42 protein-coding genes (2 of these 42 cut by a window edge) are annotated in these 57671 nt (G+C 63.9%); 16 read left to right on the forward strand and 26 right to left on the reverse strand.

Features of this window, described 5'->3' with window-relative positions:
* The 4 genes in view from G9Q80_RS23080 to G9Q80_RS23095 are tightly spaced (at most 4 nt apart) and all read right to left on the reverse strand, a layout consistent with a single transcriptional unit that may run on beyond the window.
* Window positions 1-264: the start of an alpha/beta hydrolase family protein gene (locus G9Q80_RS23080; protein ID WP_088715614.1), read on the reverse strand. It extends 648 nt beyond the left edge of the window; the window shows 264 of its 912 coding nt (coding positions 1-264); the start codon lies at window positions 262-264; its stop codon lies off the left edge, out of view.
* Between the two features lies 1 nt (window position 265).
* Complete coding sequence (locus tag G9Q80_RS23085; RefSeq protein ID WP_088715613.1) at window positions 266-1444, reverse strand: mandelate racemase/muconate lactonizing enzyme family protein; 1179 nt, start codon at window positions 1442-1444, stop codon at window positions 266-268.
* A gap of 4 nt (window positions 1445-1448) precedes the next feature.
* A complete protein-coding gene (locus G9Q80_RS23090; protein WP_088715612.1) occupies window positions 1449-2330 on the reverse strand; it encodes an SMP-30/gluconolactonase/LRE family protein in 882 nt (293 codons plus the stop codon).
* Window positions 2331-3044, reverse strand: a complete 714-nt coding sequence (locus tag G9Q80_RS23095) for a FadR/GntR family transcriptional regulator (RefSeq protein ID WP_088715611.1) — start codon at window positions 3042-3044, stop codon at window positions 2331-2333. It lies immediately after the preceding gene.
* A 126-nt stretch (window positions 3045-3170) separates the two neighbouring features.
* On the opposite strand from G9Q80_RS23095, the gene G9Q80_RS23100 reads away from it, so the two are divergent.
* The 12 genes from G9Q80_RS23100 (at window position 3171) to G9Q80_RS23155 (ending at window position 21041) form a co-directional block, all read left to right on the forward strand.
* Entirely contained in the window at window positions 3171-5093 is a 1923-nt protein-coding gene (locus tag G9Q80_RS23100; RefSeq protein ID WP_088715610.1) for an ABC transporter substrate-binding protein, read from the forward strand.
* Window positions 5094-5181: 88 nt separating this feature from the next.
* Window positions 5182-6168, forward strand: coding sequence for an ABC transporter permease (locus G9Q80_RS23105; RefSeq protein WP_043141498.1), 987 nt, complete (start codon window positions 5182-5184; stop codon window positions 6166-6168).
* Window positions 6161-7360: an ABC transporter permease gene (locus G9Q80_RS23110; protein WP_088715609.1), complete on the forward strand. Its 1200-nt coding sequence runs from the start codon at window positions 6161-6163 to the stop codon at window positions 7358-7360. The genes G9Q80_RS23105 and G9Q80_RS23110 overlap by 8 nt, the downstream gene beginning before the upstream one ends.
* Before the next feature lies 1 nt (window position 7361).
* Window positions 7362-9038 (forward strand): ABC transporter ATP-binding protein, encoded by a 1677-nt coding sequence (locus tag G9Q80_RS23115; protein WP_246870572.1) that lies wholly within the window; start codon window positions 7362-7364, stop codon window positions 9036-9038.
* Complete coding sequence (locus tag G9Q80_RS23120; protein ID WP_088715607.1) at window positions 9035-9904, forward strand: alpha/beta hydrolase; 870 nt, start codon at window positions 9035-9037, stop codon at window positions 9902-9904. Before G9Q80_RS23115 ends, G9Q80_RS23120 begins: the two co-directional genes overlap by 4 nt.
* Window positions 9901-11055 (forward strand): enolase C-terminal domain-like protein, encoded by a 1155-nt coding sequence (locus tag G9Q80_RS23125; protein ID WP_088715606.1) that lies wholly within the window; start codon window positions 9901-9903, stop codon window positions 11053-11055. Before G9Q80_RS23120 ends, G9Q80_RS23125 begins: the two co-directional genes overlap by 4 nt.
* Window positions 11048-12292, forward strand: coding sequence for an enolase C-terminal domain-like protein (locus tag G9Q80_RS23130; RefSeq protein ID WP_088715605.1), 1245 nt, complete (start codon window positions 11048-11050; stop codon window positions 12290-12292). Before G9Q80_RS23125 ends, G9Q80_RS23130 begins: the two co-directional genes overlap by 8 nt.
* 105 nt (window positions 12293-12397) lie before the next feature.
* Window positions 12398-15442 carry a hypothetical protein gene (locus tag G9Q80_RS23135; protein WP_133066423.1) on the forward strand — a complete coding sequence of 1015 codons (3045 nt, stop codon included), beginning with the start codon at window positions 12398-12400 and terminating at the stop codon, window positions 15440-15442.
* Between the two features lie 92 nt (window positions 15443-15534).
* The gene (locus G9Q80_RS23140) at window positions 15535-16077 is read left to right on the forward strand and encodes a rhomboid family intramembrane serine protease (RefSeq protein WP_088715603.1); all 543 of its coding nucleotides are present in this window, start codon (window positions 15535-15537) and stop codon (window positions 16075-16077) included.
* A 427-nt stretch (window positions 16078-16504) separates the two neighbouring features.
* Window positions 16505-18052, forward strand: coding sequence for a hypothetical protein (locus tag G9Q80_RS23145; RefSeq protein WP_133066422.1), 1548 nt, complete (start codon window positions 16505-16507; stop codon window positions 18050-18052).
* Window positions 18053-18109: 57 nt separating this feature from the next.
* Window positions 18110-20296: an AAA family ATPase gene (locus tag G9Q80_RS23150; RefSeq protein WP_088715601.1), complete on the forward strand. Its 2187-nt coding sequence runs from the start codon at window positions 18110-18112 to the stop codon at window positions 20294-20296.
* Window positions 20289-21041 (forward strand): hypothetical protein, encoded by a 753-nt coding sequence (locus G9Q80_RS23155; RefSeq protein ID WP_088715600.1) that lies wholly within the window; start codon window positions 20289-20291, stop codon window positions 21039-21041. Before G9Q80_RS23150 ends, G9Q80_RS23155 begins: the two co-directional genes overlap by 8 nt.
* A 118-nt stretch (window positions 21042-21159) precedes the next feature.
* Here G9Q80_RS23155 and G9Q80_RS23160 read toward each other — a convergent pair whose 3' ends face one another.
* The 8 genes from G9Q80_RS23160 to G9Q80_RS23195 all read right to left on the reverse strand — a co-directional run bounded on the left by G9Q80_RS23160 (window position 21160) and on the right by G9Q80_RS23195 (window position 41414).
* Window positions 21160-34500, reverse strand: a complete 13341-nt coding sequence (locus G9Q80_RS23160) for a hypothetical protein (protein WP_133066421.1) — start codon at window positions 34498-34500, stop codon at window positions 21160-21162.
* Window positions 34501-34654: 154 nt separating this feature from the next.
* Window positions 34655-35311, reverse strand: coding sequence for a hypothetical protein (locus tag G9Q80_RS23165; RefSeq protein WP_133066420.1), 657 nt, complete (start codon window positions 35309-35311; stop codon window positions 34655-34657).
* Between the two features lie 37 nt (window positions 35312-35348).
* On the reverse strand, window positions 35349-35960 hold the full coding sequence (locus G9Q80_RS23170; protein ID WP_133066174.1) for a hypothetical protein: 612 nt from the start codon (window positions 35958-35960) through the stop codon (window positions 35349-35351).
* A gap of 14 nt (window positions 35961-35974) precedes the next feature.
* Window positions 35975-37333 (reverse strand): MotA/TolQ/ExbB proton channel family protein, encoded by a 1359-nt coding sequence (locus G9Q80_RS23175; protein ID WP_168246586.1) that lies wholly within the window; start codon window positions 37331-37333, stop codon window positions 35975-35977.
* 218 nt (window positions 37334-37551) lie between these two features.
* On the reverse strand, window positions 37552-38283 hold the full coding sequence (locus tag G9Q80_RS28510) for a L,D-transpeptidase family protein (RefSeq protein ID WP_157903845.1): 732 nt from the start codon (window positions 38281-38283) through the stop codon (window positions 37552-37554).
* Window positions 38284-38809: 526 nt separating this feature from the next.
* Window positions 38810-39862, reverse strand: a complete 1053-nt coding sequence (locus G9Q80_RS23185) for a TRAP transporter substrate-binding protein (RefSeq protein ID WP_043141460.1) — start codon at window positions 39860-39862, stop codon at window positions 38810-38812.
* 39 nt (window positions 39863-39901) lie between these two features.
* Window positions 39902-40225, reverse strand: coding sequence for a 2Fe-2S iron-sulfur cluster-binding protein (locus G9Q80_RS23190; RefSeq protein WP_088715596.1), 324 nt, complete (start codon window positions 40223-40225; stop codon window positions 39902-39904).
* 13 nt (window positions 40226-40238) lie between these two features.
* Entirely contained in the window at window positions 40239-41414 is a 1176-nt protein-coding gene (locus tag G9Q80_RS23195) for a cytochrome P450 (protein ID WP_043141454.1), read from the reverse strand.
* 27 nt (window positions 41415-41441) lie between these two features.
* On the opposite strand from G9Q80_RS23195, the gene G9Q80_RS23200 reads away from it, so the two are divergent.
* Window positions 41442-42431 (forward strand): LysR family transcriptional regulator, encoded by a 990-nt coding sequence (locus G9Q80_RS23200; protein ID WP_232786292.1) that lies wholly within the window; start codon window positions 41442-41444, stop codon window positions 42429-42431.
* A 79-nt stretch (window positions 42432-42510) separates the two neighbouring features.
* On the opposite strand, the gene G9Q80_RS23205 is transcribed toward G9Q80_RS23200, so the two are convergent.
* Window positions 42511-43299 (reverse strand): IclR family transcriptional regulator, encoded by a 789-nt coding sequence (locus tag G9Q80_RS23205; protein WP_088715715.1) that lies wholly within the window; start codon window positions 43297-43299, stop codon window positions 42511-42513.
* A gap of 155 nt (window positions 43300-43454) precedes the next feature.
* Between G9Q80_RS23205 and G9Q80_RS23210 the strand changes: the two genes are divergently transcribed.
* Both G9Q80_RS23210 and G9Q80_RS23215 read left to right on the forward strand, forming a co-directional pair.
* On the forward strand, window positions 43455-44594 hold the full coding sequence (locus G9Q80_RS23210; RefSeq protein WP_088715595.1) for an extracellular solute-binding protein: 1140 nt from the start codon (window positions 43455-43457) through the stop codon (window positions 44592-44594).
* Complete coding sequence (locus tag G9Q80_RS23215) at window positions 44591-45727, forward strand: CaiB/BaiF CoA transferase family protein (protein WP_088715594.1); 1137 nt, start codon at window positions 44591-44593, stop codon at window positions 45725-45727. The genes G9Q80_RS23210 and G9Q80_RS23215 overlap by 4 nt, the downstream gene beginning before the upstream one ends.
* 63 nt (window positions 45728-45790) lie before the next feature.
* Here the strand turns inward: G9Q80_RS23215 and G9Q80_RS23220 are convergent, their stop codons facing one another.
* The 13 genes from G9Q80_RS23220 to G9Q80_RS23280 all read right to left on the reverse strand — a co-directional run bounded on the left by G9Q80_RS23220 (window position 45791) and on the right by G9Q80_RS23280 (window position 56850).
* On the reverse strand, window positions 45791-46339 hold the full coding sequence (locus tag G9Q80_RS23220) for a peroxiredoxin (protein ID WP_043141444.1): 549 nt from the start codon (window positions 46337-46339) through the stop codon (window positions 45791-45793).
* A 225-nt stretch (window positions 46340-46564) separates the two neighbouring features.
* Window positions 46565-47404, reverse strand: coding sequence for a fumarylacetoacetate hydrolase family protein (locus tag G9Q80_RS23225; RefSeq protein ID WP_088715593.1), 840 nt, complete (start codon window positions 47402-47404; stop codon window positions 46565-46567).
* 23 nt (window positions 47405-47427) lie between these two features.
* Window positions 47428-48165: an SDR family oxidoreductase gene (locus G9Q80_RS23230; RefSeq protein ID WP_088715592.1), complete on the reverse strand. Its 738-nt coding sequence runs from the start codon at window positions 48163-48165 to the stop codon at window positions 47428-47430.
* Between the two features lie 13 nt (window positions 48166-48178).
* Entirely contained in the window at window positions 48179-49378 is a 1200-nt protein-coding gene (locus G9Q80_RS23235) for a UxaA family hydrolase (protein WP_088715591.1), read from the reverse strand.
* Entirely contained in the window at window positions 49375-49689 is a 315-nt protein-coding gene (locus G9Q80_RS23240) for a UxaA family hydrolase (RefSeq protein ID WP_198549992.1), read from the reverse strand. The genes G9Q80_RS23235 and G9Q80_RS23240 overlap by 4 nt, the downstream gene beginning before the upstream one ends.
* Window positions 49686-50132 (reverse strand): MaoC family dehydratase, encoded by a 447-nt coding sequence (locus G9Q80_RS23245; RefSeq protein ID WP_043141428.1) that lies wholly within the window; start codon window positions 50130-50132, stop codon window positions 49686-49688. Before G9Q80_RS23245 ends, G9Q80_RS23240 begins: the two co-directional genes overlap by 4 nt.
* Window positions 50125-51189, reverse strand: coding sequence for a Gfo/Idh/MocA family protein (locus G9Q80_RS23250; protein WP_088715589.1), 1065 nt, complete (start codon window positions 51187-51189; stop codon window positions 50125-50127). The genes G9Q80_RS23245 and G9Q80_RS23250 overlap by 8 nt, the downstream gene beginning before the upstream one ends.
* Window positions 51182-51511 (reverse strand): L-rhamnose mutarotase, encoded by a 330-nt coding sequence (locus tag G9Q80_RS23255; RefSeq protein ID WP_088715588.1) that lies wholly within the window; start codon window positions 51509-51511, stop codon window positions 51182-51184. Before G9Q80_RS23255 ends, G9Q80_RS23250 begins: the two co-directional genes overlap by 8 nt.
* Before the next feature lies 1 nt (window position 51512).
* The gene (locus G9Q80_RS23260; protein WP_088715587.1) at window positions 51513-52625 is read right to left on the reverse strand and encodes a mandelate racemase/muconate lactonizing enzyme family protein; all 1113 of its coding nucleotides are present in this window, start codon (window positions 52623-52625) and stop codon (window positions 51513-51515) included.
* A 3-nt stretch (window positions 52626-52628) separates the two neighbouring features.
* On the reverse strand, window positions 52629-53714 hold the full coding sequence (locus G9Q80_RS23265; RefSeq protein ID WP_088715586.1) for an ABC transporter ATP-binding protein: 1086 nt from the start codon (window positions 53712-53714) through the stop codon (window positions 52629-52631).
* A gap of 3 nt (window positions 53715-53717) precedes the next feature.
* Window positions 53718-54584 (reverse strand): carbohydrate ABC transporter permease, encoded by an 867-nt coding sequence (locus G9Q80_RS23270; RefSeq protein WP_043141416.1) that lies wholly within the window; start codon window positions 54582-54584, stop codon window positions 53718-53720.
* Between the two features lie 3 nt (window positions 54585-54587).
* Window positions 54588-55484 carry a carbohydrate ABC transporter permease gene (locus G9Q80_RS23275; protein WP_043141412.1) on the reverse strand — a complete coding sequence of 299 codons (897 nt, stop codon included), beginning with the start codon at window positions 55482-55484 and terminating at the stop codon, window positions 54588-54590.
* A gap of 61 nt (window positions 55485-55545) precedes the next feature.
* Complete coding sequence (locus tag G9Q80_RS23280; protein ID WP_088715585.1) at window positions 55546-56850, reverse strand: ABC transporter substrate-binding protein; 1305 nt, start codon at window positions 56848-56850, stop codon at window positions 55546-55548.
* Between the two features lie 221 nt (window positions 56851-57071).
* Here G9Q80_RS23280 and G9Q80_RS23285 point away from each other — a divergent pair, with 221 nt between their 5' ends.
* Window positions 57072-57671, forward strand: the 5' portion of a protein-coding gene (locus G9Q80_RS23285; protein WP_198549991.1) for an amidohydrolase family protein. 237 nt of this gene lie beyond the right edge of the window; the window shows 600 of its 837 coding nt (coding positions 1-600); the start codon lies at window positions 57072-57074; its stop codon lies beyond the right edge, outside the window.

Here is a 57671-nt window from a genome sequence, read left to right on the forward strand (position 1 = left end):
CAACCAACGTGCGCCCTCTGCCACTTCACGACGCCCCAGATCGAATTGCCCGCCGTGGGCGTGGCAATAAAGAACGGCGGGAACGGGCCCCTCTCCCTCCGGCAGCCAGAGCGTCGCGGGCTTTCCGTCCAGCCGCAGCTCGATCCGCGACCCGGTATCGGCCACCTCTGCCTCTTGTACCTCGGCCACGGGTTCGGGCCGAACCTCGGGCAGCGCCAGCAAGTCGCGCAGCGTGGCGCGCAGGGTTTCGGGGTCGCAGCTCATCCTAGGTATAGGCCGTCGATCCGTCCGGGCGGATGGGCAGCTTGCGCTCCCAATGAATGTAGCGATCCGTCTTCAGGAAATCCTCGTCAATCTCGACACCCCAGCCGGGGCGGTCCGGGCGCAATTCCAGGTAGCCGTCCACCGGCATGTAGGGATCCCGGACATAGCCTGCCGCCTCATCGACCGGGGCAAGGTCGCGGCCGAGGAAGGCCGAAGTGCCGGGCAGCCGGTATTCGAGGATCTTGAAGTTCGGACAGGCGGTGGCGAAATGCAGGTTCACCGCCGTCGCAAGCGGCCCCATCGGGTTGTGCGGCGCGACGGGGACGTAAAAGGCCTCGGCGATGGCGGCGATCTTGCGCATCTCCAAAAGGCCACCGACTGCGCAGATGTCTGGCTGGATGATGTCTGCCCCGCCCGCCTGCAAAAGGCGCAGGAACTCGAACCGGGAATAAAGGCTTTCGCCCGTGGCCAGCGGCACCCGCAGCTGCGATTTCAATGCGCCCCAGGCCTCGATATTCTCGGGCCGCATGGGTTCCTCGAAGAACAGCGGGTGGAAGGGCGCCAGCGCGTTGCCCAGTTCCGCCGCCTGCCAGGGCTCGAAGATGCGCGCATGGGCGTCAAAGGCGAACTCGTAATCGGGGCAAAGCGCGGTCAGCTCTGCCACCCAGTCCGTGGTCGCCCGGATCACCTTGCCCCAGGGCTCGGCATGGATGTCATTGCGATAGGGTGACAGCTTGAAGGCGGTGAAGCCGTGCGCCTCTTGCATGGCGGCGCAATGGTCGTGGATCTCACCCGCGTCCGGCGCGGAATAGACACCGAGATAGACCCGCACCCGATCACGCACATGCCCCCCCAGCATCATGTAGACCGGCAGGCCCACGGCCTTGGCCGAGATGTCCCAGAGCGCGTGGTCGATGGCCGAGATCGCCGCCAGCCCCAGTGCGCCCGGGGGAAACCGGCTGTGCTGGTAGAGCTTGAGGATCAGACGTTCGATCCGGCGCGGGTCCTCGCCCTCGATCTGGGTGTAGAGATAGTCCAGCAGCGGCGGCAGGGCCCGGTCGGGGCCGTGGTTGTAACACTCGCCCCAGCCGGTGATCCCCTCGTCTGTGTCGATGGCCACGATGACGCGCGGACGGTTGCCGTCGCGGGACATGAAACTGCGCAGGCCGGTGATCTTCATCGGGTCATCCCTGGAAACGAGGTTGCGGCAGGCCGGTGACGCCAAGGCCGGTGATCGCGAAAAGGCCACCGGCGTCTGGCTGGGCGGGATCGTCCGACAGCCCGGCACCGATGGAGGTGACGTAAAGCGTGGCCAGATCCGGGCCGCCAAACATCGGCTTGGTGGGCTTTTCCACCGGCATCTCGATGGTCATCAACACCTCGCCCTGAGGGGAAAGGCGATAGAGCTGCCAGCCGGAAACGCCCGCCTGCCAGTAACACCCCTCGGCGTCCACGGTGCCGCCGTCGGGGCGCCCCGGCACCGAACGCGTATCGAAAAATACCTCTGGTTCACCCGGTGTTCCGGTCGTCGTGTCATAATCGCAGGCCCAGATGGTGCGCACGCCCGGATTGCTGTCAGAGAAATAGATCCGGCGCCCATCGGGCGAAAAGGCCAGCCCGTTGGTCGTAAAGATCCCATCGCGCCAGGCCGTCACCGCCCCGTCCGGGTCCAGCCGATAGAAGGCGCCCAGCGCCTCGGGCTCTCCGCCGTCCTTCATGGTTCCTGCCCAGAACCGGCCCTGCGCATCGGTCGCACCGTCGTTGAAACGGTTGTCCGCCAGATGTGCTTCCGGGTCGTGGATCGCCTCGCGTGCCCCCGTCTCCGGATCGAAGAGCCAGAAGCCGGATTTCGCCGCCAGCACCAGCCCGCCCTGCTCCCGCACCGCAAGGCACCCGACAGGTTCGCCGTATTCGATGGTTCGGTTCTCGCCCGTGACCGGGTCATAGCGATAGATGACGCCCGCCGGGATATCGACCCACCAGAGACATTGCGCCCGGTCGTCCCAGACCGCGCCCTCGCCAACCCCGGCGCCCACCGGCGCAACGCATGTGATCTCGATCCCCATCTACTCCCCCTTGAAGACCCGGTTTTCCGAGCCGTCGATATGCGCGCTCATGGCGGCGCGGGCGGCCGCCGCGTCACCAGCCTCCAGCGCATCCACGATGGCCTGATGTTCGCTGCTCATGTCGCGCTTGCCCTTTGCATAGCCTGTCCGCCCCAGCGAGCGGACGAACTTGCCGATGAACAGCATGTGCGGGCGTAGCATCTTCATGGTCTCAAGCAGGAATCGGTTGTCAGACAACTTGGCAATCTTGAAGTGAAACGCAAGGTCAGGCTCGACCGTTGCCGTGCCCGCCTCGGCCAAGTCCTGCATGTCGGCGATATAACCACGCAACTCGGCGATGTCTGCCGCCGTGGCCCGCGCCGCCGCCAGCGCCGCCGTCTCGGCCTCGACAAAGCGCCGAAACCGGAAATAGGCGGCAATGTCGTCGATACTGCCCAGCGGCTCATACCCCGCGCCCTCCTTGGGCGGACCGACACTGACGAAAGATCCGGCCCCCTGTTTCGACACGATCAACCCATCCTCGCGCAAGCGGGCAAGGGCTGTGCGCACCACCGGGCGCGATACGCCATAGTCACTCGCCAGATCGTTTTCGCTGGGCAGACGCTGCCCCAGCGAAAAGGTCCCATTCCGGATCGCGTCAAGCAATTCGGAATAAACGCTTTCCTCAAGCCGCGTCCCGCCGCGTGTCGGTCTTGCCCCCTGCGCCTCAGCCATCTTCTTCTCCAGTAGCAGCGCCCCTCGGCACCTTACAACATTTAAAAATTAGTTTGACAAGTTGTCAACGTGATGCAGAGTCGGGCCACTGAAAAAGCGCGATTCACGCGTTCAGGGAGGAGAGACATGACCCAACACTGGCGAATTGCTTCGCTGGCCTCTGCGGCTATCGGCGCCTTGCTGATGCCGCTGGCCGCCGCCGCATATACCGACGCGCCGATGCTGGCCGACAAGGTCGCCGCCGGCGACCTGCCCGAGGTGGACGCCCGCCTGCCCGACCAGCCCGAGGTGATCGAGCCACTGAACGAGATCGGCACATATGGCGGCACCATCCGCCGTTTCCTGTCCGGCTCGAACGACCACAACTCGATCCTGCGGTTCGTCATGCCCCAGGGCCTGACCCGGTGGAAGCCGGACTTCTCAGGCGTGGTGCCCAACATCGCCGAAAGCTGGGAGGTCAACGAGGACAGTTCCGAATTCACCTTTCACCTCCGCGAGGGTCTGAAATGGTCGGACGGCGAACCCTTTACCGCCGATGACATCATGTTCTTCGTCGAGGATCTGCTGCAGAACAAGGAGTTCTATCCCAACGCCCCGGCCCGTTTCGTCGTCGGCGGCGAGGTGATGACGGCAGAAAAGATCGACGATTACACCGTCACCCTGAAATTCGCCGCCCCCTACGGCACCTTCCTGACCGAGCTGGCCACGCCGCTGGCGCAGGAACCGGTGCTCTGGGCCAAGCATTACTGCCAGCAGTTCCACCCGAAATACAACGCCGACGTCCAGCAGATGGTCGACGCGACAGAGGCGGTCGAGGACTGGCCCAGCCTCTACCGCCTGAAATGCGGCGAGGTCGAGGCGCCGAACCGCTGGGCCAATGCCGAACGCCCGACGCTGGACCCCTGGATCGTCACCGGCGACGGCTATACCGCCGGGTCCACCCAGGTCATCATGGAGCGCAACCCCTACTTCTGGCAGGTCGACACCGAGGGCAACCAACTGCCCTACGTCGACCGGCTGCAATGGGGCGTGTCGCAGGACGCGCAGGCGATCCTGTTGGAAGCGATTGCCGGCAACGTCGACATGCAGGCCCGCCGGATCGCGACGCTGGCGAACCAGCCGGTGCTGTACCAGAACCAGGACAAGGGCGGGTACAAGCTGTACCAGCGCACCGCGGCGGATTCCAACGACATGGCGATCCATTTCAACCACACGCACAAGGACCCCGAGATGCGGGCCTTCCTGACCAACAAGGACGTGCGGATCGCGCTGTCGCTGGGCATCGACCGCGAAGAGATCATCGACATCGTCTACCAGGGCGTCGGTGAACCCTGGCAGATCGGCCCCCTGCCCCAGCACATCCTCTACAACGAGAAACTGGGCCGACAGCACACCGACTTTGACCCGGACCGGGCCAATGAACTGCTGGACGCCGCAGGCTATACCGAGCGCAACGACGACGGCATCCGCCTGTTCCCGTCCGGAGAGCCGATCATCTTCAACGTCAACTATCCGGGCGTCGAGGTGCCGCACTGGGGCGACAGCCTTGAGATCATCAAGGATCAGTGGTCGCAGATCGGCATCGGCCTGAACTCCAGCAGCGTGGAACGGTCGATCTACTACAACCGGGGCGAGGCCAACGAGCATGACTTCATGGTCTGGGGCGCGCCCGGTGGCCTGGACCCGACGCTGAGCCCGCGCGACGTGCTGGCGATCCACCCGCAGGCCTCTTGGTTTGCCATCCCATGGGCGCGCTGGCACCTGTCGGGCGGCGCGGACGGACAGGAACCCAGCGAGTCCATGAAAAAGCGCTTCCAGCTTTACGATGACTTCAAGGCCGAGGCCGACCAGGACAAGGCGCTGGACATCTTCCGCGAGATCCACCGCATCGCGGCGGATGAGTTCGAGATCATCGGCATCACCACCCGGCCCAGCGTCTACGGCGTCGTGAACGCCAAGCTGCGCAACGTGCCGGAGGCCCTGCCGGGGTCGTGGATGTACCCCGATCCAGGTCCGACCCTGCCGCAGACGTACTTTTACGCGGAGTGATCCGCCGCCGGGGTGCGCAGCATCTGCGCACCCCGCCCACCCGACGCAGGCCGCGCGACCGTCACGGGCCTGACGCAAGAGGTTCCCCATGATCTGGCGCTATATTCTCAAACGGATCATCTGGATGATCCCGTTCATGTTCGCTGTCTCCGTCGTGGCCTTCCTGCTGATCCAGGCGCCACCGGGCGACTACCTGACCACCTATATCGCCAAGCTGGGCGAATCGAACGAACTGCTGGACCAGGCCTCCATCGACAACCTGCGCGCGCGCTTCGGGCTCGATCAGCCGCTCTATGTCCAGTATTTCAAATGGGTTGCGAACCTGCTGCAGGGCGATTTCGGCATGTCCTTCGAATGGCGCCAGCCGGTGTCCGACCTGGTGTGGGAGCGGATGGGCCTGACGCTCTGCCTCAGCTTCGCGACGCTGCTTTTCACCTGGGCCGTGGCCTTTCCCATCGGCGTCTATTCCGCCGTGCACAAGTATTCCATCGGTGACTACATCGCCACGACCATCGGCTTCATCGGCCTGGCAACCCCCAACTTCCTGCTGGCGCTGATCCTGATGTATATCGGCGTGGTCCACTTCGGCACCGATGTCGGCGGGCTGTTCAGCCCCGAGTACCAGAATGCCCCGTGGTCGGCCGCCAAGGTCTGGAACCTGGTCGAACATCTCTGGCTGCCGGTCATCGTTCTGGGCACCTCGGCCACCGCCAGCCTGATCCGCATCATGCGCGCCAACTTGCTGGACGAGTTGAACAAACCCTATGTCGACACCGCCCGCGCCAAGGGCCTGTCGGAATTTGCCCTCATCATGAAATACCCGGTCCGCGTGGCGCTGAACCCCTTCATCTCGACCATCGGCTGGGTGCTGCCCAACCTGGTGTCCGGCGCCGTGGTAACGGCCATCGTCCTGTCGCTGCCCACTGCGGGGCCGCTGATGCTGCAGGCGCTTCTGTCCCAGGACATGTACCTGGCCGGCGCCTTTGTCCTGCTGCTGTCTTCGTTGACCGTGATCGGCATGCTGATCTCGGACATCCTTCTTGTCCTTCTCGACCCGCGGGTGCGCTATGAGTGACACGACCACGAACACCACCCCCGAGGACGACCCGCACAGCGCGGCGCTGCCGGCGGAAAGCCATGTGCACGACGCCCCGGCCATCGACCCGGACAAGGCGCCCGACAAGGTCGCCATCGCCTCGCAGTGGCAACTGACCTGGTGGGCGTTCAAGCGGCACCGGCTGGCGGTTTTCGCGCTCTGGATCATCGGGCTCCTGTACCTGGTCTCAATCTTTGCCGAGTTCGTGGCCCCCGACGACCCGACGAAACAGAACCGGCGCGCGGTCTATCACCCGCCACAGATGATCCACCTGATCGATCGCACGGACGAGGGCATCCGCATCCGTCCCTACGTCTGGAAGATGGACCGCCAGCGCGATCCCGCCTCGCTGGCCGTCAGCTACGTCAAATCAGAAGAGAAGATCTACCTGACGCTGTTCGGACGTGGTGCCGACTACAAGTTCTGGGGCCTGTGGGAGACCGATCGCCACCTCTTTGCCACGCAGGACCCGCGCGAAAAATTCTTCATCTTCGGCGCAGACAGGCTGGGCCGCGACATGTTCAGCCGCATCCTCTATGGCACCCGGATTTCCATGTCGATCGGCCTGGTGGGTGTGGCAATCAGCCTGGTGCTGGGGATCACGCTGGGGGGCCTCTCGGGCTATTATGGCGGCCGCGTCGACGCAGTTATCCAGCGCATGATCGAGTTCGTGCTCAGCCTGCCGACGATCCCGATCTGGCTGGCGCTGGCCGCCTCCCTGCCGCCTGACTGGCCGATCTACCAGCAGTATTTCGTCATCACCCTCATCGTCAGTCTCGTCGGCTGGACAGAACTGGGCCGCGTGGTGCGGGGGCGCTTCCTGGCGATGAAGAACGACGATTTCGTCATCGCGGCCCGGCTGGATGGCGCGTCAGAGGGGCGGATCATCTTCCGCCACATGCTGCCGTCGCTGTCGTCGCACATCATCGCCTCTCTGACGCTGGCCATCCCGCTCATGATCCTTGCGGAAACCGGGCTGTCCTTTCTCGGCCTCGGCCTGCAACCCCCGGCGATTTCCTGGGGTGTGCTGCTGAAAGAGGCGCAGAACATCATCTCGATCAGCCAGGCGCCCTGGCTCTTCATTCCGGGCGGCTTTGTCGTCGTCGCGGTCCTTGCCTTCAACTTTCTCGGGGACGGCATGCGCGATGCCGCGGATCCTTATGGCCACTGACATGCAACCCATCCTGCAGATCCAGGACCTGAACCTGGGGTTTTCCATGCGGCAGGGCGTCTTTGACGTTCTGCACGGGATCAGCTTTGACCTGCACCGGGGCAAGACAACCTGCGTCGTGGGCGAGTCCGGATCGGGCAAATCCGTGACCGCGCGGACGATCCTGAACATGGTCCCGCCGCCGGGCAAGATCAACGGCGGGCGCATCCTGTTCAACCCCGACGGGACAGAGATCGACCTGACCGCGCTGGACCCGCGCGGCCCCGCGATCCGCCAAATCCGCGGCGGAAGGATCGCGATGATCTTTCAGGAGCCGATGTCGTCGCTCAGCCCGGTCCACACCATCGGCAGCCAGATCATCGAGGCCATCCGCCTGCACCGCGAAGTGTCGAAAAAAGAGGCCCGCGACCAGGCCATCGAGGTCCTGAAACAGGTTGAGATCCCCAACCCGGACAAGGCGGTGGACCGTTACGCCTTTGAATTCTCCGGCGGGATGCGGCAACGGGCGATGATCGCGATGGCGCTGTCCTGCCGCCCCGACGTGCTGATCGCGGATGAGCCGACCACCGCGCTGGACGTCACCACCCAGGCCGAGATCCTGGACCTGATGAAAAACCTCCAGACCGAACTTGGCATGGCGATCATGTTCATCACCCACGACATGGGCGTGGTGGCCGAGATCGCCGACGAGGTCGTGGTGATGGAAAAGGGCCACGTCGTCGAACAGGGCGACATCCACCAGATCTTCGAAGCGCCGCAACATCCCTACACGCAGAAACTTCTCAACGCCGTGCGGCGACTGGAGGAACCGGCGGCGGCCAAGGTCCGCCCGGCGGGCGACAGCGGCAACATCCTGCGGGTCGAGAACCTGCAACTGCGTTTCGAGAAGAAAGAGGGCTTTTTCCAGCGCGTGACGGATGTGACCAAGGCCGTCGATGGCGTCAGTTTCGACCTCAAGCAGGGCGAGGCGCTTGGGATCGTAGGTGAAAGCGGATCGGGCAAGACCACCGTGGGCCGCTGCATCGCGCGTGTCTACGATCCGAACGCCGGTGTGATCGACTATGCCGGGCGCGACCTCATCGCCGCGAACAAGAACCAGCTGCGCGACACGCGCAAGCAGATCCGCATGATCTTCCAGGACCCTTTCGCCTCGCTGAACCCGCGCATGACGGTCAAGCAGATCATCGCCGAACCGCTGATCGTGAACGGCATCGCCAGGGGGCAGGAGCTTGAGGATCGCGTGGCAAAACTGCTGACCGAAGTCGGGCTGGACCCAGGCATGATGGAGCGCTACCCGCATGCTTTTTCGGGCGGGCAGCGGCAGAGGATCGTCGTCGCCCGGGCCATCGCGCTGGAACCCCGGCTGGTGATCGCGGACGAACCGACCTCGGCACTGGACGTGTCGATCCGTACGCAGGTGCTGGACCTTCTGCTGAAACTCCAGGCCGAGATGGGGCTGTCCTTCATCTTCATCAGCCATGACATGGCGGTGATCCGCTATTTCTGCGACCGGGTGGCGGTGATGTACCGTGGCAAGATCGTCGAGATCGGCGAGACCGAGGAGATCATCACCAACCCGCAGCACCCCTATACCAAGGCTCTGCTGTCCTCGGTCCCGATCCCCGATCCGAAACTGCGCGGCACCCGCCAGCGCCACCGCTACGTGGCCGAAGCATGACCGAAGAGGACCAGCTTGCCCCCGGCATGGCCGAGGCGATCCGGACGCATGAAAACTTGTCCGACTCCGAGGCCGCGACCTTTTGGGCCGAGGGCGCCGACTGGGCGCCAACCGAGGACACCGACTATACCGGAGCAGCGGGCCAGTCGCAGGCGGCGCGCGTCTACAACGGCGCGGCCTCCGGCCCGGTGATGCTGTATATCCACGGCGGCGGCTGGACCGGCGGCTCCATCGCGCTGAATGAACGCGCGTGCCAGATCATGGCGCGCAACAGCGGCTGCACGGTGATCTCGATCTCTTACCGGCTGGCACCCGAACACCCCTTTCCCGCCGGGCTGGAGGATTGCCGCGCGGCGCTGGACCAGTTTCGCGACCGCTATCCCGACCGCCCCTTCGTGCTGGCCGGGGCCTCTGCCGGGGGCAACCTGGCGCTGGCCCTGGCCTTCGACGCCCCCGTTCAGGGCCTTGTCCTGTTCTATGGCGTCTTCGGCGACGATTTCGAAACGCCCAGCTATCGCCGCTATGCCGAGGGGTTCGGCCTGACCCGCGCCCGGATGCAGGAGCTGTTCTCGCTCTACGACCCGCAGGGCGCCCATGCCACCGACCCGCGCCTGTGCCCGCTCAAGGCGAGCGACGGCCAGTTGCGCCTGCTGCCGCCCAGCTGCCTGATCGCCGCCGGGATCGACGTGCTGCGCGATGACACGACCACGCTGGCCGAACGGCTGACCCTGCTTTCCATCCCCCATAGCCTGCACGTCGAACCCGGCGTGACACATGGTTTCATCAACCGCGGGCGCCTTGTGCCCGCCGCCGACGCCTGCCTGACGCGGGCGGCGCGCTTTCTTGCCGATCCGGAGCAGCCATGAAAATCGAGACGATCACCGCCAGGACCTTCCGCCACAAGACCAGCATGGTCCGCGACAGTGACGGCCACGGCCACCCCGGACCCGAAAGCGACACCACCTCGGGCCTGCTGACCATCACCACCGATGACGGCCATCAGGGCCATGTCGTCACCAGGCCGCAGGACATGGCAGAACCGCTGCTTGACCGTTTCGTGCGGCCCAACCTGATCGGGCAGGACCCGCTGTGCACCGAACAGCTCTGGTACAAGGTCTACAAGTGGCAGCGGCTGGGGGGTGGGTTGTTGACCGACCGCGTGCTGGCAGCGGTCGACCTCGCGCTTTGGGATCTCAAGGGCAAGGTGTCGGGCCAGCCGGTCTGGAAACTGCTGGGCGGCGCGCGGCCCAGGATCCTCGCCTATGGCTCGACCATGTGCGGCGACGACCTGGAAAACGGGCTGGCAACGCCCGAGGATTACGCCCGCTTTGCCGACTGGATGGTGAATACCCGCGGCTACAAGGCGGTCAAGCTGCATGGCTGGATGCCCCCAATGCCCGGCGCGCCCGATCCGAAAAAGGACTACCAGGCCTGCGCCGCCGTGCGCGAGGCGGTGGGACCGGACGTGCCCCTGATGCTGGACCCGCATCACTTCTATTCGCGAACAGAGGTCCTCTGGCTGGCCAACAAGCTGGCAGAGCTCGACTTTCGCTGGATGGAGGAGCCGATGGAAGAGGCATCCATGTCCTCTTACAAGTGGTTGACGCAGAACACGCCCCTGAACATTCTCGGCCCCGAGACCATGACCGGTAAGCACTGGACCCGCGCCGAATGGGTCAAGCACGATGCCTGCGACATCGTCCGCGCCGGCGTCTGGGACGTGGGCGGGATCAGCCCGGCGATGAAGATCGCCAACATGGCAGAGTGTTTCCACATGTCGACCGAGATGCACGGCACCGGCGCCGGCAACCTGTCGGTCGCGCTGGCGATCCACAATACCAGCTTCTATGAACGCGGGCTGCTGCATCCGTTCATCGACTACGACGAGCCCAAGGAATACCAGAACCGCATCGACGACGAGATGGACGCCGAGGGCTATGTCCACGGGCGCGAGGATCCGGGCCTGGGTCAGGATCTGAACATGGATTACATCGAGGGGAACCTCGTGAATGCCTGACACCCGCATCGCCGAGCTGCGCGTCACCCCGATCGCATTCTACGACCCGCCGCTCCTGAACAACGCGGGCTGTCACCAGCCCTTTGCCCTGCGCTCGATCATCGAGGTCGAGACCGAAGGCGGCGTGATCGGCCTTGGCGAAAGCTATGGCACCCGTGCCGTGCTGGACGGGCTGGCGGCATTGGCCCCCTTGCTGCCTGGGCTGGAGGTGACCGACCTGAACGGCCTCTGGGCGCACGCCCGGCAGGCCGTGAGAGGCGGCCAGGAGGGCTATTCCGGCGATGAACGGCTTTTGCCGCGCGTCGTCGGCGCGGTCGAGGTCGCCCTGTGGGACGCGCTGGGGAAATCCACCGGGCGCCGAGTCTGCGACCTGCTGGGCGGGCAGGTGCGGGACGAAGTACCCTTTTCGGCCTACCTCTTTTACAAGTTCGCCGGCCATTCCGGCGCCGATCCCGACGATTGGGGAGAGGTGCTGTCACCGGAACAGCTTGTCGATGAGGCGCACCGTTTCAAGGAGTTACATGGTTTCGACGCCATCAAGCTCAAGGCCGGCATCCTGCCGCCCGAGGAGGAAATCGAAGGCTTGCGCGCCCTGCGCGCCGCCTTCCCCGAGGCGCCATTGCGGATCGACCCCAACGGCGGCTGGACGGTCGAGACCACCCTGCGCCTCTTGCCGCAACTCGAGGGGCTGATCGAGTACCTGGAGGATCCGACCGTCGGGATCGAGGGCAACGCGCGCGTGCAGGCCGCCACGGATATTCCGCTGGCGACCAACATGTATGTCGTCCATCCCAGCCACCTGCCCGCCAACATGGCGCAGGACGCCTTTCGCGTGATCCTCAGCGATCACCATTACTGGGGCGGGCTGCAGGCCAGCCGCGAGCTGGCGAAGATCTGCGAAATCTGGGGGCTGGGCCTGTCGATGCATTCGAACTCTCACCTGGGCATCAGCCTGGCGGCGATGACCCACCTCGCCGCCGCCACGCCGAACCTGACCTATGATTGCGACACGCATTCGCCCTGGCAGACGGACGAGGTGATCGAGGGCGGCAAGCTGGCCTTTCGCAACCGGCGGCTGCGCGTCCCCGATGGCCCCGGCCTTGGCGTCACGCTGGACCGGGCCGCTTTGGCCCGCCTGCACCAGAATTACCTGGACGCCGGGATCACCGAACGCGACGATGCCACCGAGATGCGCAAGCACTGGCCGGACTGGCAATTCGGTCGGCCAAAGTTCTGAAGCCGGGCCGGCCGAAACACGCCACTCACATTTTTTTCATTCTGCAGGTTTCGCCGAATCGCCTTTTAGGCGACTCTAGTGGTTGATTTTCAATCGGAGTTGATCATGCGGCGTCCTGGAATTTTCGCTTTGGTTCTGTGCCTGTGCCAGGTTCTGGCCCCCCTGACCGCCGCCCAACAGGCGGTCGATCCCGTATTTGACCCGGGCGGGACCGCCAAACCCGCGGACCTGCCCCTGCCCGGCAGCCTGCCGCTGATCGACTACGAAAAGGTCCTCTTTCCCTGGATCGCCCGTCGCGAATACGTCGGGCTGAACTGGAAGCGAGACAAGCGGTGGCGCGACACCGGGCCCTTTGTTTTCAATATGAGCTTTGGCATCCACCCGGCGGTGCGCATGTACTACTCGCCCGAGCTCATCACCTGGCTGGAAGGCGGGCGGACAGGGGCTATTCCCGACGGCGCCATCGTCATCAAGGAGATGGTGACCCCACCCGCCGCCCGCTACAACGAGTACCGCGCCGCGCTGGTGGCGCAGTACCCGGACGATCCCGCCAAGGTCGACGCGGAACTGACCGATTACGCCTATGACACCGGCGGCCTGAACTGGACCGTCATGGTCAAGGACAGCTCCCTGTCGCACGGCGGCTGGTTCTTTGCCTCGGTCTATTTCGCAGACAAGGACGACATGGCCGCGCGCAAGCCTGTGATCGACAGTTTTGAACCGCCCTACAGCCCGCCCCTCGGCGCAGGGGGCGACGGGATGTGCATGCGCTGCCATGCCTCCGCCGCCGAAGAGTTGATCTTTTCCGCGCTGGAAAACGTCGAGGGCTATCCCGACGATCCGCTGATCTTTCGTGTCGATGAAAGCTGGCGCGACCTGCCTAAGCCGCAGAAACCGGCCTTTGGGGCCGACTTGTCGGCAATGATCACGTCCTACCTGAGTGACGCCCATGATCCGGGCGCGATGCGCGCCGCGCATGTGGCGGCGGCCAAGGCCTCGCCGGTCGAGGTCAACAAAGAGTTCACCGCCATGTTCCCGCCCTCGGACGGGATCGACATCGCGCGGGCGCAGTTGCAGACCCTGCCCAGCGAATGGCTGGACCACGTCCCCGCCCGCCCGAACGACACCCAGCATTTCCTGACCTCGGACAATTGCGTCGGTTGCCACGGCGGTCTCGGCGGGGCGCCCTCGGGCGTGACCATGTTCATCAAGACCGGCTCGGACTACGGCAAGGGCTACAACATCTCGGAATACGGCGAATGGCGCTGGTCGCCGATGGGCCTCGCCGGGCGTGACCCGATCTTCTACGCCCAGCTGGAATCCGAATTCGCCCTGTTGAAACAGGCCGGCGCGGGCGAGCTGTCGGACAACCTTGGCACCACCTGCCTGTCCTGCCACGGCGCGATGGGCCAGCGACAGCTGGAAATCGACGCGCATGACAACCCCGACCTGGGGCTGGACGGCAATGTCTTCAAACCCGACTACGCGCTGCTGCACACACCCCTGACGACCGAGCAAAAGGACAAGCAGGTCGCCGACGGGACCTATGAGTACCACGTCTATGGCAACCTGGCGCGCGAGGGTATTTCCTGTTCGGTCTGCCACCACATCGCGCCCCCGGAACGGGCCGAGGGACAGCCGGACTACAACCCGCTGGACACCTACCTGATGAACGGCACAACCGGCGTTTTCCGCATGACCCCGGCGGACAAGCTGATCGGCCCCTTTGCCGATGTCCGCCAGAAGCCGATGGAAAACGCGATGGGCATCACCCCGGTGCATGACGACTATATCAAGGACAGCGAGATGTGCGGCGCCTGCCACACCATCAACCTGCCCAACGTGGACGCCCCCACCGATGCCCCCTTGCCCGGCTTTACCGCTGCCGAACAGGCGGTTCTGAACAAGGCCGCGCAGAACGCCGTCAGCTTTCTGTCCGATCAATACGGCGCCACCTACCGCGAACCGCTGGTCAAGTTCCAGCACTCGGTCGAACAGGCCACCTTCCTCGAATGGAAGAACAGCCAATACGCAGACGCGGGCACCGCCCGATCCTGCCAAGATTGCCACATGAAGGGCAATTTCGAAACGCTGGACGGCAAGATCAAGATCGACGGCCTCACCACGCAGATCGCCTCGATCCAGGACACGAACCTGCCCGACGTGCCGCATGCCCTGCCGCAGGACGAGATCGAGGTGCCCTTCCGCGACAATTACAAGCGCCACAGTTTCGTGGGACTCAACGCCTTCATGGTCGCCATGCTGTCGCAGTTCGACGAGGAAATGGGGCTGGGGCCGAAAGACCCCATGACCTACGCCACGAACGGCGCCCAGCTGTCGATGGACACGATGGCCCTGCAGGCGCGGGACGAGACGGCGGATGTGAAGATCCAGAGCCTGACCGGCAACGACAGCACCCTGACGGCACTTGTCACCGTCGACAACAAGACCGGGCACCGCCTGCCCTCGGGCGTCGGTTTCCGCCGCGCCTTCCTCGAGGTCCGCGTGACCGATGCCACGGGCAAACAGGTCTGGTGTTCGGGGTGCACAAATGGCGCCGGAGTCATCATCGGGCCGGACGGCGATCCGCTGAAGACAGAGTTCCTGGATTTTGTCCCGGAGGGCGCGACAGAGGCTTTGTATCAACCGCATCACGACCTGATCGACGACCAGACACAGGTGCAGATCTACGAAGAGTTGACCCAGAACGCGAACAAGCAGTTCACCACCAGCTTTGTCCACCGGGTCTATCACCCCAAGGACAACCGCCTGCTGCCCTGGGGCGCCGCGAAACCGGGGACAGAGGCCTTTGAGAAACGGTTCGGAACCTCGGACGTGACTGCCGCCTTCATGAAGGCCACGATGCCCGAAGGCCGCGCAGCAGAGGACGCGGGCGTGATGGCGGGCAAGGACGAGCTGACCTACAAGATCGCCCTACCCGATGGCGTCGACCCCAAGGGTGTGACCGTGCATGCCACGCTCTATTCGCAGGCGATCCCGCCCTACTACCTCAAGCAGCGCTTCGAGACCGCCCCAGACGGGCCGGCGACGCAGCGACTGTATTACCTTGCCAGCCGACTCAAGACCGAGGGCACGCTGATCGAGAACTGGAAACTGAAGATCCAGGGCGACACGGCGCAACTGCCCTGACGCCCGGTTCCGCCGGGCGGATCTTTGGGCCATGATGAAAGAACCCCGGCCGGGATGCTGGCCGGGGCCATGGTCATGGATGGATTGGCACATTGGATTTCAAGAACTTCGGGGGGCTGGCCGCCCTTCTGGCCGTGATCTGGGGCGTGGAGGCAGTCAACCTGCTGACCGGCTACGCTCTTAATGGCTGGCTGGGCCTCAAACCAAGGTCGCTGGGCGGGCTGGACGGCATCGTCTTCATGCCGCTGCTGCACGGCTCCCTCACCCATGCAGCGGCCAATACCGCGCCGCTGGCGGTGCTGGGCGCGCTTCTGATCTTGACGGCCCGTTCGGTGGCGCTCATGGCTTCGCTGCTCATCGTCCTCCTTGGCGGCCTGGGCGTCTGGGTATTCGGCACCGCGGCGATCCATGTCGGCGCCTCGGGGCTGATATTCGGCTGGTTCGGCTTTCTCGTGGCGCGTGGACTTGTCGAAAGACGCCTTGTGCCGTTGCTGGTGGCGGTCGGCGTTGCCGTGATCTATGGCACGATGGCCTGGGGCGTTCTGCCGGGACAGCCCGGAGTCAGCTGGGAATCCCATTTCTTCGGCGCGCTGGCCGGGATCGTCGCAGCAAGGGCCTTGCGCGGGACGGGCTGAACGGGCGGCGGGCACGGCAAGACGGAATTTGGCCGACCCGCATGTTTTGAAACTGCAATCTGTCCGGCGATGGACGGACCCCAAAAGTCTCGCCAGTCAAATAGTGTATTCCGGGCACCACATTTAGCGTCTATACGCAGCCCTCTGGAATCGAAGACCTGCCATGTCTATATCAGAATTGCCTGAGACATCGTGAACATGTTTCACAAATTTATAACAGGAACCAGTTGACCCTGGGTATTGTAGAAGTGGCGAGGGGCCTATGTCAGACGCATCCACACCAAAGGCAAAAAAGATTACGACTGCCCAGGAATTTGTCTCGCAAAATGCGCAGACCAGGCAGACAGAGGTCGCGAAGGCCAAGGATGAGCCTTCTGGTGCGGAGCGCTCCTTTGCAGCCATCCAGGACAACACTTTCTACAAGATCATGCTTGACGAAGGCCTGGCGCCACAAGACAAGCTGGCGCGGGTAACACAGGCACTGACCTTCACCGACGATCGGTCCGAAGCGCTCGAAAACTTGAATGAATTCAATGCCTTCAAAGAATATCTCCAGTTCGAACGCAAGCGCATGGCGCAGGAAATCATCGCGCTCACCGACACCGAGGCTTTCGGCGAACTGAAGGACGTCTTCGAACAGATCAATACCGCCCTTTTGACATTCGAAGACCAGATCGCGCCGCTGACGGATATCGTCGATGCGGTTTACACGTTGCGCATGAACGGAGTGACTTACGACATCTTCGAGGAATTGTTGCGCGAACGCGAACTGGAAAAGGAGCGCACAACCAAAAAGGCAGACCTCAAGCAAACGCTGAGCCAGTTGGAGTCCAAAGTCCGTGGATTGAAGACTGACAATGGCATGCTGCGCGAGGACAAGGGTTTTTTCGGACTTGGCGGCACCAAGAAAAGCGCGCTGGAAAAGATTGCAGCCAACGACGCGCTGATCGACGAACATACCGACGCGATGCAAAGCCTGCTCGACAAGATCAAGATACTGGAGACGCAGGGCCCGGCCAATTCGGAATTCGCGGAATTCGCCGCGGAAAAGGAGAAACTGCGCGAACTTCTGGACATCACTTCGGATGAACACAAGGCCCGGCAAGAGGCGCTGGTCGGCTCGGCCCAGGATTTCATCGACACCACCGAAAACAGGGTGTCCTCGGTTCTGGGGCATTTCACCAAGATGAACGGCCAGATCGACAACCTCGACGAGGCCAATTTCACCATGCGCTCGATGTACGCGATCCTGTCCGACGCGACCAAGCAGGTCGATGGCGCCAACGAGACCCGCCGGCAGCAAATCCGCTCTGCCATCGACGCCGCGGAAAGCGATCTGGAACGTCTGGGACAGGAACGGCTGGAACGCGACATCAACGACTACATCTCGAACCTCGGTCGCTCGAACGTGGACACCACTTCGGTCCTGGCTGAACTGACCGCGTCGGGACACCGGATACACTCGATGAAGGATGCGAACGCGCAGCAGGTGGCCAAGACCCGGCAACTCCACACCTCTGGTGTTGCGGGCGTCGCCGACCAGCTTTCGACGGTTCTGCAGGCGGTTTCGGCTGCGGCGCTTGGTGAAAGCTCGGAGGCTGCCAAAATGTCGCTCGAACGGATGAACCGAACGACGTCCGAGCTTGGCCAGCGTGAGGTGATCCGCGTCGCCCTGGGGACGAAAGAGATCAATCAGGACCTGACGAATGCCCTGTCCGAACTCTCGGAATACGGCGAGACGATCAAGGCCGCGACCCATATCACCCGTGAAGGGTTGACCGAGACCAAGGACCTCCTGGCCCAGATCGAACGGCAGACCGCCGAGACGCAGGCCGCGGTCAAGGAATCCCTGTCGGTGGCGGCAGACGTGGCCGGCGGCAAGGGCGGCACGCGCAGCCCTTCGCCGGCAGACGTCGCGCAAGAAGCCGAAGAGCGGAACGCACCGCCCAACCCCTTTGGACTGGGCAAGTCCTGACCTGTTCCGCATCCCGCCCTGGTCTGCCCCTCGTCATCTGTCCTGCCGGAGCCGAGCATGCCTGACACCGTCAAAGATTTCCTGATCCGCGGCGCCGATCTGCTTGGCCGCCGCAGGAATTTCCGCCTGGTCGGGCGCGGTTCCGAACTGCGCCAGATCTGCGGGATGCTCATGCGAAAACATGCATCCAACGTGCTTATGGTCGGGCCTGGCGGCGTGGGCGCCTCGTCGATCTGCCTGGGGCTCGAGGCCGCCAAGGCCGATGCCTCCTTGCCGTTCGACATCCTGTCCAAGCGGTTTTTCTGGCTCGATACGGACGGCCTGTTTTCCTCGGGGTCGCACGCACGCATCACTGAAGGCTTCGACAAGCTGCGGCGCACCCTGCTGCGTACGGCGCAATCGGTCCTGGTCATCGACGATTTCCGCGATTTCATCGACGCCGCCCGCAACAACGGCTGCACCCATCTGATCAACGCCATCATGCGCGATGTGATGCAGGGACGCTATCAGAGCATTCTTGAGGCGCGGGACGAAGACCTTGAAATCGTCCTCAAGTGCCATTCGAACATGCGCGAAGTCTTTACCCTGATGGAGGTACGGGAACCCGCCGGCGACGCACTGCGCGAGATCATTTGCGTCGGATCCGAACGGTTGACCGCACACCACCGCGTGCCGGTGTCCGAAGATGCCATAACGGCCGCGCTTGACCTGACGGCCAAGTACCACGTTTCCGACCTGTCTCTGTCGCGCGCCCAACCCGAACGGACACTCAACCTGATCGACCGCGCCCTGACCGCTTATCGCCAGTCGGCCCATGACACGCCGCCGCATCTGGCCAGGCTGCAGGCCACTCTCTCGGAGCTTGACACCGCGCTGGCCAAGGGGGCAACGCCCCAACTCCAGGCGCAGCGCGCCACTCTTGTCGCCACGCAGGCAGAGGCCAGGGCCGACTGGACCGCCAAGATCGACAAGCTGTCTGCGCTGCGGCGTTCCCAGAAGTCCGGCGAGGAATTCTTGCTGGCTCTCGAGGAACATCTTTCGGAGGAACGCGCACGAGCCGAAAAATCTCCTGAACCCGTTGCTGCAGAGCCGCCCGCCTTTTCCGCCCGGCTGACCGGAGCAGGCTTCGGGTCACGCGAAGAGGCACGCATTCAAGGAGAAATCCGCGAAGCCTCCCAGGCGATCGAAGGCAATAAATCCGCCTTCGAGGCGCTGGAAGCCGAGATGAACGCCGGCCTCGAGCTATCGGCACAGGCCGTGACGCTGGAGTTTTCAGCGATTTCGGGCATCCCCGCGGACAAGCTCAATCAGGACGAACGTGAAAAACTGCTGACCCTCGACGCCACCCTGAAAGCCCGGGTCTTTGGCCAGGATCACGCGGTCGACACGCTTGTCGGTGCCGTTCTGATGGCCAATGCCGGGCTCAAGGAGCCGGACAAGCCACAAGGCTCGTTCATGTTCTGCGGCCCCTCGGGCGTCGGCAAGACCGAAATCGCCAAGGCGATGGCGATGGCTCTGAAGGACAGCGAAAAGGCCATGCTGCGCTTCGACATGTCCGAATACATGGAAAAGCACGCCCTCGCCAAGCTGATCGGGGCCCCTCCGGGCTACGAGGGATACGAGGCCGGGGGCATCCTGACCAACTCGGTGCGCCGGAATCCGCATGCGATCATCCTCTTCGACGAGATCGAGAAGGCGCATCCCGACGTCTTCAATGTCTTCCTGCAGGTGTTGGACGATGGCCGCCTGACGGACAACCGCGGGTTGACCGTCAGCTTTGCGAACACGCTGATCCTGATGACGACAAACATCGGCCAACCGTACTTCCTGGATCAGACCCTGACCTACGAAAGCGCCATGTCCGAAACCATGCTGGAGCTGGAAAAGACCTTTCGCCCGGAATTCCTCAACCGTTTCAACGGGCGCCAGAACATCATCGGATTCAAGGCCTTGCCGTTGGCATTGATCGAAAAGATCGCCGCGCGCGAGATCTCCAAGGTCAATACGCGCATCCAGTCCTCTGGCCATGCAGTCTCGATCAAGATGGCGCCCGAGCAGGTCTCGGCCCTGTGCGCCGATCAGTACAACCCTGTCCACGGCGCGCGTGGCATCCCCGGTTTTTTTGCGTCCCAGGTTTATCCGCAAGTGGCCCGCAAGATCCTGTCGAGTCCCGACACCGAAGGCACGCTCGTCATCGGTTATTCTGCGGAAGACGGCGGCCGCGTGGAGCTGACATATGGCTGACGACGATCCGGTAACCCGTGCAGAGCAACTGATCCGCGAACGCAAAGCGGAAAAAGCCGCGCAGCAAGACCGTGGGACGCGGGGTCTTGGCCCCATCGGCTTATTCCTGGATCGTTTCATCGGCACGGCACGGATCGTCTGGCAACGCTACATTCGACCGACCTGGCACGTCTTCAACCGTCCGTTCCGCTGGTATTGGCGCCTGTGCCGCTGGATGTTCCGAAAGTTCGCATTCCGAGGCGAGCAATACAGCAAGCCGCGCGGCGCCGCGGCCTTTGTCGCCTTGTCGCTGTTCACGATCTTCCTGGGGTTTCACCTGGTCGTGCATGCTATTCCCATAGGCGCGCGCTTGGCCTATGACGCGGCCGCAATCACGCTGTTTTCGCGCGAAGAGGTGCTGATCTTCAGCCAGCCTGACCCTGTCGAGGGCCGCCCGGGTGAATTGACCGTCTATGCCTGCCGCAAGTACCCCTGCGAGGCGCAATTCGACTCGGTCGAGTTTCGGATGCGAGACAGCCTCTTTCTGGATGTCCGGTCGTACCTCAAGTACTTCCAGCCACATGACCCCGGCGAACTGGCCGGAGCCTTCGTATCCGAGGAAAACGGCTGCAAGGTCAGGTACTACGGGCGGCGCGTCAAATCGCTCGATATCTACCCGATGATTTTTCGGGCCGTCTGCCAGCCCATCAACGGGTCAAACGCTACGGACGTCCTGGACGGGCTGGCCTCTGCGCGCCTGCGCTGAACCACGCGGCGGAATTGTCCTGGATTGGCCGTGTTTCGCCCCCCTTGCCGATCCAGCGGGCGCAACAGGTTTCAATCGGATACCTGGCAAGCGACTGCGCTTAGCCCGGACGCCGTGATCACCCCTGCAGTGGGCACCCAGGGGCCGCCTCGCGGACCAACAGCCCCCTGGGATCGGCGGCAAGCGGCTCGTACCAGCGTTCGTTCGGCGTCCCGCCTTCGAGAGTGTTCAACGCCTTGATCAGCTCTTCAGGACCATAGCCTTGTGACGTCAATTGGCGGACCGCCTTTTCGAACCCGGCGCGCGTAATCGCGGCGCCTTCGTCCTGACTGTGCAGCAAGGCAAAGCACAGCACTTTGTCGCTATCCCAGGTCAAGACGTATCGGACCTTGTCCTGAGCCGGGTCAGACGCGGGACTGAACCATAATGCGCGGCGCCCGATCCCCGGACGCAGTTGATGGCCGACATATTCCGCCACTTTGGTGTTCGTGGCCATGCCGGCGATGACTTGCCGGGGTGTCTCCGTCAGGTCAAGCGGGTACCATGCATGGTCAACATGCGGGCGGTTGCCGCGAAACGTCCACGGCGGCGACTTGTCGCTGTAGATCACCAAACCCGGCGGGGTCATGTCCACACGCCCGGACCTGGCACAGGCCGTATCCGGGCGTTGAGCTACCAGGGTCACCGCGCCCCAGGGACCAAGAAGAGACTGCGTTTGCACCTGGATATGTCGGGGCGTGCTTCCCGGCAATCCGGGCTCCAGCAATCTGGCCAGCTCATCCACCCCTGTTGTCCCGGCCAAGGTCACCCAGGCACAGCCCCGCGACCCAAGCAAGAGAACCTCCGAGGCTTTGGGATCGTCGAAAATGGCGACCACGGTCCGACGCGTCTGGTAAGGAAAGTCCAGCCAAAACGGTGCCGCTTCGCCGGGTTCTGCCGAAGTGGCCAGGACGGTGGCGAGGCGCTCAAGCAAAGCGGCATTAAGCGGGTCTACGCCGGGCCGTGCCCGCGTCACCAAGGGCCGAAAGCTCGGGTCCGCTGTCGTGGCAATCGCCAGTGAACCGCAGGGATCGTCGATGATGCGCGCCCCCGTCGCCAGCGGGCCTGACAGGGAAAGCTTCGCAGCGCAAGCTCTTAGCCCGGCCTCGCTGAACCATGTCAGGGTGGAAAGCCGATGTTCATCTGCCAGCGCAGTCGCCTCGACAGACCGGGAACGATTGCCGGCGATCACCGCCAGCTCTCCCTGACCTGACACAAGAGCGGTCTTACCCGCCGCATCGTGAATCGCCCAGTCACAGGGCGCCTTGCCCGACAACAACCAGTCAGCCAAGCCGCCGATGACCTCGGCCTCCGGGTCAAGCCTGGCACGACAGAGGAACTCCTGATCGGTGACGCCCCCCCAGAGTTCCTGCACCGGATCCGACTTTGCCTTTTGGGCAATAACAAGGTTTGGCACTGTCGGGCTTCGCCCGGGGCGCAGGTGCAGCGCATGGTAGTCCGGTTTCGCGCGCACGGTGCGCACTACATACCCCAGGTGGCGCCTTGCGGTGTCACAGCTGCGACCGGCCAGGCTGACCAAGACCTGCTCTCCTTGGCGGGTCACGTCCAAAGGCCCGGGTTGCCCCAAATCCAGGCTCAGACTGGTCGGTGACGCACGACTACAGGCGGCAAAGACCCCAGCTTCGGGACCGATAAAGGCCCGCAGGTCTTTGCCACGTTCCAGCACGCCCAACAGAAACCCGGCAACCCAGTCGACCTCACCCGCAGGGACTTGCTCCGGCCAAGCCTCCGGCGTCACCAGCAATCGTGAGTCTCCTTGCGCGGGCTGAACCCACCCCCGCACCAGCAGGTCCGCCGCCTGGTCAAGAATGACAAGCGGCCCCGACGAACGGGCAATATGGCTTTGGTCGGGAACAAACTCGTCGGCGGTGTACTCAAGGTATTTCGCGATCCGGTGCAGATCATCTTCCGGACTCACGGGATCTGTTCCGAGATAGGCAAACCGGCGAATGACCTCCTGTTGCCCCGGCACGTTCAGATGCCTGCCGTCAAAGAAAACGCCCTGTCGTGCCCCAACCGTCAGAAACGCGCCACGCGGCTTGAAATCTGCCACCCCGGGAAGGTCGACCAGCAGAAGCTGGTGGTCGGCGTCTTCAAGGTCGGCCCCGACAAAGCCGCCAAGACGCTCGACCGTCAGATCCGGCGCTTGCCGCCAGATCAGCCGCTCGGCCCCGACCGGCGGGCGGCTGGCGGCTATCAGTGTGCCATCCCCTGTCGCCACGACCTCGAAGGTCCCGATCCCGGCGTCAAGCGCCGGGCCCGACATCTGCGCCAGTCGTGCGGCACGGACGGCGGCACCCGCGGCAATGTCTTCGGCCGGGCCCGACATGGCCACATGCACCGCCCCCCGGAATGACACGACGACGGCCTCTGGCATGTCGTTGGCCAAAAATACCAGCGCCGGGCTGACCGGATGACAGGATACGGCAGACACCGGCGGCCCGAAACGATCCAACCCCGTCAGGGTCATCGCCCCCAGCTCCACAGGGATGTGACAGGGCGTTTCGAATGTCATTGCGGGGGCGAGATCGGCATCAAGACGGTTCAGCACCGACAAAACATCGCGTTCAGGCTCCCCTTCCAGCGAAAAGAGAACGGGCGCCCCAGAGGGCGCCCCGATCATCCAGAACTGGTGATCCGATGCCCCCCAATCGACGCCATCGGCCATGAGGATCTGCCGTGCGGTTCGAATGAAAGGAGACGGCAACGATGTCTCGGACACGTGAAAGGCAGGACCGTTTTCGCCATTGGCAAAGACCGCCTGATGACGGGTCAGGGACGCGCCACCGACAGGGAAGGCCAGCAGCACCGGCGCGACCGGCTCTGCCCATTCGCCCCCCACCAGCGGCGTCACGGAAAACGCCGCCCCGCGGGCCGCGATCCGCCCCAGAAGCACCGAGCGCATCGCCCCTTCGACCTCGGAAAGGTGACCGGTGGCCTGCGTCAACGGCAGGACACCGAGAGAGCGCAGGTCCGTACCGCTGGCAGACCGCGCATAGACCTTGCCTTGGGGCAACTCTCCCGCCGCGATGGCACCGCCCGCAACCCCAAGGCTGAACCGGGCAAGACACAGGGCGTCTGCGCAATCCGCGAAATGGACCCTTGCAAGCCCTGCCGACAAGCCATCTACATGGTCGGGATACTGGCGTGGCGCGTCCTCCAGCACCACGATCCGCACTCCTTGCCCGTCCTGCGGCGCCAAGACCGCCATGCCGTCACCGTGCGACGTCACACCGACAAGCTGGCGGCAATCGGGCCGGCAATAAAGCGTCGCGTCCGGAACGCGATTGTCGCCCGCCGCCTTGCCCAACTCCAGCAAGGCACGTTGTACCCCGTCCCTCACCGCACGCGCGCTCAGGTCTTCCAGCTGTTCGAACAGGCGCGTGTCCAGTTGCAGGGTCGCATTTCGCGGGTTTGCATTGCCTCCGAACAGGTCGAACTGCCGGTAGGAAATGCGGACCGGCGGCGGCGATACCGGAGAGGCCACCTGCGCGTGGCGGCTGCGTTGCAACATGCTCTTGATCTCGGGGCCGGGCGATTTTCGATCCGGGTACTCGATCCAGATCTGCGGTGCCCCAGACCCGTCGACAAGGTTGATGCTGCGCCGTTCCACCGTCGGGCAGGCGGTCTGATCCGGTTGATCGATGACACCGACCACCAGGTCGACCATCATCCGTTTTTCCTCCTCGGTCAGGGGGCGACTGACCTCGGCGGAAACCTCACCCAGCACGCAGTTCAGCGGCTCTGGCACCGTCGGATCGGGGTTTGGCAGGTGAAAGCCCGCCACCCAGGCCAGTTTTCCGCCCGGCCGTGTCACCTGAAGGACGACAAGCCCAACCGGATCGATATATGTCGGAGCCGTGCCGGGGGTGACGACAGACAGGTCGTCCCGCTGTCCGATCCGGTCGCGCAAGGCCTCGACCAGCGCGCCTTTCATCGCATCGCGAACCGGGGCGGGCGTTGTTACGCGCGGGGCCGTCTCGCTCAGTGCCAGAAGATCCAGCGGCTGATCGGCACCCAGGCGATAGAGCAGCCCCACCCCGGACGCCTTGCGGGCGGCGGCGATGCGCCAGGTCACCGCCTGCGGATCATCGCAGGGCGCGGCCGTCTGCGCCGGCAAAAGCTGGGCCGACGGCCAGTTGGCAAGCGCGCCGCGCACCTGCGGCGCGGTCGCAAGCGCCCCGTCGAGATCGAGGCAGGCCCAGCGTCCATCGTCGGCGATGACATGCGCTGGCCCGTCCCGGGTCAGGCGCAGAACGCGGGCGCCGGGCTGCGCCCAAGGGTCGCCGGTTGGCAACCTATCGTTCAGCCTGTCCGGGCTTTCCTCTGCCAACCGGGCAAAGATCGAAACCACACTCTCCATACCCGCCCCGCGCGGCTCTTGCAGGACCAGGGGCAAGGTGACGGCGGTTTGCCCGCCCACAGCAAGCCGCACCAGTTCGGCGGCACAGGCCCCGCCGGGGCCGCACAGCTGCTGGCGCACTTCGGCAACCGGCGGCTCGTTGCGTAGCAGCGTCAGGCGACGTGCCCCGGTTTCCAAAAGGTAGCGCACGGCCGCCGCGATGTTCCGATCATTGGCGAATGCGCCGTCAAGCTCGACCGAACGGCTCTTGTCGTCGCTCAGGAAATACACGATGCGCCCGTTGCCCTCATGACGCGGCAGCGGCGTTTGCCAGGCCTCGTCGACCTCGACTCCGGGGATCGTGACCGCGCTGCCGGTGATCGTCGGCGCGGGGGCGTCGGACGTATCCAGCTCTTTCGCAAGCGCCGGCCAGGCATGGCGCGGCGGCGGTGTCGCTGCAAACCGCGCGATGGCGCCGATCTCATCGACCCCATCCTTGCCAGGCATGAACCTGTGAAACAGCAGTGCGTCACCGGTCGTTTCCGCAAGAAACAGGCTGCGGGCAACAGCTGTGCCGCCGCGATCGACAGTGACCCGTTCGAACAGCTCAAGCCCGCTCTTGTCCGGGTTTTCGAGCATATCCCCGGCCAGCGCCAGCAAGGCCCCCTCCCGTTGCAGCGCCAATGCAAGACCCGTGATTTCCGTCACCTGCGGGTCAGGGCCGAAGTATTCGGGAACCGACAATAGTTCCGGCGTCTGGCATTTCCGGAACGCGGACGTCCTGACGCCGACAGCCTGATCTGTCACGAAACGCACCCGTACGCCGGGCGCAGCACCGCCCCGGAAGTTCCTGACCTCTAGTACGTAACTGGGGTCTCGTCCGGAAGTTTCCCAGACAACACGTGAATAGCGGCCGTCGGCGTCATCGTTACTGGCAATCAGATTTCCATCGGGCGTGTAGACACATATGTAGGGATCGGCTCTCTCTGCGAATTCGGACAAAGAAACCTGGACACGATGACTTCCGCGGGGAACATCAAGGTCAACCCAAAGCGACTCTTCACCTGTTTCCTGGACGGCAGCTTCGGGGGCATCAGCGGTCAAGCCAGCATGCCGCTTCTCTCCGATCACCATTTCTTTTCCGACCGCTCTCCGAATGACCATTCGCCCGGGCACACCATTGGCATCACCGATGGCATAGGCCCAGGCACTGATGGCCGGGTCGTAGTCGACGATCCGCACCTTGTGATAGGTCTCGGGCGCCTGCGGGATCCGGTCATAGAGTTCCAGCGCCACGTCCCGTTCCAGCATCGCGGTGCCCGGTCGACGCAATACCTCTGCAAGCGCTTCCCAACGCTCGCCCGTCCAGCGGTACGGCCACAAGCCCGTAGGCCGTTCCACGAGCATCCGGGCGTCATCCAGCACCTCGACCGCCCGCACGTCCTTCGTCAGAACGCCGACCGCCGCCGTCGCCCGGGCGTCGTCCATCCGGTTCCCCGCCTGGCGGATCGTCCAGGCAGCGTGTTCGGACCGCAGGGACCAAAGCCGCCCGCCCGAGGGGTGCGGCCCCTCCAGCGCCTCGATCTGCGCGGAAATCGACAACAGCCGCGCGCTCTCAAGACCGGAGGGGTCCGCCCGCCCGTAAACCCGCAGAAACCCGTTCATCATGTCGGACTGGGCGGGGACAAAATCCATGCCGGTGACAAAAGCCATTTCCGATGCGGTGACATGGAACCCATTTATCACATGCGCCAGCGCCAATCGCGCCTTGTTCTCTGCGCCCGCCAGGACAAGGGGATAGTACCCGCCCGGCACGGCGCTCAGGGCGCGCGCGCTCTCTCCTGGCGCACAGCCCTCTCCCCCAAGATTGCCCGGTGCAAACCGGCCCGAGAGGCGGTCGTCGATCCAGACACCGCAACCGAACTCGGACTCAGGCCCAAAGCGCACGCCAGAGGTGCAGCCGGTCTCGCAAGGTATGATCGGAGGAATGGGTGTCGGCGTTGGCGGAACCGGGGTCGGCTCGGGGTCTTCGCCCCCGCAGCACCAGGGTGGCGGCGTCACCGGCGGGTCAATGGGCGGGTCCATCTTGGACACCCGCTCGAATCCCTTTTCGCCGCTCTTGGACAGGATCTCCGCCGTGGCGAGGCGCTTGCTCTCGGGGTCGAACCGCGCAAGCGTGCCCTCGTCGCAATTCCACAGCGCCCGCACCGATTGCAGGACCGTTTCAGGATTGTCGATGTCCCCTTTGCGCATCCCGGTCAGCCAGAAGATCTTGGACTTCATTTCTCCCCCGGGAACCGGGGCGGCGGAGGTACCACACGCGGCCTCGGGGTCCAGCGCGCCGCGCATGGCGATCAGCAATTCGTCCACCCGCTGAAACCCGATCAGGCCACGCAGGCCGTGATCGGCCTGTGCATCCACGATACGGGCCCGCAGCATCAGCCGGCCGTAATCGCCGTCAGGCTCTTCGGGGCGCACGCCCATCTCGCTGATCAGCGCCCCATGAAAACTGATGATGTCCCGGCGCAATTCGGCATCCAGATTCGACAAGCCCGACAGCGGGCGCCCATCCGGCCCGGTGATACGGCAGGGTTCATAGAACCCGCGACGGGCGACTTTATCGCCGCTGTACAGGTAGACGATATCGCCCCGACCGGCGGCACAGCCGCCACCTTCGGCGATGGTCCCGCCCTGCAACTGGCTGTAACCCGCTGGCAAGAGCGACAAGGTACGCCCCAGCGGTTTGCCGTCGGGGGCGAAATGGCCATCGGCAATTCGCGCCACAGCGACCTTCTCCTCGTCCGGCGTGCCGCGCGGGCCGGTACCGATCTGGACCAATCCGGCAGCGTCACCCTGCAACGGCAGGAACCACAGTTCGGCAGTCTTGACGCCCAGGATGCCGGGGGTTCCACCCGGGGGAACCTCTGCCGGCTCCCCCTGATCGGGGGCAGGCGCATCGGCAGAGTCGCCCAGACCATCGCCCGGGTCGCTCGCACCGGTGCCCTCGGCGCTTTCGCCCATGTCGCCGTCACCATCGCCGCCCATGCCATCGCCACCGGACCCGAAATCGCCAAAGGGATTGATGGTCACATTGCCGCTCAGCAGTGCGGCCAGGGCCTTGTCCAGGTTTTCGAAATTCGGCGTCAGCAGATCCTTGATGAGATCGGCGATCTTGTCTGGGTTCAACGCGTCGAGGCCCGGAAAGACAACGGTCAGCCGCAGTCCCAGCACGCTGAGCCGCGTCCGCAGAAGGTTGGTGCGCGCCATCAGATCCGCGGCAAATGCATCGAACCCAGCCACGGACATGCTGGTCTTTGCCATCGCCTCGGGCCGTGAAAAACCGGACTGGGTGCGCACGGCGCCGTCGCCCTTGGCGAAACCGACATCGAACATCAGCGTGCTGTCGAGAATGCCCTCGTCCAGGTCCAGCAGGAAGGTCCCCGCACCCACCGGCGCACGGAACACCTTGACGTCGCCATCGGCCTCGACCGTCAGGGTCCGGCCGTCCATCTTGAATTCCGATCGCATGGCAAAGATGTCGGACACAGCGCCGCCGATCTCGGCGCGCTGCTCGATCAGGGGGATACCGAGGTCCATCAAGCCCTCGTTGCTGCCCAGCGGGATGATGCTGAGCAGGGTCAAAGAGCCTTCGGTCTCGACCCTCAGTGGCCGTTCGATATCCACCGTCACGCTGCCGCGGTAATTCAGCAGGTAGCTGGCACTGCATTCACCCACGGTGATAGCGGCAAAGATCGACAGCTTGGTGTCCTCGATGGCGCCCCCGTTCGGACAGATCGCAATCGGAGGTATTGGGATCGAAATGCCGTCGGGAAAGGCAATTGCGAAGCGGTTGGGACCTTCGACGTTCAGGCCGTTGTCCGACAGAACGACCGTCGGCGCGCTGATCGCGAAGAAACCGGCAATGTTTGCCTGGCTTTCTATCACCAATTCGGTGGGCAACCCTCCGCTGAGCGGACGCGGATACAGTTTGATGATCTCGATACCATAATCACCGACAAGATCGTTGATGGCCGAGGCCAGTTGCTCGGTGACCTTGCTCGCCAGGACCTCTGCGTCGACATCCACGTCGACCTTCAGGTTACGGTCCAGCGTGATCCTTGCGGGAACCGTTTCACTCAGACCGAGATTGGCAAAACCGGCCTCGGCGGTGACGGCGATCTTGCGCGTGACCGGGTCATAGGCTGGCCGCTTCTCGATTGTCAGTTCAAGAATTGCCAGGTCGATCCGGTCCCCGGCATTCAGAACGCCGGACTGTCCCAGAGCATTGGCAAGGGCCTGCATGACCAGATCTTCGGGATTGGCGCCCTTGGTGTCACACTCCGGCGCGCCGACCTTCGGGAATGCCTTGACGTCCAGGGTGCAGCGCAGGACGAAATTCGCCCGCAAGTCCAGTAGGTCCAGTTGCGCGATAAAGGGCAGCGACAGCACGAATGTCGTGTCATTCTGGGACAGGGTCGCCCCTCCCTCGTAGCGCAGGACCTCGCCGGACAGGCTGCGTGCGAGTTTGCGCGCCAACTCGTTGAGGCAATCGTCATCCTGCGTACTGGGACAGGACAGGGACAGCCTTGCATCGGCAGGATCCGCCCAATGCCGCCATTGCTGTTCGGCCCATTTCACGGCCCGGGTCCTGACCTGGTCCGCCGGGTCGTCACCGCCCGAAAAATCAAGGCTCAGGTCACCCGCGTCGATCAGGGTCGAATTCCACGCGAAATCCGCCTTCAGCGCCAGGCGTTGATCCAGCCAGTCGAACTGGGCGACCATTTCCGCCCCGGTCACGGTGCCGTCGCGGACGTCGGGCCCGGTCAGGGTACCGCAGTCCGCATCGCGGCCCTTCAACCGGCAGGCGACATCCCCGCCCAGCGCGGCATCCAGGGTATGCCGGGTGCCATCCAGCACCGTCCCGCCCCCCTGGGCCAGGGCATCGTAAAGCTCGTCCAGCGAGAGCGCGCTGCCCAGCTCTTTGCTGACCTCATTCACCGCAACCTCGGCCGCTGCTGCGGCCAGGGCCTGCGCGCAGGCGCGGAACTGGCTTTCCAGAGCGTCCAGCCCCGCATCGCCGCTGCCAAAGCGCACCATCCCGTCCAGTGAGACCACGCCCGTCGCCCAGAGCGTCCCCCCGGTCAGTTGACACGCCCCGTCGTCACCGCCGATCCGCCCAAGCAGGTCGGCCCCCATGACCTCGTAATCCGCGATCAGGTCCTCCAGCGAGACCTCGATCCGGGCGGTCACGGCACAATCGGCCAGGTCCATCGAGCTGGCACAGGTTCCCTCGAAGCCAAGCTCGACGCCTTCAACCGATACCACCTCCTCGGGCAAAAGGGCCTCGACCTGGTCTTCGAGACAATCCCTGAGTTCACGAGAGGTCACCTCGCGGTTGCTCCCGTCTCCGGCCCAGACGAAGTCGAGGTTGATGTTCCGCCCGCAGACATTCAATTCTTCGGGCAAGGTCACATAGCAGTCCGAAACCGGCGACCCGGCGGCGACACCGGCCGCACTGCAAGCCCATTCGATCAGCTCTGGCCCGCGCAGCCGGATCGTACCTTCGCTGTTGACCGCACCGCCACAGATCTCTGGCAGGGCGACCAAAGTGCCTTTTTCGATGGTCTGCCCCAACTGAAGCAACGGCGCCGCCGTATTACAGAAGTAATCCGCCCCCTCTTCAAGGGCCGCGCCGACATCTCTGGCCCAGTCTTGCCAGGGGCCGTCTTGCGCCAGCGCCATGTCCTGCAGGTCTCTCCAGGCATCCTGCGCCGCCCCGCTTGGATCGATCGAAATGTCTATGCCGCGCGTGGACAACCTGACACCGTGGATGCGGACACCGCGCGGCATCTGCGCGCTCAACGACCGCTCGATATAGGCGTAAAGTTCCGCATTCTCGGGCCTGTCCGACGGCAGGGTGAAATGCCCGTCACGCAGGGTAACCTCGATCAATCCTTCCACGCGGCGCAACCCGTCGAACAGCGGGCTGCGCGACGTCACCAGGACCTCAAGCTCAAAGACGTCGGTGTCCGCGCTGTCCTGGGTGACGCCCCGCAAGGCCAGTTGCCAGCTGCCGTCGACACTTGTCACGCTGACCTTGCCATCGACCACCAGCCAGGGATCGGGCTGCTCGGGCCTCAGGCAGAAATACCCCAACTGTCCGCGCATCGGCGCCGTCGAGCCGAAATCGACACGATGCACATAGGCGTTGAGGCAAGGTTCCCTGTTGCGACCGGACAGGTTCATGCCCTGGGGCGGCTTGCCCGGTTCGCCCACCTCGGTGAAGACAAGCAGTTCGTCGGGAACGCCACCCAATGCCGCACGCAGCAAATCCCCGGAATCGAAGGTGGGGGCCTTTACATGGACCAGTTCGATCCCCCGGTCCGACGGGACCAGATCGAACACATAGGCGCCCCGCAACTCGGGCAGGCCCAGATCATCGGTCAGCGACCGGAAGGCGCTGGCAGAAACGGAAATGCGCAGGCCGGTGACCACCTCTCCGCCGTGAGTCCGGCGAACCACCGACGCCTCGGCATGTTCAGAGAAAAGATCGCGCAATTCCGTTGCCGCGTCGATCTCTGCCACGCCCCGGGCAAACACCGGCGCGATCTGTGTCAACAGATCTTCTATCGCGGCTTCGGCAAGGGCCAGCGCGATGTCACGGGCCACCTTGTCCGCCTCTTCGAAAGAGGGGCAATCGGCGGCGGGTTCCGACATCGGCACGCTGAGACAGTAGGTCCTGTTCACTGGATCGGGCACGGCAAACCGCAGCTGCAGCCCGTGGTCGGGATCGAAACGGGCATCTTCCAGCGGCGCGAGGTTCAGCGCCCCGAAATCCTGCATCCTCAAGCCCGACGCCTGAACGATGCGCTTCAACTGGGCGGCGACCTTGTCGGGATCTGCCTCGATGCGCGCCTCGGCGACGGCCTTGCGCATTGCATCGCTCAGTTGCAGCCGCACCGCGTCAGGCGAGGTCTCCTCGCCGATGACGATGGTTTCGCTCAACCTGGCCGTCACTGTCGCGACGCCAAGGACCTGCTGCAATTGGTCTGCGCTCGTGGCGCGCTCACCGCAAATCGCCAGTTCCAGGTCCGCTTCGATCCGGATCGCCCAGGTGCCCTCCTCGACCGTCAAGCTTCGGGTCACGCCCTTGGACAGGATGCCCATGTCGAACCCCGGCAACCGATCGGGCCCACCCGTGGGTCCGCATTGGACCTCCTCTCCGGCAAGAGCCACCGCATTGTCGAGCAGCGCCGCCCCTTCAAGCACAATGGCCGCCGTGCTCAGACGGCCGATCAACCCGTCCCCCTTGTCACCCAAGGTCTTCAGCGCTGCCAGCACGCGGTTCGCCGCCGCGATCCTCTGATCCTCTTCGTCGCCCAGCGCCTGGACCGCGATGTCCGACAATTCAGCCCCTGAAAGGACGGGCTCACCCCGTGCCACAAGGCTGCACAACGGCTCCAGCTCCTCGGCCCGTTTGCCGTCGATCAGCAAACCGACCTCGGCCAGCACCGCATCCCCCAGTTGCCTCGCAACAGAGCCGTCACGGTCAAGCCCCGGATCGCTAATCCGGCACAGTCCGGCCAGGGCCTGGTCGACGCCTTCCGCGATCTCGGCAGGAATACGGATACGGTCCAAGGCAGTGCGCACGTCGTCGATCGCATCTTCGCGGATCGTCGCCAATGCGCCCTCGACCAGCGCATCAAGGGCCGCCTTGCCCTCCTCGCCCAGCTTGTCCGAGGCCGCCTGCCAGTCAGCCAGGGTCCGATCCGGGTCCAACTTGCAGATCTCGGCGATCTGCGGAACATCGACGGCCTTTACGAACCTCTCCCAGGCCGCCTGCATCCTGTCCCGAGCACATTCCGGACCAGTGCCCGAGGTGTCGGCGCGCGGGCATCCGGGCAAGGCACGCGGCGCGTCGGCAAGAGCCCTTTCCAACCGCAGGGCCGGGCCGGAGATGGCATCGCGGGCCTGGTCACACAGGGTGTCCAGTTGGTCGGTGACCGCTTGCGCACCACATACCCGCGCCACGGCGGAGAGGCGTTCCGACATCGACCGCAGGCGCTGACGGTCAAGCCCGCCGCGCCGCGCATTCTCCGTGACATCGGCCGCTGCCATCAGGCGCGCGGCCTCTGCACAGGACTCCACTTCGGCGGGAATCGCCTCGACCTTGGCCAGCATCAGCCGCAGGGTCAGGATCCGGGCCTCGAACGCCTCTGTCAGCGCCGCCGTAAAGGCCGTGTCTTGCCGGGCGCTGGCCGTCACCTCTCGGGCCAGCGCGCCGAAAGCGCCGTTCAGGACCTCTCCCGCCTCCGCCTGCGCCGCCTCGGCCAGCCGTTCAAAGGCCGCCACGCAAAGCGCGCCATCCACCCGGGTGGCGGCGATCATCCCGGCCGGCAGGCGTTCGAGGCAGGCCGCCTCCGCTACCGGCGTCGAGAACAGGGTTCCCAGTTCGAGGGCCTGTGCGTCCGCATAGGCGGCGGCAAATCGCATCGCGGCCTCTGCGCGGGCTTCCAGTGCCTGATCCGGATTAACGACCACCTGCAGGGCGTCACTCATCTCCCGATAGTCGGGCACCTGTCCCAACGTGTTACGCAACTGGGCAATTGCCGGTTCACGCTCGATCTGCTGCAAGGCGCGCGCCATCCGCCGCAAGGCCCGGTCCGGGGCTTCCCCGCCCCGGTGTTTCATCCACTCGCGACCGATCCGCGAAACCGCCTCGAAAGCCGTCGGCGCCGCGTTCCGCCACCACAGCTCGACCTCGCGCAGGCTCTCCTCGGTGCGCTCTTCCTCGGGAATGGTCGGCAACGGCAGGCGCGCGGCCAATGACATGCCCGCCACCTGGTGCATCTGCGCCGCGATCTCGGCCGACACCCGCCATGCACGGCGTTCGGCATCGATCAGTTCCGACAGGCAGTCCGTACGCCCCAGCGCCTCCAGGGTCAGGGGCCCCTGCCCACAAAGATCCGCGACGAGCGGCAGGCTGGACTGCAGGTTCTGCATCTCCTGGAACAGGAACATAAGGTCCAGCGAGACCTCCTCTGTCCTCCGGATCATGTCAGGTCGTCCAAGCCCCGCCGCCAGGGCCTGCGTCGAGGCGCGAATGGCCGCGATATCCACGCCTCCCGTGCTTTGTGCAGAAACGGGGGGGACCGGGGCCGCGAACAGGAAGGCACCACAAAGGACGGCACGCGCCATCCGGCGCCAAGTGTCACTTAAAGACAATTTTTCCTCCCTTGGTGGTGATCTCACGTTCCTTGGTTCCACAGGGGCTGTATTGCTGACCATCCTTGCACCGTTGCAATGTGCAGATATCCAGTGGCGCAAGCCCCTGTTCGTCCGTGCTTGCCAGGCTGATCACGTCGTCGACCGTCATGCAGAAGGGCGCGGGCGACCAGAACAGGTCGCCGAACTTCAGGCCCATCCGAATGGTGACCAGGCTGCTGCCACGGTCCGCCACCATCTCTTCGAACACAGGTGTGTTCGCCAGGAAAGGCGTCAGCTCCAGCGGGCCATTGTTGCCGATGAACAGGGCGGCGGACAGCAGGCCGGCCCCGCCGCCTCCGGTTTGCACCGATGTACGGTACTTGACCGGGGCCTGGTCCCTGGTTGCCGACAGTTGCGCCTCGCAGCGTTCCGTGTCGAAACTGGCCCCCATCGCACAGCCCGCCTTGTCCGGCACGGCAACACGCAGCCCCAGGGACATGCGCGCAAGGGCAGACTGCACGTCAGCCTTGTCGCTGAACACTTCGAAGGTGAACATCTGAAAGGGTTTCTTCTCGACACCGCTGTCGGCCCCGAGCTTCAGCGTGATCAGCACGGTCAGGATCACCAGCGCCCCGAACAAGCCGAACAGAAGGTCCATCATGGACATCCAGGCAAATCCGGCGCGCCGCCTGGGCATCTCAGTACTCCCTCTCGAAACGGTAGACCTTGTCGCCGTTTGACTCGAACACCATCGATGCCCGACAAGACGAGAATTGACGGGTCTGGTAATGCCCGCTGGACACGAGTGTCGCCTCGCAGGGCGCCGCATGGACGGCAGGCACATGCAGCGTAAAGCCCATGCAAGGCGCTGCATCGCCCGCCGCCCAGACCGAGAAGGCGACCGGCAAATCATCCCCGTCCGTGCCGAAATGCTCTGGCGCGCTGCGCAATGTGCGCACCTGGAAATCCAAGGACACACATGCCTTTGTTGGTGCTTCGATGCTTGGCGCCTGTCCTAACCGGCTGGCCGCCCCATCGAGGTACACGACCACCAAGTTTTCCATGTCCTTGGGATCGGCGGTAGAGGTCGCCGTCGCCCGTGCGGTCGGTGTCGCCGGCTCCCGGTCGCCGCTCTCAAGGATCTTGCGGTGCGGAGTCAGCGTCACCTTGGCCTTGCGGTCCGTGAGGGCAGCCATGAAGATCATCAAGATGATCGCCCCGCCCAGGGCACAGGTCACCGTATCCAACGTGGAGAGGCCGAAGATTTCCGGCCTGCTCCGGGGGCGTTCGAGATGGCGGAAATCGGACATGGCGGCCTCGTGGATCACTCGCCGTTCTGGTCGAAGAACTGCTGTTCGGGCGCCGGACCCGGCGTGTTCACCAGGGCATAGGGCACGTCTCGCATGTCCCGATCGACCATGCGGTCGATCAGCAGGTTGGAGAGGCTGCGGCGCGCCTTGTCGACGACCTCTCGCACCCCGGATTCCGACCGGACCAGCGCCCAGTAGAGGAGTGCGGAACACAAGAGCGCCATCGAGGTCGTGTCGAAGGCCACGCCCAACCCGTCAACGACAAACTGGATCTTTTCCTCGAACTCGCTCGCCTCGCCGTCCGCTGATCCGGAGAACAGACCCTTGGCACGGACAAGGCTGGCGCTGATCCCGTAGATGGTGCCAAGGAAACCGACGGTCGGCATCAACCACATCAGGTAATGCCCGGTCTCCAACCTGTCGGACAGATCGTTGCCATATTCATAGACCGCGACCCGCATGCGCTTTTCCGCGTCGCCGACACGGCCCGTGTGCGCTCCGGCCTTGAGCACGTCAAGGATGAGGTCCAACGGCCCGACCAACTTGCGATTCCGGGTTGCGCCCAGCAACTTGTCCCGCACCGAGGACACTGTCGCGTTGAACCGCGCGGTCTTGGAGTTCTCGACGGTGAACGGGTCCAGCCGCAACAGGTTGGTCGGGTAGATCGGCTCGCTGCTGTTGCGGTTGTCGCCTTGCACGATGAAGCTGATCGGGTGTTGGGCAACGCGCGGGTCACGCTGTTCAAAGCCGTTCTCGTCCTCGCTCAGCCGAAAGTTCAGATCGACGTTGTATTCATCAACCTCCGGCCAGGACTCGCTTTCGATCCTGCGGAAAAGGCGATTGCGGCGCAGGATTCCCATCGCGATGATCAGCAGCAGCAGGGTGAATTTCTGCACCGGCCCGACATCCGGAGAGATTGCCGCCATGAAACTCATCGGGTGGTCCCGCCACTTGCACGGAACGTAAGTCGGTTTCTCGCCGCTCGAGGCCCCCGGGTCCGGTGTGTCCGGATCCCAGCCGAACGCCGCGATCAACATGGGTTGGCCGGGCTTCGCATCCGGTTTTGGGATCGGCAGTTCGCCGTCCGTGATCGCGCAGGCGGGCGGAATGGCACCAACGGTCCGGCCGGCATATTCCCGGAAAGACAATGCCGCATTGCGATTGCGCATCACGACGTATTGCGTTTTCGTTTCGCCCTGCTCACTGGCCGGCTGGACATCGACCTGCTTGGTCAACCACTCGATTTGAAGACCGGTTGCCGCTTCGGGTCGATAGGCGGTCAGAAAAAACAGCAGGAATAGCGCAAATATCCACGACACCGCGATTGCCGGAATCGCAAAGAACAATGAATTCGCGCGAAGATATTTCTGCAAGCGCTTGTCAAACGTGGATTTGGCGCGCCTGCGCGACTCTTCATAGGTTCTTTCAAACACATGCCTCTCCCTGCGCTATCCGCAGACTGTGAAAATCCTTCCGATCTATGGCCGCAACACGATCTGGCCGAACTGGAAACGCAAGTCGGGTCGTCAATCTATAAGGGATTGCGCAGCCGCCAGCCTGCCGGCCAGTCCCCCGGGTCCGGGTCCGGCGGTCAATTCAGACGCAACCCCAATGGTTCAAGAAGGGCGTCGATCCCCGGCGGAGGATCGGATTCATCGGGGCCGGGTTCGTCCACGCCAGTGGGTCCGACAAGAACGGACACCTCGACGACCTCGCATCTCTGCAATACCGGATTGTTGCCTGCCTCGCGGATCGCGGCCAGCAACCTGTCCATATCGGCATTGGACAGCCTGAGACATCCATGTGTTGCCCGCAGCTTGCCTGACGAGGACAGATCGCCCCCATGTATCAGCAACCCCGTACGCCCGTTGCCTTCTGCAACCTTCGCATCCCCGGACTCGGGTTTCAGCACCAGCGCACCATTGGGTCCGTAGCTGCGGTCGGTATAGGCAGTTCCGGACCCGGTCGACACCATGCGGGGCACGGAATAGCCACCTTCCGGCGTGTCCCCAAAGGGCAATACCGGGCTGCGCGCAGGGTTTCCCTCTTGGGCCGCGCGACCATTGTCAGCTTTTCCGTAAACGGTCAGATCCTCGGTGAGCGTCTCACCATTTGCACGCTTCAACCTCAGGATACCCGCTTGCCAGCGATCCGCAGGCAAATTCACTTCGATCACCAGATCGGTGGAATTGGCCATCCCCCTGCGCGGGAGCAAAGCACCAATCACCCCACCGAATAAAACCCAACGCCTTGTTATCATGGAATCCCCCGAGTCCATCATATATCGATCAATAAGAAAATAACTTCGATTCGCATCAAACACTCTGACAACCATAGCACGACCATCAGTTCCAACAGAGTGTTTTTACGAAACTCATGAGGCGGGACACTGCCAGCGCCTGAATATCCCCGAAAGTGACCAGACAAGCGGTTGCGCGGCGCGCATATTTCGGAACGAACGCAAGGTGGCGGCCTTTGAAATTCGCAACCCCCGCCTTGCCATCGCCACGCGCCGGCGCAGCGAATAGCGCCGCTTTGAGATATTCGCCACAGGGGGCGAGAGCCCAGTGCACCCACCCTTTCGGCGCCACGTCATGCTCCCTTGCCGCGCACGCCGCCTCCTGAACAACCGGGCGGCCAAAGGCCCGGCTGTTGGCTATGATTTTGCATAAAAGCCGCAGAACGACCACGCGCCCGGTCACACGCCTCAAGACATCGGCGACGCGGGCATTTCATTCGGGCGCCGTGTCGGTCCGAAGAAAACCAGCCCACGCTCACTGCGTGGGCTGGTTCATCGGCACAGGCCAGAAAACGGCCTCCACGGAAACCCATTAAGGGTAGAGGCTGGTTCAGAGCGATCCGGTCGCGTTCAGGCAGTCGCCCGCCATGAGCGCCTGCGCCTCGTCGATCAGGGCCTGTCCATCCAGGCCCTTTTCCGCCAGATCCGCGACCCAACCATCATAGACCGGCTGAACGAGCTCGCGCCATTCGGCGGCATCCGCCTCGGAAATCGTGACGATGTTGTTGCCCATGTCCACGGCAACGGCACGGGCCGGCGCGTCCGCATCCGCCTGTGTGCCTCCCGCAAAAACCGAAAATTCCAGCCCGGAATTCTCGTCGATCACCTTTTGCAGGTCCTCAGGCATGGAGGCATAGACATCCGGGTTCATCGCCAGAACGAAAGTCAGTGTATAAAGCGCCGGACCTTCGAACTCGGTGTGGTTTTTCACGAGCTCGGGCACTTTCAGGGCCGAGGTGACCTCCCAGGGAATCGTTGTCCCGTCGATCACGCCCTTGGACAGGGCTTCGGACACCGCCGGCACCGGCATCCCGACCGGCTCTGCCCCGGCCAGTTCGAGCAGCTGGTTGACCAGCCGCGAGCCGCCACGGATCTTCATGCCTTCCAGGTCCGCCGGGGTCTTGACCGGCGTGTTGGTGTGAAACGCACCCGGGCCATGAACCCAGGTTCCCAGCATCTTGACGTCCGAGAACTCGCCATCCTTCATGGCGGAGTCGTACATCTTCCAGTAGGCACAGGAGGCTGCACGGGCATCCGAAACCATGAAGGGCAGTTCAAAGACCTCGGTGCTTGGAAAACGCCCCGGCGTGTAGCCCACAACCGTCCAGATGATATCGGCCACCCCGTCGACCGCCTGGTCGTAGAGCTCAGGCGGAGCGCCCCCCAGTTGCATCGAGGGATAATGCTCGATGGCGATACGACCATCCGAGGCCGCTTCGATTTTTTCGATCCAGGGCAGCAGGATTTGCGCCGGCACCGCCGCCTGCTGCGGCAGCATCTGGTGCAGGTTCAGTGTCACTTCCTGCGCCGCCGCCGGCCCGGCAAGGGCCATGAAGGCGCCAAGGCACAGCGCTCGTCCCGAGCATTGCTTAATGAAAGACATGGTTTCCTCCGCTGTTGTCTTCTTGGTGCTGTTATCCGGTTATCCCTGAACGTCCGGCAGATGCACGATCACTCCGTCCAGTGCCTCGCTCAGGGCGATCTGGCAGGACAGGCGCGAGGTGTCGCGCACTTCGCCCTCGGCAAAGTCCAGCATGTCATCCTCGGCATCATCGCGGTGCCCGACACGGTCCGTCCAGGCGTCATCGACGTAGCAATGGCAGGTGGCGCAGGCCATCGCACCGCCGCATTCCGCGATGATCTCGTTTATGCCGTTGTCGCGTGCTGCCTGCATGATCGAGGTTCCGGGGGCCGCGCCCACGGTCCGGCGGTTGCCATCGGGATGCACAAAGGTGATTTCAACCATTCTCTTGCCTTTCTCAGTTCAGCGTGACCGGCAGGTTCAACGGGCCGCGAAACCCGAACCCGTGCCAGATCACCTTTTCGTCGGGCACCAGTTCCATGTTCGGAAAGCGCTCGAAGATCATCGGAAGCATGATCTCGCCCACCGTCTTGCGCGCGACCTGCGCGCCCGAGCAGTGATGCGGGCCGCTGCCAAAGGCCTGATGCGGTGCCTTCTTGCGGAACACGTCGAACAGGTGCCCATTCTCGAACAGGTCTTCGTCGTGGTTGGCCGAAGCCTGGATCGTCATCAGGGTCACGCCCTCGGGAATGTCGATGCCGTCGATCTGATGTGCCTCCGTGACGCGGCGCGACGAGGCCTGGATCGGTGCAACCCAGCGCACGCCCTCCTCGAAGGCGTCGCTCCAGGCCTCTGTCCGCTTCACCTCTTCCAGCTGCTCCGGGTTGCTGAGCAACCCGTAGAGAATCGTGGCCAGCGCGTCGCGCGGCTCGTTTATGCCGCCGCCGATGGCGATCTTGATGTTGGAATGAATCTGCCCGATCGGCAACGGGTTGGCCGCGTTCAGCATGATCGAGAATGCCGAGTTGTTGGGCTCTGCCCTGTGGCGCGCCTCGATCCGATCGAAATAGGCGTTCATCTCGGCGTTGGCGGCATCGCTCTTGGCAAAGGGGTCCTCGGCAAAGCCGAAATTGCCCGCCCCGTCGATCAGGGTCTGCGACCAGCGCATCATGTCGGCGTCGCTGGCCTCGTCGAGGCCGAGGATATGCGCGAGGATGCGCGCCGCAACCGGACCGCAAAGATCGGTGAACAGGTCTACCCTCTCACCGCGGGGAAGGCGATCGAGATAGTCCGACGCGATCTTTCGATACAATTCTGCCCAGTCGGACTTGATCACCTTGGGTGACAGGGCCTTTTGCATCGCCATGCGCTCGGCCCGGTGTTCGGGGCCGTCCTTGCGCATCAACGTATGGGCCTGAAAGGCACGCTGCATCGGTGTCACGGGATCGTCCGAGCTGTAAAGCTCGGCGTTGTCCTTCACCATCCTGGTGTGTTTGGCCTTGGTCAGCATGATCCGCCGCGCTGCGGGGACCTCGACGATCGGTGTCTCCAGGCGCATGCGCCGGTAGATCGAATAGGGATCGCGGGCGAGATCGGCCAGCGAGACCGCTTCGTTGATTGGTGCTTGTGCCATGCCCCTCCTCCCAAGATTGCACAGTCGATGCCGCTTAATGCCCCTGCGGCTTTCATCCATCAACAAGATGGAATAGATCATTACGATCAAAAAATTCGATCCGGTTACACCATGCAGACGCCACGAGACCCCCTGTCCGTCGATTTTCGCACCCTGCAAATGCTGTTACGGGTGTATGCCTTGCGGTCCTTCACCCGCGCCGCCGAGGAGCTTGGCGTCAACCAGTCGGCGGTCAGCTACACCATCGAGAAGCTGCGAGGCGTTTTCCACGATCCGCTGTTCGTGCGGCAAGGCCGCGCCATCCATCCGACGCCGCGTTGCGAGGAAATCGTGCAGGAGGCGGCGCGGCTGGTTGGCGAGTTCCGCCAGCTTGCGGCTCCGGTGGATTTCGACCCGGCGACATCGCAGCAGCGCTTTACCCTGGCATGCAATTATTACGAACGTGTCCTTTGGGTGCCACAGATCGTTCATACCATCCGCGCACAGGCGCCGGGCATCACCTTGGACATCATTGACGCGTCGGACATCGGCCACGAACGGCTGTTGAACCGCGAGGCGGACCTCCTGATCGGCCCTTTCGAAAGAGACGACCCGGATTTCTACCGCCGCCGTCTGTACCACGAGCGCTACGTCTGCTTGATGAACCGGGATCATCCCGCGGCGGGCACCAGCCTCGACATGGAAACCTATCTGTCGCTGCTGCACGTCGTGGTCACCTACGGTGGTCGCTGGACGTCTCGCTATCTGGTCGACCTGAAAGAGCTGGGACATGCGTTGAAGATCGGCCTGCGCGTGCCCAGCCCGGCAGGACTGGAGCAGCTGGTTTCAGGTTCAGATCTGGTGGCAACAGTGCCGCAGCGTCTTTCAAAGGTTCTCGGCCACTCGGTGCAGGTCTCCGAGTTCCCGCTGGCCACCCGTATTTCCATCGATCTCGTCTGGACCGCGCCGCACCACCGTTCGGCACCGCATATCTGGCTCAGGGAGCTGATCCACAAGGTCGTCCAGGCATCGCTTTGAGGTCAGGGCACATGGCCGCCCAACCGATCCGTTGGTCGATTCGGAATGGATGTTTCGCCCGCTCCGCGCCGGTGACCTCCTAGCGCGCGCCGGCGCCCAGCCGCCGCGAGATGTCCGCCGCCATGGCGACAAGCCGCTCTCGGCACTCATCGGCCGTGGCGACAGAAGTGCCGGTCAGCCGGTGGATGAAGGGAATGGTGACCGCAGCCGTGACCTTGCCGGAAAAATCGAAGATCGGGGCCGAGATGTTCTGAACCCCTGCGATGGTCAACGAGGGTGACTCGCAATAGCCCATTTTGCGCACGTCCGGCAGATCCTTAACGAAAGCACTGTATTTATCTGCGGGTTCGCGGCCGACTTCGGCGATCAGTGCCTCCAGCGCCGGTTTGTCCATCCAGGCAGCCAGCACCCTCCCAGAGGCGGTGTCGTAGATCGGGATATGCGCCCCCAGCCGGACTGAGGTGATGTTGATGTCCTGGCAATCCACCTGCGCAATCACCAGCACCCGCCCCGTATGGATGATGCCAAGATGGATCGACTGGTTCAGCTGGTCCGCCAGCCGCTGCATCGCATCCCCGGCGATCGAAGTGAGGCGCCGGATCGGCGGGTGCCTGTGGGCCACCTCGAACATCTTCGTGGTGAGCTGGTAACGGTCGTAATCAGCGTTCAGTTCGACATAACCGCGTTGGCGCAGGACCATCAGCATCCGGAAAATCTCCGGGGTGGTCCGGCCCAGCTGCTTGGCGATCTCCACCTGGGTCAGCCCCTCTGCCTCGGAGGCGAGCAGTTCGAGTATGTCCAGCCCCTTGGAAAGCGCCGGGGCACGGTATTTCTCCTCTTCGGGCCGCTCTTCTGTCGTGCTGGTCATCCTGCCCCCGGGCGTTTCCATGCCGATGTGCTCCGGCGTTTATACCTAGTGCGGCGCTGCGCTGACAACATGGCAGACCGCGCCTCTATTAAATATAAAATCCTCTTTCACTTGTGAAGTCTCCGCGCTATTCTGGCGGAAAGAGGAGGAATACCTTGACCGAAGCCTGCACCCTCAAAGGCATGACCTGGTCCGACCCGCGCGGATACGATCCGCTTGTCGCCGCCAGCGAGGCCTTTCGCGACCGTTACCCGCATGTGACCATCACCTGGGACAAGCGATCCCTCCAGGGGTTCGAAAGCACCCCGGTCGAGGAACTGGCGCAGGCCTATGACCTGATGATTATCGACCATCCGCATGTTGGCGAGGTGGTGGCCGACGGCTGCCTGCTGCCGATCGACAGACACGGCGCCCCCGAGGTGCTGGCGCGGCTGGAGGCGGAAACCGTCGGCAAGAGCTATCACAGCTATTTCTACGGCGGGCACCAATGGGCGCTGCCGGTCGATGCCGCCTGCCAGGTGCAGGCGATCCGCCCCGACCTGCGCCCCACCCCGGCCACACGCCTGACAGAAGTCATGGCCGAGGCCCGCGACGGCCGCGTGCTCTGGCCCCTGCGCCCGCCGCATGTGCTGATGTCCTTCTTTACCCTCATGGCCAATATCGGCAGCGCATTCCCGGTGACACGCGACCTGCCCATCGACCGCGCCGCGGCAAAGCGCACACTGGAGGCGATGCAGGCCCTGGCGGACCTCGTGGACCCGGCCTGTCACGGCATGGACCCGATCGCCGCACTGGATGCGCTGAGCGAGGGGGATCGCTTTGCGCTGATCCCCTACACATACCTCTACGCACCCTATGCAAAGGACGACTACCGCCCGAATATCGTCACCTACCACGACATCCCGGCAGAGGGAGAGAGCGGCCCGCTCGGCTCGGCGCTTGGCGGCACCGGCCTTGCCGTCTCGGCCCGCACGACACACCCGGAGATCTGCACGGAATTCGCGCTCTGGGTCGCTTCGGCAGAGGTGCAGCGCGGGCTTTACACCGCGAACAACGGCCAGCCCGGCAATGCTTTTGCCTGGGCGGACCCGCGGGTCAACGCCCGCTTCGGCAAGGCCTATCACCAGACCCGGATGAGTCACGAAGCTGCCTGGCTGCGGCCCCGGCACAAGGGCTACATGGGGTTCCAGGAAGCGGCCTCGCACATCATCCTGGATGCCCTGACCGGAAAGTGCATGCACGACGCCGCGCTTGACGCGCTGCAATCCCGTTTCACCGAGAGTTTCGACGGATGACCGACATGTTGCCCCTCGACGGTCTCAAGGTCCTCGACTTCTCGCAATTCCTGGCCGGACCATACTGTGCCCTGAAACTCGCCGACCTCGGCGCCGACGTGGTCAAGGTGGAACGCGCCGGCATGGGCGACCTGTCGCGCTATCTCTACCTGACCGATACGAAGATCGGTGGCGAAAGCACGATCTTCCACGCCATCAACCGCAACAAGCGCTCGCTCGCTGTGGACCTGAAATCGGCGGCCGACCGGGACAGGCTCTGGACGCTGGTGCGCGAGGCAGACGTGGTGCTGCAGAACTTCCGCCCCGGGGTGATGGAACGGCTGGGGTTCGGCTACGAGGCGGTGAAAGCCGTCAATCCCACCGTGGTGTACGGCACCGTCACGGGCTATGGCTCTGACGGCCCATGGGTCGATCTGCCCGGACAGGATCTGCTGGCGCAGGCGCGCTCGGGCGTGATGTGGCTGTCCGGGGCCCGTGATGACGGGCCGGTTGCGATGGGCCTGCCGATTGCCGACGTGCTGGCCGGGGCCTCGCTGACGCAGGGGGTGCTGGCCCTGCTCTACCGCCGCGCCGTGAAAGGCATCGGCGGACAGGTGGAAACCTCGCTGATCGAGGTGCTGGCCGATCTCCAGTTTGAACTTCTGACCACCTGGCTGAACGACGGCCACCGCACGCCGACACGCTCGGCCAACAACCCGGCTCATGCCTATCTTGCCGCGCCCTACGGCGTCTACGAGACGGCGGACGGGCATGTGGCCATTGCCATGGGCAAGCTGGACCTGTTGGCGCAGATCACCGGCCTTGACCCGGAGATCGCCGGGCGGGATGCCTTTGCCTGCCGGGACGAGATCAAGGCCGGATTGGCTGCGCGCCTGAAGACGGCGGAGACGGATCACTGGATGGCGAAATTCGTCGAGGCCGACATCTGGGCCGCACCGGTGATGGATTGGGATGGCGTCGTTGAAAGCGGTGTCCTGCAAACGCTGGAGATGGTGCAGCCGATCTCGCGCGGGGAAGAGGTCAACATGCAGACGACCCGTCTGCCGATCCGCATCGACGGGGTTCGCCCTGCCTCCACTACCGCCGCCCCTGAACTGGGCGACGCCAACGCCCTGCTCGACTCCGGCTGGTAGGTTCGCGGGACAAAAAACGGGCCCGAGGGCCCGTTTCAATCCTACTCCTCCCTGAAAGCCCGGTCACGCGGCAGCTTCGGCCTTCTCGTTGACAAGGTAGTCCATCAGGCGTTCCGGGCTGGACTCGCCGTAGGGGTCTTCGCCGTGGTTGTCGGAAATGCCCGGCTCTTCGAACCAGGCTTCGACCACGCCGTCGTTGATGATCGCCGCATAGCGCCAGGACCGCATCCCGAAGCCGAGGTTGTCCTTCCGGACCAGCATCCCGACGCGGCGGGAAAACTCACCGGACCCATCGGGGATGACCTTGACCGACTCGAGGTTCTGCGACTTGGCCCACTGATTCATCACGAAGCTGTCGTTGACCGACATGCAGTAGATCTCGTCAATGCCGAGGTCACGGAAAGCCTGGGCGTTCTTCTCGAAGCCCGGCAGCTGGTAGGTCGAGCAGGTGGGCGTAAAGGCCCCCGGCAGCGAAAAGAGGATGACCCGTTTGCCCTTGAAATAATCGGCAGTGGTCATGTCCTGCCAACGAAATGGATTCGGGCCTTCGATGGCATCGTCACGCACGCGCGTGTGGAAGGTGACGTTGGGCAGGGTAGCACCGGCTTTCATGGTACAAGTCCTTTCAATTGGGAGGATTTTCGGATCATGCCCATAGAAGGGACGGGCCCGGAGTGCAATCCGGCACGCGGGGGAAATGGCCCGGCTGAACGCAGACCCGCTATGCATGCACAGGCTTTGATCCGGCGCCCGTTTCGACGGCATTCCCTGGCCCGTCGACCCGCATGAAAAAGGGCGCCACGGCGGGCGCCCTTGTCCTGTCCGATGCAGCGGCGTTCAGTCGTCGGCCACGCAGACCTGCCGCTGTTCGCCCAGCTTCTCGATCCCCAGACGAACCTCGTCGCCAGCCTTGAGATATTTCGGCGGGGTGAAGCCCAGACCCACGCCCGGAGGCGTCCCAGTCGAGATGATGTCGCCCGGTTCCAGCGTGAAGAACTGCGACAGGTAGGAGATCAGGAAGGGCACCCGGTAGACCATTGTCGCGGTCGACCCATCCTGCATCCGCTCGCCGTTCACGTCGAGCCACATGTGCAGCTTGTCGAAGTCGCCGACCTCGTCCGGCGTTACCAGCCAGGGACCGGTGGGGCCGAAGTTGTCCGAGGACTTGCCCTTGGACCACTGGCCGGACCGCTCGATCTGGTAGGCGCGTTCCGAAACGTCGTTGATCACGCAGAATCCGGCGACGTGGTCCATGGCGTTGGCCTCGTCGACGTATTTGGCCTTTTTGCCGATGACAAAGCCCAGCTCGACCTCCCAGTCGGTCTTTTCCGAACCGCGCGGAATGATGATCGGATCATTTGGACCGCAGATGGCCGAGGTGTACTTGGCAAAGATCACCGGCTCTGGCGGCACCTCCAGCCCACTTTCGGCGGCATGGTCGGCATAGTTCAGGCCGATGCAGATGAACTTGCCGGTGCGCCCGACGCAGGCCCCCAGGCGCGGCGTGCCCTCGACCTTCGGCAGACTGGCCGGGTCGATCGCCTTCAGCGCGTCCAGCCGGGTCAGCGCGTCGCCCGCGATGTCGTCCACATGGGCCGACAGGTCACGCAGCGTGCCGTCCTCTTCGACCAGCGCGGGTTTTTCCGCGCCGCGCTCTCCGTATCGTGCAAATTTCATGGGGGAACTCCCTTGTTTCCGGTTCAGGCGGTCCAGCCGCCGTCGATGACGTGGACCTGCCCCGTGGTGAACCCGCTCTCATCCGCCGCCAGGTAGGCGACCAGCGCGGCGATCTCCTCGGGCTCGCCAATGCGGCCCATGGGCTGACGCCCGATAAAGGTCTTGAGCGCGGCATCGTAGTCGCCGGTCGCCCGCAGTCGGTCATGCAGCGAGGGGCTATCCACGGTGCCGGGCGCGATGGCGTTGCAGCGGATGCCCTGCGTGACATAGTCATTCGCGATGGCCAGCGTCATGCCCGCCACCGCCGCCTTGGAGGCCGAGTAGACGAAACGGTTGACCGGGCCGGTCACGGGCCCCGCCACCGAGCTCATGTTGATGATCGAACCGCTCTTCTGCTGCAGCATCGCAGGCAGGAAGGCGCGGATCATGCGGTACTGTGCCTTGGCGTTGAGATCGAAAGCGAAATCCCACTCGTCCTCGGTCGACTCGAGGATGGTGCCGTTGTGCACGATCCCCGCGCAGTTGAAGAGCACGTCCGCCGTGCCGACCTCTGCCGCGAAGGCTGTGATGGCCCCGGCGTCCAGCACGTCCAGCCGCCTGGCCTCGATCCCGTCGATCGCGTTCAGCTCGGCAAGTGCCGCCTCGTTGATATCGGTTGCGATCACCCGGCCACCCTCGGCCGCCAGCCGCTCTGCCGTCGCGCGGCCGATCCCCTGACCTGCGGCGGTGACGACGCAGGTCTTTCCTTCCAGTCTTTTCACGTTTGTCTCCTTCTCACGCAGCGGGCAGGCAGGCCGGCCCGATGGGCGCAAATGATTTGTAGGTCAGGATGAATTCCCTGTGGCCCATGGCCTCTGACTTGGTCTGTGCACCTGCGGCGGTCGCGACTACGAGGTCGCGGATCTCCTGTCCGACGGCCTCGATGCTGCGCACCCCTTCGATGATGTCGCCCGCGTTCACGTCCATGTCGTCGGACAGGGCGCGATAGGTCTCCGGGTTGGCACAGATCTTGATGACCGGCGAAATCGCCGACCCGACGACAGAGCCGCGCCCGGTGACGAAGAGCGACAGATGCGCGCCGCTGGCGATCATCTCGACGATCTCGGCATTGTCCGAGATGTTGGGAAAGCCGAAACGCACGTCGCCGTCCGGCACCACGTCCATCAGGTAAAGGCCCCCGCGCGGGGGAATGTCGCCCGGTTTGATCAGCCCGGAAATCGGCGAGTCACCGGATTTGACATAGGCGCCAAGGCTCTTTTCCTCGATGGTCGAGAGCCCCCCGGCCGCGTTCCCCGCCGCGAAAGAGCCATAGCCCAGTGTCGCGTAATAGCGTTCCGCCTTCTGCACGCTCTCGCGCAGGGCCTGGCCCAGCTCCGGCGTCACCGCCCGGTCTGCCATGATCTCCTCGCAGCCGATAAGTTCGCCGGTTTCTTCGAAGATGCAGGCGGCCCCCTCCTGCACCAGCATGTCGAATGCCTTACCCGCCGCCGGGTTGCCCGAAATGCCCGAGGTGCCGTCGGAACCGCCGCAGACCGTGCCGACGATCAGCTCGTCGATGCCCATCGGCACCCGCTGGATATCCGCGATCTCGCCCAAGGCGCCGCGCACCCAGTCGCGACCGGCCTCCACGGTCGAGGCCGTGCCGCCCGCCTTCTGGATCACCAGCGTCTTGACCGGACGGCCGGACTCGGTCACCGCCGTCGAGGCACGCACCTTGTCGAAACTCTCGCAGCCCAGCGAGACGAACAGCACCGCGCCCACGTTCGGATGGGTGCAGAGCCGGTCCATCATGTTGGCGGCGTAGTCGTTCGGGAAACAGCCCGGAAAGCCAATCAGCTGCACGTCGTCATCCGGAAACCCGGCGACGATCTTGGACGCCACGAAATGCGCGCATTCCACTAGGTAGGCCACGACAACCGTGTTGCGAATGCCCTTGCGACCGTCGGCCCTGGGATAACCTGTCAGGTCAGTCATTGTGCCACCCCCGCGCTGACGCCATCCGCATCCTGCAAGGCATGCGTCGGTGTGTAGTCGGAGCGGATATTGTGCACATGCACATGCTCCCCCGCCGCGATAGCCTGCGTCGCCACGCCGATCGGCATGCCGTATTTCAAAATCTTGTCGCCTTCCGCGATGTCGTGCCGCGCGATCTTGTGCGCCAGCGGGATCACCCGCGAGAGCGTCACGGTTCGGCCTTCAAGCGTAACCTCCAGCCCCTCGGGCGCGCCCTGACGCGCGACCAGCACGTTATCCCCCTCGTGCAACAGCAGGAACGGCCCGGTCACGATTTCATCTCCACCATGTAGATGTGGTCGGCCACCAGGGCCGTTTCGCCGCTGTGTTTCAACACGGTCAACCGTTCCGACACACGGCCATAACCCGGACGTTTCTCCATGACTTCCTTGCCGATAATCTCGACCTTGCTGCGGATCGTGTCGCCGATGAAGACCGGCGTGATGAACCGCATCCGGTCATATCCGTAGGAAAAGGCCACCGGGTTGATGATCGTCGCGGTCAGGCCGACCCCGATGGTAAAGACCATGGTGCCATGCGCGATCCGCTTGCCGAAGGGCAGCGTCTTGCAGAATTCCTCGTCCAGGTGATGCGGAAAGAAGTCGCCGGAATGGCCCGCATGGACGACGAAATCGGTCTCGGTGATGGTGCGGCCCACGGTCTCGCGGCCCTCGCCGATCTCGTAGTCCTCGTAGTATTTGACCTGCTCAAGCATCAGGTGCCTCCTTGATCGGGTGCATGGGCCGGGCAGAGCTTTCATAGGCTGCCTCGACCAGTGCCATAGTGTGCCAGGCGTCTTCGGCGGAGCCTTCGAGCCTGTCATCCAGCCCCGCGACAAAGCGCTGAACCTGGGCGAACCGCCCTTGGAAGGCGGCGATGAACCAGTTGCCTTGCAGGTCCACCTGCTCCCAGTCGCCGCCGGTATTCAGCCACAGCTCGTCCGGCTCGCCGTTGGGATAATCCAGGTTCACGCCGAGCTTCATGTAAGCCGCGCCCTTGGTGCCGCAGATGCGGAACTCGCAGGCCTGGAACTTGCGCCCGAAACTGTGGTTGTGGTTGATCGACAGGGCACAGCGGGCCTTGTCGCCATAGTCCAGCATCATCGCCGTGCGGGTGTTGGACACGGTCGAGGACGGGTGCCCCATCGTCCGCGCATGGATACCCTGCGGATTGCCCATCAGGTCACGCACGAAATCCAGGTAGTGGATCGAGTGCAGCAGGATTTCGACCCGCGGCAGGTCGGCCAGGAACTCCCAGAGATGCCAGGGCGTGTCGAGCGCCAGCCAGGCGTCGAAATCGACAATCTCGCCCAGGAGACCGCGCGCCACCGCATCCTTGAGCGCCAGGCTCATCGGGGCAAAGCGCAGCTGGAAGTTCACCGCCGCCTTGATGCCCTTGCGGCGCAGGATGCGGATGATCGCATCGGCCTCGGCCAGATCGGACCCCAGCGGTTTCTGGATGATCGCCACGGCCCCATCGGGCAGGGCTTCGAGGATGCCGGGGATCGCCACGGGCGGCACGGCGAGGTCATAGACCGCGTCCCCCTGCCCCACAGCGTCCTGCATCGAGGCAAACGCCTTGGTGCCCCATGCCTCGGCGACCTCGACCGCCTTTGCGCTGTCGGGATCGAATATCCCCGCCACCGGCACGCCAAGATCGCGATAGGCCGGCAGATGCGCATCGGTCACGATGGACCCGGCGCCGAAGATCACCACAGGTTTCGGGCTCTCCGGCATCTCGACGCTCTGCCGCAGTTGAGCCAAGTCAGTCATGGTGAAACACCTCTTCCATCTCGGCCCACCACTCGCCTTCGCCCCGCGTATCCAGCGGGCGTTGCAGCGGCTTGTTGATCGCCCACCACTCCTGCGTGACCGGATCGGCGGCCATCTTTGCCATGTCCGCCGCGAAATCCTCGCCCACGTATTCGAAGTAGGAGAACATCAGGTTCTCCGGCTCCTTGAGGAAGATCGAGTAGTTGCGGATGTTGCAGGCGGTGATCATCTCCAGCACCTGCGGCCAGACCTCGGCGTGCAGTTTCTTGTATTCCGCGATGGCCTCGGCCCCGATGCCGATCAGTTGCCCGTGTCTCTGCATGTTATTCCTCCCGGATCTCGATGCGGCTGCCCTCCGCGGTCTGCGCGGAGAGCCGGTCCATGTCCCAGTCGATCCCCAGCCCCGCGCCGGTTGGTGCCAGCGCCAGGCCACCGTCCCGCGCCATCGGCGCGGCCACCTCGTCAAGCTGGGGGATGTATTCCAGCCAGGGCGCGTTCGGCACCGCGCAGACAAGGCTGACGTGCAGTTCCATCAGGAAATGCGGGCAGATGGCGATGTTATGCGCCTCGGCCATATGCGCGATCTTGAGCCAGGGCGTGATGCCGCCCACACGGGCCACATCCGCCTGAACGATGCCGCAGGCCCCCTGCGCGATGTAATCGGCGAACTGGCCGGGGCTGTAGAGGCTCTCCCCCACCGCCACCGGCACCCGCGTTCCGGCCTGCAGCCGGGCGTGCCCGGCGATGTCGTCAGAGGGCAAGGGTTCCTCGAACCAGCCGATGTTCAGCGCCTCCAGCATCGGCGCGCGCCGCAGCGCCTCGGCCGCGGTCATCGACTGGTTGGCGTCGGTCATGATCTCGTAGTCATCGCCAAGGGCCTCGCGCACGGCGCCAAGCCGCGCCGCATCCCCGGCCACGGTCGGCTTGCCGATCTTGACCTTGGAGCCGCGAAACCCCTGTGCCTGTGCCGCTTGCGCATCCTCGACCAGCGCCTCGGGCGCGATATGCAGCCAACCGCCTTCGGTCGTATACATCGGGACCGAGGTCTTCGCGCCGCCCGCCAGCAGGTGTAGCGGCAGGCCCGTCCGGCGCCCCCGAAGATCCCAGAGCGCCGTGTCGATGGCCGCCAGGGCCAGCGACATGATCGGCCCCACCGCCGTCGCATGGGTCCAGAACAGCAGGTCGCGCCAGATCGCCTCGATCGCGTCCGCCTCCTGCCCCATCAGCCGGGGCAGCAGGGTATGTTCCAGCAGGGCCAGAACCGAGGGGCCACCATCGCCGATGGTGTAGGAATAGCCCATGCCGCGGGCGCCGTCGGCGTCCGTCACTTCGACAAAAATCGTCTCCTGGCTCTTGAACGACTGGATGGCATCGGTGCGCAGGACCTTGGGCACAAGGTCCACCATGAAGGCGCGGGCGTGGGTGATCCGTGCCATGACTCAGCTCCGCAGCGCCGCGCCGCTCTCGGCGTCGAAGAGGTGGCACTTGTCCAGCATGACCTGGAAGGTCATCCGCTCGCCGGCCTCGACGGGGCGCGGGTTCAGCATCTTGGCCTGCACTTCCGCCCCGGCCAGCTCGGCAAAAAGCAGGGTTTCCGTGCCCAGCGGTTCCGTCAGGTTCACGTCCATGTCGATCTGCGCCATATGCTCGGTCGGCGGCAGGGAATGGCCCACGGGCATGACGTTGTCCGCCCGCATCCCCAGTTGCACCGCCTGCCCTTCGCGTGCCTGGTAGCCTGGCGGAACCGGCACGGTGGTCCCGTCCTCAAGCACGACGGCGCCATCACGCACGACCCCGTTCAGCAGGTTCATCGGCGGCGAGCCGATGAAGGTCGCGACAAAGGTGTTCACCGGATTCTCGAACACGTCCAGCGGCGTGCCGATCTGCTCGATATGACCGTCACGCATGATCACGATCCGATCCGCCAGCGTCATCGCCTCGACCTGGTCGTGGGTGACATAGACGATGGTCGAGCGCACCTTCTGGTGCAGCTTCTTGATCTCGACGCGCATCTGCGTGCGCAGCTTGGCGTCGAGGTTGGACAGCGGTTCGTCAAATAGAAACACATCCGGGTGCCGCACGATGGCACGGCCCATGGCAACCCGCTGCCGCTGCCCGCCGGACAGGGCGCCGGGCTTGCGGTCCAAGAGCGGCGTCAGCGACAGGATCTCCGCCGCCTCGTCCACCGCCTTGTCGATTTCCGCCTGCGGGCGCTTGGCGATCTTCAGCGAGAACCCCAGGTTCTCGCGCACCGTCATATGCGGGTACAGCGCGTAGTTCTGGAACACCATCGAGATGTTGCGCTCACGCGGGGGCAGGTCGTTGACGACATTGTCCCCGATGAAGATCTCGCCGCCCGAGATCTCCTCGAGCCCGGCGATCATCCGCAGCGTCGTGGACTTGCCACAGCCCGAAGGACCGACCAGCACGACAAATTCATTGTCGGCAATGTCGAGGTTGATGGAATGAACGACTTCAAGCGGGCCATAGTTCTTGACCACGTCGCGGAGGTGGACCTGAGCCATCTGTTATCCTTTCACGCCGCCGAAAGTGAGGCCGGCAATGAGGTGTTTCTGAACGAGGAACGTGAGAATGAGCGCCGGGATGATCATCAGCACCGCAAGGGCGCACATCCCGCCCCAGTTGAGCGTGAACTCGGCCTGGAAATCGAGCAGGCCCACCGGCATCGTCTTGGACGTGACCGAGCGCGTCAGCTGCGAGGCAAGCGCGTATTCATTCCACGAGGTGAGGAAGGCAAAGATCCCCGCCGAGGCGATGCCCGCCTTGGCCACCGGAAACTCCACCTGCCAGAAGGCCTGCCAGCGGGTGCAGCCGTCGATCTGGGCCGCCTCTGCCAGCGAGGGCGGGATCTGACGGAAGAACCCGTCGATCAGCCAGATCGTGAAGGGCACGTTCATCGCCACATAGGTCAGGATCATGCCGAAATGCGTGTCGATGATGCCGACCCGGGCAAAGATGATGAACAGCGGCAGCGACAGCGCCACGCCCGGCACGGCACGGGTGCACATCAGGCCGACAAAGATCCAGGCCTTGCCCTTGAAGCGGAAGCGGGCAAAGGCATAGCCGCCCGACATCCCGACCAGGAGTGCGATGACCGTCGAAGTCACCGAGATGATCAGCGAGTTCCGGAAGTAGGTCAGCACCGGAACGCCCCCCTCGCCCACGCCGCCGAACATGGCGCGGTAGTGATCGAGGTTCAGCTCGTTCGGGATCCAGACCGGCGGCTTCGCCATGATCTCGACCGTCGGGCGGAAGGAGTTGAGGACCACCCAGAGCCCCGGCACGCAGAGCACCATCATGGCCAGGAACAGCCCGAAGAAATGCAGCCATTTCAGGGCGCGGCGGCGGGTACGGTGTGCGGCATTGCTCGCCATGGTTCAGACCCCCATGCCCAGCTCGGCCCGCGCGGCGGTGAGCTTGCGGAAAAAGAAGACGGTGAAGAAGATCGCGAGGAAGATCGAGATATAGCCCATCGCATTGGCGTACCCCATGCGGGCATCGACGTAGCCTGTGCGCCCGATCAGCGTCCACAGCAGCTCTGTCCGCCGCGCGGGGCCGCCGTTGGTCATGATCTGCACGATGTCATAAGCCCGCGCCACGTCCAGCGACCGGATCGCCATGGCGATATAGATGAAGGGCATCAGGAAGGGCAGCGTCACGTATCGGAAGGACTGCCAGGCGGTGCAGCCGTCCACCTTGGCCGCTTCAAGCGGATCCTTGGGAATGGCGTAGAGCCCGGCAAGGATCAGGATCGCGAAGACCGATGTGGCGGTCCAGACCTCGGCAAAGATGATCGAGAACATCGCAAGGTTTCCATCCACCAGCCAGGGGATCGCCTGGTCGGTGATGCCCAGCGACTGCAGGGCGTTGTTCACCAGTCCGACGTTGTCATTGAAGATGAACTTGAACTGGAAGCCCACGAGGATCGGCGAGAACATCATCGGGAACATCATCATGGTGCGCAGGGCGCGCTGCCCGCGTGTCACCTTGGACACCATCAGCGCCAGCCCCAGCCCGAACAGCATTTCGAGGTTCAGCGCCACGGTCAGCAACAGGACGGTGCGCCCGAAGGCGGCCCAGAACTTGGCGTCGCCGATGGCCTTTTCATAGTTGAAGGTCCCGATCCAGCGGTACAGGCTGTCCGGCCGCGTCAGCTTGTAGGCCGTGAAGCTGGAATAGAGCGACAGCACCAGCGGAATCAGAACGACGGCCGCAAGGATTATGATGGCTGGCAGCAACAGCACCAGCCACGGAGGCAGTTTCAAGGATTTCATGCGGATGTCCCGGGTCGAAGGATGCGGGGACGGATTTGACCGCCCCCGCCTTTGGCAAGCGTCAGTAGACGCCTTCTTCCTGCATCAGGCTGTCGACGGCATCAGCGGCGTCGGCCAGCGCCTCGTCCACGGTCTTGTCACCGAGGATGGCAGCCTGAAGTTCGGGGTAGATCAGGTTGGTCGCCTCGATCCAGTATTCGGTCGGCGGCACCGCAAAGGCAGTGGCGGCGGTTTCCTTGAACGCGGCCAGCACCTCGGAACGGTAGGGATCGTCCTTGGCCTGTTCCGAGATATGGTCCCAGACCGCCGTGCGCGAGGGCAGCGGGCCAGCCGAGCTTTCAAGCTTCTGGCTGTCCTCGTTGGTCAGGAAGGCGACCAGCGAGGCCGCGGCTTCCTTGTTGTCGCAGTTCTCAGTCACCGAGAAACCGTGGAAGCCGGACCAACCGGTGCGCACACCTGCCGACCCCTTGGGCGCCGGAGCCACGCCGACATTACCGGCAACCTTGGACGCGCTCGGGTCGTTGAAGAACCCGGCCCAGCCCGGCCAGTCCAGGTTCAGCGCGATGGTGCCGGAGGCAAAGCCGTTGCCAAGGTCGTCCCAGAGATAGTTGGTGGTGCCCGCCGGGACGGCGCCCGCCTCGTAGAGGTCCACGAACCATTGCAGCGCTTCCTTGCCCGCCTCCGAGTTGAACGCCGGCGAGAAGTCATCGTTGAACAGCTTGCCGCCATTGGCGACCACCAGTTCGTAGAAACGGCCAACGATGGCCTCGTCCTTGCCCGCGTATTGCGTGCCGTAGAAATTCGGCGGATCGGCAAAGAAGATCGCCTGGTCCTTGAGCTGATCCCAGGTTTCCGGAACCGCCAGCGGATAACCGTATTCCGCTTCGAAGGCCGCCGCTTGTTCGGCGTCCTCGTAGATGTCTTTCTGATAATAAAGCGCCGAGACGTCGAACTGCGCGCGCGGCAGCATCACCAGCTTGCCGCCCAGCGTGGCGGCGTCGATGTTCGCCTTGACGAAACCGTCGATGGTTTCCTGCGGGATCAGGTCCGACAGGTCGGTGTAGAGCGAGGGATATTGCGAGGCAAAGGACGAGTGGTTCGACCCGACGCACCAGCCGGTTGTGCGCGCCGCGATATCCGACTTGAATTCCTTGTCGAGCTCGAAATGGTTCTTCTTCGAGATCACGTTCACCGTGGCGCCCGTCATCTCCTCCCATTCGGCAATGCGCGCATATAGCGCCTCGTACTGCTGGCCGCCGATCAGCTTGGCGTCGATGACCACGCCGTCGAACTCGGCGGCTGACGCGCCGGACGCCATCCCGATGGCAAGCGCGATCAGCGATGCGCCGGTTGCTTTCAATGTCATGTCGTTCCTCCCGATATGATGTGTCGCCCGGGCATCCGGGCCACCCACGCCCCATGTCAGTCCGCCCGTCACTTCCGTGTCTCGCGGATTTCATATTCAGAAGCGTCTTTCATATCTAAACTTGACTTCACACCCAAGTCAAGTTGAACTCCCCAAAGAAACCGCCTCCGCCCAAATCCGGGCGAAGGCAGACATGCCGCACCCCGGGCCGAGGAAAGACCATGACCATGCTGATCGATACGCATCTTCACCTCGTCGACCGCGACCGCATCAGCTATCCGTGGCTGTCCGACGTCCCGCCGCTGAACCGCGACTGGAGCTACGAGGACTACGAAAAGACGGCTCGGCGCGTCGGGATCGGGGGCACGCTGCACATGGAAGTGGATTGCGCGCCCGGCGACATCGGCAAGGAAAACGCCTGGGTCGCAGAGCTCATGGCCCGGCCCGACAGCCTGATCCGCGGCGCGATTTCCTCGGCCCGGCCAGAGGACGAGGGATTTGACGCCTTTCTCGACGGACTCGACACCGGCGTGGTCAAGGGGATTCGGCGGGTGCTGCACACCATGCCCGACGATTTGTCCCGCTCTGACCGGTTCCGCGCCAATGTCGGTAAGCTGGGCGGCAAAGGCCTGCCATTCGACATTTGTGTCCTGGCGCGGCAACTCGACCTTGCGGCCGAGCTTGTGGATGCCTGCCCGGACACCGTCTTTGTCCTGGACCACTGTGGCGTGCCGGATATCGCCGGCGGCGCCTTCGAGGACTGGGCCGACCGCATCGCGGACCTGTCCAGGCGCGACCATGTCAATGCAAAGATCTCGGGC

Origin of the sequence: Mameliella sp. LZ-28 (genome assembly GCF_012274245.1) — a bacterium.
GTDB classification, from domain to species: Bacteria; Pseudomonadota; Alphaproteobacteria; order Rhodobacterales; family Rhodobacteraceae; genus Antarctobacter; species Antarctobacter albus.

What these genes read in the sequence shown, in the direction of transcription:
- G9Q80_RS23085 (WP_088715613.1), bottom strand. Translation starts at nt 1,444, where the DNA reads ATGAAGATCACCGGCCTGCGCAGTTTCATGTCCCGCGACGGCAACCGT.
- G9Q80_RS23090 (WP_088715612.1), bottom strand. Translation starts at nt 2,330, where the DNA reads ATGGGGATCGAGATCACATGCGTTGCGCCGGTGGGCGCCGGGGTTGGC.
- G9Q80_RS23095 (WP_088715611.1), bottom strand. Translation starts at nt 3,044, where the DNA reads ATGGCTGAGGCGCAGGGGGCAAGACCGACACGCGGCGGGACGCGGCTT.
- G9Q80_RS23100 (WP_088715610.1), top strand. Translation starts at nt 3,171, where the DNA reads ATGACCCAACACTGGCGAATTGCTTCGCTGGCCTCTGCGGCTATCGGC.
- G9Q80_RS23105 (WP_043141498.1), top strand. Translation starts at nt 5,182, where the DNA reads ATGATCTGGCGCTATATTCTCAAACGGATCATCTGGATGATCCCGTTC.
- G9Q80_RS23110 (WP_088715609.1), top strand. Translation starts at nt 6,161, where the DNA reads ATGAGTGACACGACCACGAACACCACCCCCGAGGACGACCCGCACAGC.
- G9Q80_RS23115 (WP_246870572.1), top strand. Translation starts at nt 7,362, where the DNA reads ATGCAACCCATCCTGCAGATCCAGGACCTGAACCTGGGGTTTTCCATG.
- G9Q80_RS23120 (WP_088715607.1), top strand. Translation starts at nt 9,035, where the DNA reads ATGACCGAAGAGGACCAGCTTGCCCCCGGCATGGCCGAGGCGATCCGG.
- G9Q80_RS23125 (WP_088715606.1), top strand. Translation starts at nt 9,901, where the DNA reads ATGAAAATCGAGACGATCACCGCCAGGACCTTCCGCCACAAGACCAGC.
- G9Q80_RS23130 (WP_088715605.1), top strand. Translation starts at nt 11,048, where the DNA reads ATGCCTGACACCCGCATCGCCGAGCTGCGCGTCACCCCGATCGCATTC.
- G9Q80_RS23135 (WP_133066423.1), top strand. Translation starts at nt 12,398, where the DNA reads ATGCGGCGTCCTGGAATTTTCGCTTTGGTTCTGTGCCTGTGCCAGGTT.
- G9Q80_RS23145 (WP_133066422.1), top strand. Translation starts at nt 16,505, where the DNA reads ATGCTTGACGAAGGCCTGGCGCCACAAGACAAGCTGGCGCGGGTAACA.
- G9Q80_RS23150 (WP_088715601.1), top strand. Translation starts at nt 18,110, where the DNA reads ATGCCTGACACCGTCAAAGATTTCCTGATCCGCGGCGCCGATCTGCTT.
- G9Q80_RS23155 (WP_088715600.1), top strand. Translation starts at nt 20,289, where the DNA reads ATGGCTGACGACGATCCGGTAACCCGTGCAGAGCAACTGATCCGCGAA.
- G9Q80_RS23160 (WP_133066421.1), bottom strand. Translation starts at nt 34,500, where the DNA reads ATGATCCGGAGGACAGAGGAGGTCTCGCTGGACCTTATGTTCCTGTTC.
- G9Q80_RS23165 (WP_133066420.1), bottom strand. Translation starts at nt 35,311, where the DNA reads ATGATGGACCTTCTGTTCGGCTTGTTCGGGGCGCTGGTGATCCTGACC.
- G9Q80_RS23170 (WP_133066174.1), bottom strand. Translation starts at nt 35,960, where the DNA reads ATGTCCGATTTCCGCCATCTCGAACGCCCCCGGAGCAGGCCGGAAATC.
- G9Q80_RS23185 (WP_043141460.1), bottom strand. Translation starts at nt 39,862, where the DNA reads ATGTCTTTCATTAAGCAATGCTCGGGACGAGCGCTGTGCCTTGGCGCC.
- G9Q80_RS23190 (WP_088715596.1), bottom strand. Translation starts at nt 40,225, where the DNA reads ATGGTTGAAATCACCTTTGTGCATCCCGATGGCAACCGCCGGACCGTG.
- G9Q80_RS23195 (WP_043141454.1), bottom strand. Translation starts at nt 41,414, where the DNA reads ATGGCACAAGCACCAATCAACGAAGCGGTCTCGCTGGCCGATCTCGCC.
- G9Q80_RS23200 (WP_232786292.1), top strand. Translation starts at nt 41,442, where the DNA reads ATGCCGCTTAATGCCCCTGCGGCTTTCATCCATCAACAAGATGGAATA.
- G9Q80_RS23205 (WP_088715715.1), bottom strand. Translation starts at nt 43,299, where the DNA reads ATGACCAGCACGACAGAAGAGCGGCCCGAAGAGGAGAAATACCGTGCC.
- G9Q80_RS23215 (WP_088715594.1), top strand. Translation starts at nt 44,591, where the DNA reads ATGACCGACATGTTGCCCCTCGACGGTCTCAAGGTCCTCGACTTCTCG.
- G9Q80_RS23220 (WP_043141444.1), bottom strand. Translation starts at nt 46,339, where the DNA reads ATGAAAGCCGGTGCTACCCTGCCCAACGTCACCTTCCACACGCGCGTG.
- G9Q80_RS23225 (WP_088715593.1), bottom strand. Translation starts at nt 47,404, where the DNA reads ATGAAATTTGCACGATACGGAGAGCGCGGCGCGGAAAAACCCGCGCTG.
- G9Q80_RS23235 (WP_088715591.1), bottom strand. Translation starts at nt 49,378, where the DNA reads ATGACTGACCTGACAGGTTATCCCAGGGCCGACGGTCGCAAGGGCATT.
- G9Q80_RS23245 (WP_043141428.1), bottom strand. Translation starts at nt 50,132, where the DNA reads ATGCTTGAGCAGGTCAAATACTACGAGGACTACGAGATCGGCGAGGGC.
- G9Q80_RS23250 (WP_088715589.1), bottom strand. Translation starts at nt 51,189, where the DNA reads ATGACTGACTTGGCTCAACTGCGGCAGAGCGTCGAGATGCCGGAGAGC.
- G9Q80_RS23255 (WP_088715588.1), bottom strand. Translation starts at nt 51,511, where the DNA reads ATGCAGAGACACGGGCAACTGATCGGCATCGGGGCCGAGGCCATCGCG.
- G9Q80_RS23260 (WP_088715587.1), bottom strand. Translation starts at nt 52,625, where the DNA reads ATGGCACGGATCACCCACGCCCGCGCCTTCATGGTGGACCTTGTGCCC.
- G9Q80_RS23265 (WP_088715586.1), bottom strand. Translation starts at nt 53,714, where the DNA reads ATGGCTCAGGTCCACCTCCGCGACGTGGTCAAGAACTATGGCCCGCTT.
- G9Q80_RS23270 (WP_043141416.1), bottom strand. Translation starts at nt 54,584, where the DNA reads ATGGCGAGCAATGCCGCACACCGTACCCGCCGCCGCGCCCTGAAATGG.
- G9Q80_RS23275 (WP_043141412.1), bottom strand. Translation starts at nt 55,484, where the DNA reads ATGAAATCCTTGAAACTGCCTCCGTGGCTGGTGCTGTTGCTGCCAGCC.
- G9Q80_RS23280 (WP_088715585.1), bottom strand. Translation starts at nt 56,850, where the DNA reads ATGACATTGAAAGCAACCGGCGCATCGCTGATCGCGCTTGCCATCGGG.